At 66.6% G+C, this 57,671-nt stretch carries 52 protein-coding genes and 1 other annotated feature (2 of these 53 cut by a window edge); of the genes, 23 read left to right on the plus strand and 29 right to left on the minus strand.

The features are described 5' to 3' along the window. A protein-coding gene (locus PKD89_RS08945) for an SH3 domain-containing protein (protein ID WP_287392914.1) crosses the window boundary here: on the plus strand, positions 1-271 show its 3' portion. It extends 1,274 nt beyond the left edge of the window; only the last 271 of its 1,545 coding nucleotides appear in the window; the start codon falls outside the window, past its left edge; it ends in the stop codon at positions 269-271. A 50-nt stretch (positions 272-321) separates the two neighbouring features. On the opposite strand, the gene PKD89_RS08950 is transcribed toward PKD89_RS08945, so the two are convergent. Beyond that, positions 322-2,943, minus strand: coding sequence for a cation-translocating P-type ATPase (locus tag PKD89_RS08950; protein ID WP_289010778.1), 2,622 nt, complete (start codon positions 2,941-2,943; stop codon positions 322-324). Between the two features lie 310 nt (positions 2,944-3,253). Here PKD89_RS08950 and PKD89_RS08955 point away from each other — a divergent pair, with 310 nt between their 5' ends. Then, the gene (locus PKD89_RS08955; RefSeq protein WP_289010779.1) at positions 3,254-4,408 is read left to right on the plus strand and encodes a site-2 protease family protein; all 1,155 of its coding nucleotides are present in this window, start codon (positions 3,254-3,256) and stop codon (positions 4,406-4,408) included. On the opposite strand, the gene PKD89_RS08960 is transcribed toward PKD89_RS08955, so the two are convergent. Then, a complete protein-coding gene (locus tag PKD89_RS08960; protein ID WP_289010780.1) occupies positions 4,405-5,214 on the minus strand; it encodes an SDR family oxidoreductase in 810 nt (269 codons plus the stop codon). The two genes, PKD89_RS08955 and PKD89_RS08960, sit on opposite strands and share 4 nt — an antisense overlap. 9 nt (positions 5,215-5,223) lie before the next feature. Then, positions 5,224-7,725, minus strand: coding sequence for an LLM class flavin-dependent oxidoreductase (locus tag PKD89_RS08965; RefSeq protein ID WP_289010781.1), 2,502 nt, complete (start codon positions 7,723-7,725; stop codon positions 5,224-5,226). Here PKD89_RS08965 and PKD89_RS08970 point away from each other — a divergent pair. Next, positions 7,714-7,980 carry a hypothetical protein gene (locus tag PKD89_RS08970; protein WP_289010782.1) on the plus strand — a complete coding sequence of 89 codons (267 nt, stop codon included), beginning with the start codon at positions 7,714-7,716 and terminating at the stop codon, positions 7,978-7,980. The genes PKD89_RS08965 and PKD89_RS08970 overlap by 12 nt on opposite strands. Before the next feature lie 81 nt (positions 7,981-8,061). Here PKD89_RS08970 and PKD89_RS08975 read toward each other — a convergent pair whose 3' ends face one another. The 3 genes from PKD89_RS08975 to PKD89_RS08985 all read right to left on the minus strand — a co-directional run bounded on the left by PKD89_RS08975 (position 8,062) and on the right by PKD89_RS08985 (position 11,178). Further along, positions 8,062-9,495: a wax ester/triacylglycerol synthase domain-containing protein gene (locus PKD89_RS08975; RefSeq protein ID WP_289010783.1), complete on the minus strand. Its 1,434-nt coding sequence runs from the start codon at positions 9,493-9,495 to the stop codon at positions 8,062-8,064. Between the two features lie 119 nt (positions 9,496-9,614). Then, complete coding sequence (locus tag PKD89_RS08980) at positions 9,615-10,250, minus strand: phosphatase PAP2 family protein (protein ID WP_289010784.1); 636 nt, start codon at positions 10,248-10,250, stop codon at positions 9,615-9,617. 106 nt (positions 10,251-10,356) lie between these two features. Further along, a complete protein-coding gene (locus PKD89_RS08985; RefSeq protein ID WP_289010785.1) occupies positions 10,357-11,178 on the minus strand; it encodes a RecB family exonuclease in 822 nt (273 codons plus the stop codon). Between the two features lie 76 nt (positions 11,179-11,254). On the opposite strand from PKD89_RS08985, the gene PKD89_RS08990 reads away from it, so the two are divergent. Further along, positions 11,255-12,997 (plus strand): SulP family inorganic anion transporter, encoded by a 1,743-nt coding sequence (locus tag PKD89_RS08990; RefSeq protein WP_289010786.1) that lies wholly within the window; start codon positions 11,255-11,257, stop codon positions 12,995-12,997. 197 nt (positions 12,998-13,194) lie between these two features. Here the strand turns inward: PKD89_RS08990 and PKD89_RS08995 are convergent, their stop codons facing one another. Further along, positions 13,195-15,297 (minus strand): KAP family P-loop NTPase fold protein, encoded by a 2,103-nt coding sequence (locus PKD89_RS08995; RefSeq protein ID WP_289010787.1) that lies wholly within the window; start codon positions 15,295-15,297, stop codon positions 13,195-13,197. A 232-nt stretch (positions 15,298-15,529) separates the two neighbouring features. Between PKD89_RS08995 and PKD89_RS09000 the strand changes: the two genes are divergently transcribed. The 3 genes from PKD89_RS09000 to PKD89_RS09010 all read left to right on the plus strand — a co-directional run bounded on the left by PKD89_RS09000 (position 15,530) and on the right by PKD89_RS09010 (position 17,401). Beyond that, complete coding sequence (locus tag PKD89_RS09000) at positions 15,530-15,853, plus strand: hypothetical protein (protein ID WP_289010788.1); 324 nt, start codon at positions 15,530-15,532, stop codon at positions 15,851-15,853. 278 nt (positions 15,854-16,131) lie between these two features. Further along, positions 16,132-16,770, plus strand: a complete 639-nt coding sequence (locus PKD89_RS09005; protein ID WP_289010789.1) for an ATP-grasp domain-containing protein — start codon at positions 16,132-16,134, stop codon at positions 16,768-16,770. Position 16,771: 1 nt separating this feature from the next. Further along, complete coding sequence (locus PKD89_RS09010; RefSeq protein WP_289010790.1) at positions 16,772-17,401, plus strand: hypothetical protein; 630 nt, start codon at positions 16,772-16,774, stop codon at positions 17,399-17,401. A gap of 4 nt (positions 17,402-17,405) precedes the next feature. Here PKD89_RS09010 and PKD89_RS09015 read toward each other — a convergent pair whose 3' ends face one another. Both PKD89_RS09015 and PKD89_RS09020 read right to left on the minus strand, forming a co-directional pair. Further along, positions 17,406-18,611 carry a site-specific integrase gene (locus PKD89_RS09015; RefSeq protein ID WP_289010791.1) on the minus strand — a complete coding sequence of 402 codons (1,206 nt, stop codon included), beginning with the start codon at positions 18,609-18,611 and terminating at the stop codon, positions 17,406-17,408. A gap of 13 nt (positions 18,612-18,624) precedes the next feature. Further along, positions 18,625-18,837 carry a helix-turn-helix domain-containing protein gene (locus PKD89_RS09020; RefSeq protein ID WP_289010792.1) on the minus strand — a complete coding sequence of 71 codons (213 nt, stop codon included), beginning with the start codon at positions 18,835-18,837 and terminating at the stop codon, positions 18,625-18,627. A gap of 134 nt (positions 18,838-18,971) precedes the next feature. Between PKD89_RS09020 and PKD89_RS09025 the strand changes: the two genes are divergently transcribed. From PKD89_RS09025 to PKD89_RS09040, 4 genes are all read left to right on the plus strand, one after another. Next, positions 18,972-19,160: a hypothetical protein gene (locus tag PKD89_RS09025; RefSeq protein ID WP_289010793.1), complete on the plus strand. Its 189-nt coding sequence runs from the start codon at positions 18,972-18,974 to the stop codon at positions 19,158-19,160. 79 nt (positions 19,161-19,239) lie between these two features. Continuing rightward, entirely contained in the window at positions 19,240-19,662 is a 423-nt protein-coding gene (locus tag PKD89_RS09030; protein WP_289010794.1) for a very short patch repair endonuclease, read from the plus strand. A 220-nt stretch (positions 19,663-19,882) separates the two neighbouring features. Beyond that, complete coding sequence (locus PKD89_RS09035) at positions 19,883-21,013, plus strand: DNA cytosine methyltransferase (RefSeq protein ID WP_289010812.1); 1,131 nt, start codon at positions 19,883-19,885, stop codon at positions 21,011-21,013. Between the two features lie 26 nt (positions 21,014-21,039). Further along, positions 21,040-21,762: an NgoMIV family type II restriction endonuclease gene (locus PKD89_RS09040; protein WP_289010795.1), complete on the plus strand. Its 723-nt coding sequence runs from the start codon at positions 21,040-21,042 to the stop codon at positions 21,760-21,762. A gap of 295 nt (positions 21,763-22,057) precedes the next feature. Here the strand turns inward: PKD89_RS09040 and PKD89_RS09045 are convergent, their stop codons facing one another. The 6 genes from PKD89_RS09045 to PKD89_RS09070 all read right to left on the minus strand — a co-directional run bounded on the left by PKD89_RS09045 (position 22,058) and on the right by PKD89_RS09070 (position 27,727). Beyond that, positions 22,058-23,458: a hypothetical protein gene (locus tag PKD89_RS09045; protein WP_289010796.1), complete on the minus strand. Its 1,401-nt coding sequence runs from the start codon at positions 23,456-23,458 to the stop codon at positions 22,058-22,060. A 191-nt stretch (positions 23,459-23,649) separates the two neighbouring features. Continuing rightward, on the minus strand, positions 23,650-23,883 hold the full coding sequence (locus tag PKD89_RS09050; RefSeq protein WP_289010797.1) for a hypothetical protein: 234 nt from the start codon (positions 23,881-23,883) through the stop codon (positions 23,650-23,652). Between the two features lie 47 nt (positions 23,884-23,930). Beyond that, a protein-coding gene (locus PKD89_RS09055; protein WP_289010798.1) for an IS3 family transposase occupies positions 23,931-25,177 on the minus strand; the annotation gives its coding sequence in 2 pieces (ribosomal slippage) (positions 23,931-24,874 and positions 24,874-25,177; 1,248 coding nt in all). Next, positions 24,762-24,875 (minus strand) — a sequence feature (AL1L pseudoknot). It overlaps the preceding gene by 114 nt. Positions 25,178-25,199: 22 nt before the next feature. Further along, complete coding sequence (locus PKD89_RS09060; protein ID WP_289010799.1) at positions 25,200-25,877, minus strand: ATP-binding protein; 678 nt, start codon at positions 25,875-25,877, stop codon at positions 25,200-25,202. A gap of 331 nt (positions 25,878-26,208) precedes the next feature. Next, on the minus strand, positions 26,209-27,165 hold the full coding sequence (locus PKD89_RS09065) for a hypothetical protein (protein WP_289010800.1): 957 nt from the start codon (positions 27,163-27,165) through the stop codon (positions 26,209-26,211). Further along, complete coding sequence (locus tag PKD89_RS09070; protein ID WP_289010801.1) at positions 27,152-27,727, minus strand: DUF6036 family nucleotidyltransferase; 576 nt, start codon at positions 27,725-27,727, stop codon at positions 27,152-27,154. Before PKD89_RS09070 ends, PKD89_RS09065 begins: the two co-directional genes overlap by 14 nt. Before the next feature lie 289 nt (positions 27,728-28,016). Between PKD89_RS09070 and PKD89_RS09075 the strand changes: the two genes are divergently transcribed. The 3 genes from PKD89_RS09075 to PKD89_RS19945 all read left to right on the plus strand — a co-directional run bounded on the left by PKD89_RS09075 (position 28,017) and on the right by PKD89_RS19945 (position 29,133). Continuing rightward, entirely contained in the window at positions 28,017-28,247 is a 231-nt protein-coding gene (locus tag PKD89_RS09075) for a DUF433 domain-containing protein (protein ID WP_287376140.1), read from the plus strand. Then, positions 28,244-28,570: a DUF5615 family PIN-like protein gene (locus PKD89_RS09080; protein WP_287376142.1), complete on the plus strand. Its 327-nt coding sequence runs from the start codon at positions 28,244-28,246 to the stop codon at positions 28,568-28,570. Before PKD89_RS09075 ends, PKD89_RS09080 begins: the two co-directional genes overlap by 4 nt. 209 nt (positions 28,571-28,779) lie before the next feature. Then, positions 28,780-29,133 carry a sodium-independent anion transporter gene (locus PKD89_RS19945; protein WP_425591240.1) on the plus strand — a complete coding sequence of 118 codons (354 nt, stop codon included), beginning with the start codon at positions 28,780-28,782 and terminating at the stop codon, positions 29,131-29,133. Between the two features lie 73 nt (positions 29,134-29,206). Here PKD89_RS19945 and PKD89_RS09085 read toward each other — a convergent pair whose 3' ends face one another. After that, positions 29,207-29,920, minus strand: a complete 714-nt coding sequence (locus tag PKD89_RS09085) for a helix-turn-helix transcriptional regulator (RefSeq protein WP_289010802.1) — start codon at positions 29,918-29,920, stop codon at positions 29,207-29,209. Positions 29,921-30,005: 85 nt separating this feature from the next. On the opposite strand from PKD89_RS09085, the gene PKD89_RS09090 reads away from it, so the two are divergent. Beyond that, a complete protein-coding gene (locus PKD89_RS09090; RefSeq protein ID WP_020378895.1) occupies positions 30,006-30,383 on the plus strand; it encodes a VOC family protein in 378 nt (125 codons plus the stop codon). A 75-nt stretch (positions 30,384-30,458) separates the two neighbouring features. Here PKD89_RS09090 and PKD89_RS09095 read toward each other — a convergent pair whose 3' ends face one another. Both PKD89_RS09095 and PKD89_RS09100 read right to left on the minus strand, forming a co-directional pair. Then, positions 30,459-30,692, minus strand: coding sequence for a hypothetical protein (locus PKD89_RS09095; RefSeq protein ID WP_289010803.1), 234 nt, complete (start codon positions 30,690-30,692; stop codon positions 30,459-30,461). Then, the gene (locus PKD89_RS09100) at positions 30,689-31,366 is read right to left on the minus strand and encodes an RNA polymerase sigma factor (RefSeq protein WP_289010804.1); all 678 of its coding nucleotides are present in this window, start codon (positions 31,364-31,366) and stop codon (positions 30,689-30,691) included. The genes PKD89_RS09095 and PKD89_RS09100 overlap by 4 nt, the downstream gene beginning before the upstream one ends. Before the next feature lie 271 nt (positions 31,367-31,637). Between PKD89_RS09100 and PKD89_RS09105 the strand changes: the two genes are divergently transcribed. Further along, the gene (locus tag PKD89_RS09105; RefSeq protein ID WP_289010805.1) at positions 31,638-32,387 is read left to right on the plus strand and encodes a hypothetical protein; all 750 of its coding nucleotides are present in this window, start codon (positions 31,638-31,640) and stop codon (positions 32,385-32,387) included. Between the two features lie 117 nt (positions 32,388-32,504). Here the strand turns inward: PKD89_RS09105 and PKD89_RS09110 are convergent, their stop codons facing one another. From PKD89_RS09110 to PKD89_RS09125, 4 genes are all read right to left on the minus strand, one after another. Continuing rightward, entirely contained in the window at positions 32,505-33,449 is a 945-nt protein-coding gene (locus tag PKD89_RS09110; protein WP_324332395.1) for an alpha/beta hydrolase, read from the minus strand. Beyond that, on the minus strand, positions 33,446-34,633 hold the full coding sequence (locus tag PKD89_RS09115) for an acyl-CoA dehydrogenase family protein (RefSeq protein WP_289010807.1): 1,188 nt from the start codon (positions 34,631-34,633) through the stop codon (positions 33,446-33,448). The genes PKD89_RS09110 and PKD89_RS09115 overlap by 4 nt, the downstream gene beginning before the upstream one ends. Positions 34,634-34,859: 226 nt before the next feature. Next, positions 34,860-35,681, minus strand: a complete 822-nt coding sequence (locus PKD89_RS09120) for a hypothetical protein (RefSeq protein ID WP_289010808.1) — start codon at positions 35,679-35,681, stop codon at positions 34,860-34,862. A gap of 255 nt (positions 35,682-35,936) precedes the next feature. Continuing rightward, entirely contained in the window at positions 35,937-38,843 is a 2,907-nt protein-coding gene (locus tag PKD89_RS09125; RefSeq protein WP_289010813.1) for a helix-turn-helix transcriptional regulator, read from the minus strand. A gap of 89 nt (positions 38,844-38,932) precedes the next feature. On the opposite strand from PKD89_RS09125, the gene betB reads away from it, so the two are divergent. Further along, a complete protein-coding gene (gene betB / locus PKD89_RS09130) occupies positions 38,933-40,441 on the plus strand; it encodes a betaine-aldehyde dehydrogenase (protein WP_289010809.1) in 1,509 nt (502 codons plus the stop codon). 86 nt (positions 40,442-40,527) lie between these two features. After that, positions 40,528-42,180, plus strand: coding sequence for a choline dehydrogenase (betA, locus tag PKD89_RS09135; RefSeq protein WP_289010810.1), 1,653 nt, complete (start codon positions 40,528-40,530; stop codon positions 42,178-42,180). A 106-nt stretch (positions 42,181-42,286) separates the two neighbouring features. Here betA and PKD89_RS09140 read toward each other — a convergent pair whose 3' ends face one another. The 5 genes from PKD89_RS09140 to PKD89_RS09160 form a co-directional block, all read right to left on the minus strand. After that, positions 42,287-44,635: a hypothetical protein gene (locus PKD89_RS09140; RefSeq protein WP_324332397.1), complete on the minus strand. Its 2,349-nt coding sequence runs from the start codon at positions 44,633-44,635 to the stop codon at positions 42,287-42,289. Between the two features lie 172 nt (positions 44,636-44,807). Further along, positions 44,808-45,713 carry an SDR family oxidoreductase gene (locus tag PKD89_RS09145; protein WP_289010360.1) on the minus strand — a complete coding sequence of 302 codons (906 nt, stop codon included), beginning with the start codon at positions 45,711-45,713 and terminating at the stop codon, positions 44,808-44,810. A gap of 154 nt (positions 45,714-45,867) precedes the next feature. Further along, positions 45,868-47,442 carry a hypothetical protein gene (locus tag PKD89_RS09150; protein ID WP_289010361.1) on the minus strand — a complete coding sequence of 525 codons (1,575 nt, stop codon included), beginning with the start codon at positions 47,440-47,442 and terminating at the stop codon, positions 45,868-45,870. Beyond that, a complete protein-coding gene (locus PKD89_RS09155; RefSeq protein ID WP_289010362.1) occupies positions 47,439-49,052 on the minus strand; it encodes a xylulokinase in 1,614 nt (537 codons plus the stop codon). Before PKD89_RS09155 ends, PKD89_RS09150 begins: the two co-directional genes overlap by 4 nt. A 43-nt stretch (positions 49,053-49,095) precedes the next feature. Next, a complete protein-coding gene (locus PKD89_RS09160) occupies positions 49,096-50,739 on the minus strand; it encodes an acyl-CoA synthetase (RefSeq protein WP_324332398.1) in 1,644 nt (547 codons plus the stop codon). Between the two features lie 125 nt (positions 50,740-50,864). Between PKD89_RS09160 and PKD89_RS09165 the strand changes: the two genes are divergently transcribed. The 3 genes from PKD89_RS09165 to PKD89_RS09175 all read left to right on the plus strand — a co-directional run bounded on the left by PKD89_RS09165 (position 50,865) and on the right by PKD89_RS09175 (position 53,239). Further along, on the plus strand, positions 50,865-52,019 hold the full coding sequence (locus PKD89_RS09165) for an acyl-CoA dehydrogenase family protein (RefSeq protein WP_289010157.1): 1,155 nt from the start codon (positions 50,865-50,867) through the stop codon (positions 52,017-52,019). Next, entirely contained in the window at positions 52,016-52,831 is an 816-nt protein-coding gene (locus tag PKD89_RS09170; RefSeq protein WP_289010158.1) for a class I SAM-dependent methyltransferase, read from the plus strand. Before PKD89_RS09165 ends, PKD89_RS09170 begins: the two co-directional genes overlap by 4 nt. Positions 52,832-52,981: 150 nt before the next feature. Beyond that, a complete protein-coding gene (locus PKD89_RS09175) occupies positions 52,982-53,239 on the plus strand; it encodes a hypothetical protein (protein WP_287375370.1) in 258 nt (85 codons plus the stop codon). A gap of 18 nt (positions 53,240-53,257) precedes the next feature. Here the strand turns inward: PKD89_RS09175 and PKD89_RS09180 are convergent, their stop codons facing one another. Beyond that, positions 53,258-55,048 (minus strand): hypothetical protein, encoded by a 1,791-nt coding sequence (locus PKD89_RS09180; protein ID WP_324332400.1) that lies wholly within the window; start codon positions 55,046-55,048, stop codon positions 53,258-53,260. A 179-nt stretch (positions 55,049-55,227) separates the two neighbouring features. On the opposite strand from PKD89_RS09180, the gene PKD89_RS09185 reads away from it, so the two are divergent. Both PKD89_RS09185 and PKD89_RS09190 read left to right on the plus strand, forming a co-directional pair. Continuing rightward, complete coding sequence (locus PKD89_RS09185; protein ID WP_289010160.1) at positions 55,228-56,160, plus strand: hypothetical protein; 933 nt, start codon at positions 55,228-55,230, stop codon at positions 56,158-56,160. Continuing rightward, positions 56,157-57,311 carry a polysaccharide pyruvyl transferase family protein gene (locus tag PKD89_RS09190; RefSeq protein ID WP_289010161.1) on the plus strand — a complete coding sequence of 385 codons (1,155 nt, stop codon included), beginning with the start codon at positions 56,157-56,159 and terminating at the stop codon, positions 57,309-57,311. The genes PKD89_RS09185 and PKD89_RS09190 overlap by 4 nt, the downstream gene beginning before the upstream one ends. Here PKD89_RS09190 and PKD89_RS09195 read toward each other — a convergent pair. Next, positions 57,308-57,671 carry the final stretch of a UDP-N-acetylglucosamine 2-epimerase gene (locus PKD89_RS09195; RefSeq protein WP_289010162.1) on the minus strand. Its footprint extends 710 nt past the window's final position, so the window shows 364 of its 1,074 coding nt (coding positions 711-1,074); its start codon lies beyond the right edge, outside the window; the stop codon is at positions 57,308-57,310. The genes PKD89_RS09190 and PKD89_RS09195 overlap by 4 nt on opposite strands.

Here is a 57,671-nt window from a genome sequence, read left to right on the forward strand (position 1 = left end):
ACCTGTCACGACCGAGAAGAAGTCGACGGGCACCGACGAGCGCGCCAACGGCGACTGCTCGGGGCCCCGTTCGACACGGGTGATCTCGGGGGCGCCCTCCGGCTACAGCTACAAGCTGCGCTCGGGTCCCTCGAGCGGTGCGTCAGTGGTGGCGATGGGAGCCAACGGCCGACAGGTGTCGGTGGTCCAGGGTTCGGCGAGCAACGGGTTCGTCAAGATCGCTCTTCCCGACGGCCGCTGTGTCTGGGGGGCGAGCGCCAACCTCGGCTGAACGCAGCGATGCGGACCGACCGCCACGTGCGGTCGGTCGAGCGCCGATCGTCAGCTCTGCTTCTCGTGCTCGGGTGGTAGCTCGCTTCCTTCTCGCACTGGCCCACGGACGGCGCGACGCTTCCACATGGCGTCGGCGACGAGAACCGCCGGTGCGGACAGCAGGATGACGGGCCAGGTGGCGGCGGGTGGGAGGCGTTGCCCAACGAAGTTGGCGAGTGCGGGCACAGCGATGAACAGCCCCGCTAAGCAGACCTCGACGACGACGGCGGCGAGGAGGAACCGATTGGTGAACCATCCGAGCCTCCATGCCGGGCGCGTGAGGCTGCGACAGGCAAAGGCATTGGCGCTCTGGGCGACGACGACGGTGAGAAACGCCGCTCCGGATGCCGCTGCCAGTTGAATCCCGGTCGGGAAGGGGTCGCCCGGGCGCCAGCCGGCGGCCATGAGCCCGACGATGAATGCGCCCATCTCGAAGACGGCCTCCGTGGGCCCGGCCACTGTGAAGGCTCGGATTGCCGTCGTTCGGTTGAGTAATCGCCCCGAACTTGGTGGCTGGGCCATGACGCCCTCGGTCGCCGGCTCGGCGCCGAGGGCGGCGGCCGACAGGGTGTCGGTGCCAATGTCGAGTGCCAGCACCTGCAGGACCCCGAGCGCCAACGGAAACCGGCCGCCGGAGAGCGCCCAGATGGCGAAGGGCGTCAGCTCGGCGACGTTGTCGGTGAGGTGGTAGGTAAGAAACCGACGAGCGTTCTCGAAGGTCGCCCGGCCCTGTCTGACTGCGGCGACGATGGTGGCGAAGTTGTCGTCGAGCAGCACAAGATCGGCGGCCTCCCGCGCCACGTCGCTGCCGGTGAGGCCCATGGCCACGCCGATGTCCGCCTCGCGCAGGGCGGGCCCGTCGTTGACACCGTCGCCGGTCATGGCCACGACGTGCCCCCGGGCACGAAGTGCCTTGGCGATGCGCAGCTTCTGCTCAGGGCTGACGCGTGCGATGACCACGCCGTCCCGATCGATGAGTGCGCCGAGCAGCTGATCATCGTCGGGAAGGTCGGTCCCCGACAGCACGGGTGCGTCGCTGGTTCGCAGGTCAACCTGCTCAGCGATCGCCCGAGCGGTACGCGGGTCGTCACCGGTGATCATCGCAACACCGATTCCCGCCGCACGGCGCGCATCGATGGCCCCGCGAGCCTCCGGGCGGGGTGGGTCCTGGAATCCCAGCAGCGCGAGCAACTTGAGACCGTGCTCGGCTTCATCGGCAGTGGTCGGCACCCGCTCCGGCCGTGGACCCGCTGCTGCGACGGTCAGCACCCGCAGGCCACGCTCGGCCATCGCCGCCAAGGCCGCCGGGGCCGATGGATCGAGGGCGTCGCAGCGTTCGAAGACGGAGTCGGGGGCCCCCTTGACCAAGACCTCGGTGTCCGTGACGACCGAGGCCCGCCGACGGTGCGGATCGAAGGGAAACTTGTTCGTGATCGCTGCCTCGGGCATGCCCGCATCGAGGCCAAGGCGGCGGGTGAGCGCATCGATGGCGGCCTCCATCGGATCGCCGTGAGCGACCCAGACCCCGCTGTTCTCGACTGCCCGACCGGTGGAACAGGCGAGCGCTGTGATCGCCGCGTCGGCGGCCACGCGGCGGGCGGCGGGACCGTCGGCCTCAACCGTGGCAGCGGGTTCGTAGCCGCTGCCGTCGATGCGGACGAGGCCTTCGCTGGTCCAGACCTGAGCAACGCTCATCCGGTTCTGGGTGATCGTGCCGGTCTTGTCGGTGCAGATGAAGGTGGTCGACCCCAGCGTCTCGACCGACTCCAACCGTCGGACCAGCGCATGTTGATCGGCCATTTGCTGGGCGCCGATGGCCAGCGACAGCGTGACGGTCGGCAGCAGCCCTTCGGGCACCAGCGCCACGGTGATCCCGATCGCAAAGATGAACCCATCGGAGGCGGGGGTATCCAGGAGCGCTGTCAGCCCGAAAAACGTCGCCCCGACGCCAACGGCAATCGCAGCAACGGTTCGAACGAGCCGGTGCAGTTCCCGCGTGAGCGGCGTATCAGGGCGATCGGTGCTCTCGGTCAGTACAGCGATCTGGGCCAAACGGGTGCGGGAACCCGTGGCGCTGACCACTGCGAGGCCTTGACCCTCGACCAGGAACGAACCGGCGTACAGCGTGTCGCCCACAGCCACCGAGTCCGGAACGCTCTCGCCCGTCAGCGTCGACACGTCCACCGAAAGCCCGTGGCTCTCGACACACTCAAGATCCGCACTGACCCGGTTACCCTCGGCGAGCACCACCAGGTCGTCCGGCACCACCTCGGTGGCGAGGATCGTAGTAGGGACGCCGTTACGGATCACCGTGACGCTCTGAGGCAGCAGGTCCCGGAGACGCTCGGCGGCTCGATCGGCCCGATGCTCCTGGACGAATGCGAAGACGCCGTTGATCACGATGACCACGAAGATCGCCCCGCCCAACTCCGGCAGTCCGCCCAGGATCGCCAACACGCCCGCAGCCCACAGCATGAGGGCGAAGAAGTGAACGAACTGGGCAACGAGCTTGCGCCACGCCGGAACCCGCTCGGGAGGAGGCATCTCGTTGGGCCCGACCCGAACCCGCTGCGCGGCGACCTCCGCCTCGGTCAGGCCGTCACGTCTGGTTGGCTCGCGTCGCCCGGTCACGTGCGGTCCTCCACCGTCCGCCGAATCAGCGTAGCCTCCGTCTGGTTGGGGACCCTTGGCCTCACGCCGACGCAGAGGCATCGCTAGGTTGACGCCCATGGCGGATGAGAACCTCGGTCGGTTTGCGGGGCTGAGCTCGCGGATGGTCCGGTTGGGGCTGTGAGTTCGGGAACGGGCCAGCGGACCCCCGCCGGGTACCGGGTGGAGGCGGTGTCCTGGGACGGAAACGACGGTGGCCCCGATCACCTGGAGGCGTTGCTGAACGGCTGGGTCGCCGAAGGGATCGACGCTCAACTTGAAAGGACCAGGTATGCATCAAAGCTTCTCGTTCGGTCGCATCCTCGGCGTGAAGGTGGGGGCGAACTGGAGTGTCATCGTGATCCTCTGGCTGATCGCGTGGAGCCTCGCCGATGAGCGCTTCCCGGTGGTCGCACCCGGCTACAGCACCACCTCGTACTGGATCTCCGGCGTGCTGGCGGCGGTCACCTTCTTCATGTGCCTGCTCGCCCACGAGCTGGCCCACTCGGTGGTCGCCCGCCGATACGACGTGCACCTCGAGGGCATCGTTTTGTGGCTCTTCGGTGGGGTATCGAAGTTCACCGGAGACCCGCCGTCGGCCCAAGCCGAACTGAAGATTGCGGCGGCGGGTCCGGCGACCAGCATGGGGATCGCCGTCGGGTTCTTCGCGCTGACCCGCCTGGTCGACGGCGTGGGCGGCTCGGCCTTGGCGGGTGCAGCGCTCGGCTGGTTGGGTTGGTTCAACGGCAGCCTGGCGGTGTTCAACCTGGTGCCGGCCTTCCCGTTGGATGGAGGGCGGGTGCTGCGCGCGTGGCTGTGGGGTCGCCATGGGGACAAGCGCCGTGCCACGGCCAGTGCCGCGAACGCCGGGAGGCTCTTTGCCTACGTGCTGATCGGGCTGGGGCTCCTGCAGTTCCTCATCGGCGGGTTCGTCGGTGGGCTTTGGTTTGTGTTCCTTGGGTGGTTCCTGTTGTCGGCCGCTCAGGCGGAGGCCTCGCAGTCCATGCTTGACGATCAACTGCATGGAGTGACCGTGCGGTCCGCCATGACACCGAACCCGGTCGTGGTTCCCGCAACCGTCACCGTTGGCCAGTTGATCGACGGGTGGATGTTCGATCATCGATGCTCCACCTTTCCGCTGGTCGATCGGGAGGGCGCCGTCACCGGCCTCGTCACCATTGCCCGCGTCAAGTCGGTTCCGGCGGATCGCCGGGCCACGACACCGGCGATGGAGATCGCAGCGCCGCCGGTGGAACTCGTGACCTGTCAGGTCGACGAGCCCCTGTGGCCGGTCATCACCCGGCTGAGTGGATCGGCCGACCAGCGGGCGCTGGTGTACGACGGTGACACTTTGGCGGGCATCGTGTCGCCCAGCGATGTCACCCGGGTGCTCGAGCTGACCCAGCTGGGCAACCCGGCGACGATCCAGGCACCCCCCGGGCCCTAGCCTTCCAGTGAGGCCTGAAGCTTGCGCATGCCGGCCATCCACCGCTCCCGGTCGGTGCCCTTGTGGGCGGCGTAGCGGCCCACCTCCTCGTGGGGCAGGATCAGGAATCGTTCGTCGGTCAGCCCGGCGATCACCGCCTCGGCGACCTCATCCGGTTCGATGATGTTCATCGAGCGCACCACCTCGGCGGCCAGCGGCGTGTCCTCGCCGTCCTCCCCCGGGGGAAACAGGAGCGGTGTGCGAACCCCTTGGGGGCACAGGCACGACACCTTGATGCCCCGGTCGCCGTAGGTGATCGAGATCCACTCGGCAAACGCCACCGCAGCGGCCTTGGTGACCGTGTAGGGGGCGTCGCCCAGGTTGGTCAGCAGGCCGGCGGCCGAGGCGGTGGTCAACAGGTAGCCGCCGCCCCGCTCCAGCCAGAGCGGCACCAGGGCCCGGGCGGCCCGCACGTGGGCCATGGTGTTGATGTCCCAGATCGAGCCCCAGACGCCGTCGTCCGCCTGCTCGGAGGCGCCGGTGGCGATGCCCGCGTTGGCGACGAACAGATCGATCGGGCCGACGTTGTTCTCGACATCGGCGACGAGCGCCTCGTTGGCCCCGTCCCGGCCGACGTCGAGTTGCCGGGGCACGCACTGGCCCGACACCCCCGGGGCCACCGCCTGGGCGACGGCCCGCGCACCGTCGAGGTTGCGGTCGGCCAGCACCAGGTTGGCCGGGCCCTCCTCGGCGAAGCGGCGGGCCAGGGCGGCACCGATGCCGCTCGCTCCGCCGGTGATCACGATCGTTTGCTCGGCGAGTTCCATCTCCGAACCCTACGCGGCTGCGGCCGCCAAAAACGCCCAAAACTCCTCGATCGTCCTCCGGGTGGTGCGGGGGCTGCCCACCGCCACCCGCGCGGCCACGCGGCCGGCGACGACGGTGCGGGTGCACAGGTAACGGGGATCATCAGCGATCGCTTCGAGCAGCCGCCCGGTGGCCTCGTCACCGTCTACATGGGCGACACACACCAGCGCCAGCGATCTCGGTGCGACCAGCTCCAGGGTGGGGTGGGCGACGATGGCCTCCTCCAGCCAGGCGGCATCGGCGATGCCGGTGCGGATGTGGTCTCGCAGCCCCTCCAGGCCGTAGTGGCGCATCACGAAGAACAGCTTGAGGGCCCGGAAGCGCCGGCCGAGCGGCACCTGCCAATCTCGAAAGTCGACCACCTCGCCCGCCTCGGACTGGGCGGTTCGCAGGTACTCGGGGACGATGCTGAGCGCCTCGGTCAGGGCCGCCCGGTTGCGCACCCACAGGGTGGAGCAGTCGAAGTTGGTGAGCAGCCACTTGTGCGGGTTGAACAGGTAGCTGTCGACGCGCTCCACCCCGTCGCTCACCCAGCGAAGCTCGGGTGCCACCCCGGCCGATCCGGCCCAGGCGGCGTCGAGGTGCAACCAGATGCCGAGCGGTTCGGTGACGTCGGCAATCGCTTCGACCGGGTCGAATGCCCCGGTCGAGGTGGTGCCCGAGGTGGCGCACACCAACAGCGGCACCAGGCCGGCGCGCCGGTCCTCCTCGATCAGGGTGGCCAGCGCCTCGGGGTCCATCGCCAGCACGCCGTCGGTGGGCACCGCCCGCACCCGCGCCTTGGGAATGCCGGCGACGCGAGCGTCCTTCTCCAGCGAGGAGTGGGTCTCGGACGTGCCGTAGACGACAAGCGAGTCGATGCGCTGCGTGCCAGCGTCCAAGCGGTGGCGGGCGGCCAGGATCGCGCACAGCGTGCCCGACGAGGCCGAATCCTGAATCACCCCGCCACCCGGCCCGGGGGTGCCGTCGCTGCGACGGTGCCGGAAGTCCTCCGGCAGCCCGCACGCTTCGACCAGCCAGTCCAACACGTGTTGTTCCAGCTCGGTGACCGCTGGGGAAGTGGCCCACAACATGCCCTGCACGCCCAACCCGGCCGAGACCAGCTCGGCCAGCACCGCCGGCGGCGAAGCGTTGGCAGGGAAGTACCCGAAGAAGCCGGGCGCTTGCCAGTGGGTGAGCGCCGGAACGATCACCCGGTCCAGGTCGGCGACGGCGCCGGCCAGGTCGCCCCCGTGCTCGGGCGGGTGGGCGTCGAGCTGGCTCCGCACCCACCCGGGCTCCACCGAGGGGCCGACCGGGAGGTCGTCGGTGCGGCGCCAATAGTCGGCCACCCAATCGATCAGTCGATGACCGTGGGTGCGGAACGCCGATTCGGCCAGCTCCAGGCGCTCCCGCCGGGCGTCGCCGCTCCGCCCCGTGTCGCGACGCGCCACCGCCTCCATCGTCAGCCGGATCGTTCCCAGGCGATCCTCGCCCCAGGGCAGCGGCATGATCACCGCCTCGTCCACGCCGGCATGCTCGTAGGCATCGACAGCCGCCGCGACCGTGTCGGCGTCGCCGCAGATGTTGATGGCGTCGATCATGTCGTCGCTGATCGCCGCCTCGGCGGCGCTGCGATCGCCGGCCTCGAACGCGGCGCCGAGCGCGGCGACCTCGGCGGCGAAGCCGGCACGCTCGAACGCCTTGGCGTAGGCGGGCACGACCGCGTAGCCAAACAGGTCGCGACGGGCCTTGGCTCGGGCGGCCCCCGGATCGCACACGCCGACGTGCACGTAGGCCGACACGCGCACCGAACCGGGCGGCCGCCCGGCGGCCAACTCGCCCTGGCGCACCTGCTCGACGCACCAGGGCACCGCCGAGGCCGGCAGGTAGTTCAACAGCACCCCGTCACCGAGTTCGCCGGCCAGGCGCAGCATCCTCTCGTTCAGTGCAGCCAGCACCAGGCGGGGCCGCCGCTCGCCCAGGCGCACGCCCAGCCGGGTGGGGCCCACCGCGTAGTGGTCTCCGTCGTGGGTCACCTTCTCGCCTTCGAGCAGCGGCCGGGCGAGCTCGAGCCATTCCCTGGTCTGGGCCAGCGGCCGGTCGCCGTAGCGGGCGCCGTGCCAGCGGCCGACGACCGCCGTGGAGGAGATGCCCACCCCCAGGTTGATCTCGCGCTCGGGTGACAGCGCCTGCAGCGTGGCCGCACCCTGGACGGCCAGCAGCGGGGTGCGCAGCTGCAGCGCCAGCACACCGGTGCCCAGCGCCAGCGTCGGGGCTGCGCAACCGGCGGCGGAGAGGGTGGAGAAGGCCTCCAGGCCCGTGGTCTCGGCGGTCCAGAAGCTGGCGAAGCCCAGCTCTTCGGCCCAGCGCGCCGCCGTGAGACCGGCGTCGATGCCCAGCGGCTGGAACGAAGCGAAGGTGATTCCCGGCGGCCGGCGTCGCCGAGCATCGGGTGCGGCGGTCGGCTCGGTGACGGTGTGAGCGGTCATCGCCGCACGGTACCCAAGCGCCGCGTGGAGGGGCTGCTTGTCGCTCTGGAATTCCCGCGTAGACTGACCAACGTGACCGAGACGACCATTGACTCCACCACCGAAAGCACCCTGTCCGAGTTGAAGGCCCTCGTCGATCGCGGGCTGGGCGGGATCAACGAGCGGCGCCTGATGCCGGCCGGCGAGGTCGCCGACCTGCTGCTTGACGTTCGCATGCTGTTGCAGGATCTCGAGAGCGAGGCCCTGGTCAACTGAGTGAAAAGCGGCGGGGCGGGCCGTCGCTTTCTTCCGGCAATCCGGAGTTCGGAGCGCTCCGCGTGATTCGCGCCGATCGCGTTAGGCCGTCAAAACCTCGAAGGCGTCGGTGATCGCCTCGGCGAGTTGCTCGGGTCGCTTGAGCGCCGCGGTATCGGCGTGGATCCCAACGTTCATCACGCCGCGATAGCTCATGGTGGTGACGTTCACCGCCGCGCCGGTCAGCGGACCCAGCGGGTAGTTGGCCTCGACCAGCGCGCCGCCCATGAACGTGTCGAAGGGCGCGGCCCGCAGGTTGGAAAGGACCAGGTCGATGTTGGACGTCACCCATTTGCCCACGTGGGTCAGCAGGGGGGTGGGCACCAGCCGAGCGCCCGAGGCAAGCGAGCCCATCGCAGCCACTGAGCGCTCACCCTTGGCCTTGGTCATCACTTCAGAGATGGCCTGCAGACGTTGCGTCGGTGTGAGGTCGGGGCTGGCCGGGAGGATGGTGAGGGTCGGCGCAAACAGGTTGCCGCCCGAGGTGCCCCCACGCGTGCTGATCGGCACGGCCACTCGAAACTCGCTCGGCGTGGTACCGGCGTCGACGTGAAGGCGGACCGCTGCCTCGACGACGGCGGTGGAGAACAGGTCGTTCACCGTCACGCCGGCGGAGCGCGCCGCCTCGATCACCCGGTCGAGCGGGAAGTCGGTCGTCGCCATCGCCCGTCCGGTCGAGCGGTCGGTCCACAGCGGGCTCAGACGCCGCTCGACGCTTTTGGCCTGGCGGGCCAGCGAGGAGGCGATGTCGATCACGTCGGCGCCGGTCTCGGCCAGCCGGGTGGGGTGGCGGACGTGATCCAACACCTCGGCGATGCTGGTCCTGGTCCGGTCGAGTGTCTTGCGCGTGGCGTGGCCCATCGTTTCGAACAGTTCGCCGAGGGGCAGGCCTCCTTCGGCCAGTTCGGACAGCTCGACCGGCGGCGGGTTGGGGGCATCGCGTTCCAGGTCGATGAAGGCCATCGACATGCGCAGGCCCCCCTCGCCGTCGGTCACGGTGTGATCCATGCGCTGCACCATCGCCGCTCGGCCGTCCTCCAGCCCGGTGACCAGCACGAACTCCCAGAGCGGCCGGTCGCGCGGTAGCGGCTCGCCGTCCAGGTCCGAGGCGAACTGTTCCAGCCCGCCGGGGCGCCGGTACCGCTCGGGCAGCTCGGTCACCCGGAAATGACGATCGATGTGATAGTCGGGGTCGCGTCGCCAGGACGGCGCCGCCAGGCGCGCCGGGGCCTCCTCCACCCGCTGATGCAACCGGGGCACGATCTGGGCGGCCCGGTCGAGGCGGGCCCGAAGCCGATCGATGTCGGGGACCGAGTCGAGCATGGTCAGGTTGGCGAACTGGGCGGTCAGCAGCGGGTCGGACTCGAGCAGCCACATCAGGTATTCGAGGTCGTTCATGCGCTCGACCTCGGACGCCGGGTTCCCGTCGCCGGATGAGTCGGCGGCCTGCTGAGACGATCGATCGCTGTCGGCCATCTACACAGGGTAGGCAGCCCGACAGCCGGGGTGCCGAGGTGATGCCGTCGAGCGATTGCTGGGCGTCCGGTTTGGTTCGGCCGCAGGGGTGGGGAACGTTCGGGCGTCCCGCAGTGTTCTCAGGCGGTCCGGGGTGGTTGCCCTGCAGGGTCGAGCGGGACAATGCGCAGCGCCGCCTTGCCGAGTGCGTATCCGATCAACCCGCCGCCAATCGTGTCGACCATCCAATGGATGCCGACGTGCACCCGGCTGAGCGCCACCGCCCCGGCCAGGCCAAACCACACGGGTGTGGGCACGTCGCTGTCGTCGGACAACAGCACCGCAGCGCAGAACGCGGCGCTGGAGTGACCGCTGGGAAACGATGAGGTTCGCGGGGTGCGCAGCGTCCACTCCTGAAATCGGGGAACCGGGCGAGGCCGGAGCACCAGCGCTTTCAGCGGCCCGTTCACCAGGGCCGATTCTATGCCCATTGCGGCGGCAAAGCGCCCCACCCGTTTCCAACGATCGGGTCGGGGCAGCGATTGGGCAGCGCCGAGCACCGCCCACACCAGGCTGTGGTTGGCCGACTCGGTCAGGCCGAACACCGCCCGGTCGACCGGGTGATGGCCGCGGAGGCGGTCCCAGCCCGAGTCAATCATCCCATCGAGGTGGTCCATCCAGGCCGGAACCGGGATGATCCCCTTGGACTTGGGCTCGAGGGCAACTCCAACCGGTTGGCCGGGCTCGGGAATGGGATCAGCTGGGAGGGTGCTCACGTTGGCTCCGGAAGGTCGGGCGGCTCGGCACCCGATACCCGTTGGGTGCCTGCGAAGCTCATCAAGCTAGACGGCTGGCCGGGCCGTGGTTCCGGGAGGTGCCGCCTCAGGCGACTCGGGGCGGCTTCACGCCCAGCTCGACGACGGCCTGCGCTGGATCGCCGCCCTGGGTGGGGCAGTATTTGGCGAAGGCACACCAGTTGCACAGCGGGCCCGGCTTGGGCCGGAAGTCCTCGTGTTCGCAGGCCCGTTCAACCGCCGACCAGATCGCTCCGACGCGCCGCTCCAACCCCCGGGTGGACTGGTCGCTGGGCGTGGCGACGATCACCTGGGGGTTCTTGCCCAGAAACAGCAGTTGCACCCGGGCGGGGCGACGGCCCAGCACCCGTTCGCACAGCAGCGAGTAGAAGTGCACGCCGCCCAGTTTGGACTGCTCGTAGCGCTCCGACGGTGGGCGCCCGGTCTTGTAGTCGGTGACGACCAGCTCGCCGTCAGCGGTCAGCTCCAGGCGGTCGATAATGCCCCGCAGCCGGGTACCGGCCAGCTCGGTTTCCATGCGCAGCTCGAGGCCGACCGCGTTCACCTGGCTGGGATCCTCCAGCAGAAACAGTCGCTGCGTCATCTCGGCCGCCTCGGCCTGGAACTCGGCCCGGCCGGCGTCGTCGAGGCCCAACGCCTGCACGTCGGGATCGTCCCAGGCCTGGAGCGCCGCCTGGTCGAGGCAGGCGGCTGCCGCGTCGGGGGTGCGTTCCCCCGGGGGGAGCACGAACAGCAGCTCGAGGGCGCGGTGCACCAGGGTGCCGCGCTCGGCCGGGATCGACGGCGGCTCGGGCAGCCGCTCAACGGCGGAAAACCGAAACGACAAGGCACAGTCGGTGAAGGTGGCGACCTTGGACGGGCTGAGGGTGGTGGGCAGATCGAAGGCCATGGCGTCCATGGTACGAGAGGGTGGTGACAGCGAAGAGCGTCCGAGCCGCCTCGGACGCCGATAGGTTCGTTGTGGGATGACCGAAGCCACGCGAGAACCTGGCGGGCCACGCCTCGCTGCCACAGCTCCTGTTGTCGCGGCCTTACGGCGACGGTTCAATCGCTCGACGCTGCGCGGAGACCTCATTGCGGCGCTCGTCGTGACCGCTCTGATGGTGCCGCAGTCCCTCGGTTACGCCGCGCTTGCCGGCGCGCCGGTCCAGGCCGGTCTTTACGCACTGCCGTTGGCGTTGGGCGTGTACGCCTTCGTCGGATCCTCCCCGCAGCTAATCGTGGGGCCGGTCTCCACCGTCTCGGTGCTGACCGGGTCGATCGTCGCATCGCACGGGGCAAAATCCCCCGAGGAGGCGCTGGCGCTGGTCGCGGCGTTGGCGGTCGTTTCGGGGCTCATCCTGATCGTCGCGGGGCTGCTCCGGCTCGGTTGGGTGGCCGATTTTCTCTCCAAGCCGATCGTGACGGGTTTCGTGTTCGGCTTGTCGATCCTGGTCGTGCTGGGCGAGATCCCCACGTTGCTGGGGTTGCCACGCGGCTCTGGCAACGTCATTGACAGGGTCAGTGGCATCGCCGGGCACCTGGACGAAATCCAACTCCGAAATGCGGCGGTCGGCGCGGTGGCTCTCGCTGTGCTGTTCCTGGGACCTCGCATCAACAAGGTGGTGCCTTGGGGGCTGATGGTGGTCATCGGTGGGCTGGTGATCGCCCGGTTCGTCGACTTCCCGGCCGCGGGTATCGCGGAAATCGGCAAGGTGCCAGGCGGCCTGCCCGGCCTTGCCGTGCCCGACTTGTCCGCTGCCGAGATGGGTGGTCTGCTCACCAGCGCCGCTGCCCTGGCGATGGTGGGCCTGGCCGAAACCTTGAGCGCTTCCAGACTGTTCGCTGCCCAGAACGGCTATCACATCGATGCCAACCGCGAGTTCATTGGCACCGGGGCGGCCAACGTCGCCGCAGGATTATCCGGCGGGATCGGTGTGGGCGGGAGCCTGTCGAAGACCGCTGCGGCCGATAACAGCGGAGGCCGCAGCCCGCTGACCAGCCTGGCGACCATGGGCTTCGTCATCGTCGTGGTGTTGTTCTTCGCCCCATCATTGGGCGCTTTGCCCCGGGTGGTCCTAGCGGCCGTGGTCGTTCATGCGGTGTGGCCGCTCATGGACCTCAACTCGATCCGCCGCTACAAACGCATCCGCCGAAACGACTTTGTGGGATCCATGGCGGCGCTCGTCGGCGTGCTGGCCCTGGGCACCCTGTACGGGCTTCTGGCGGCAATCGCTCAATCGATCCTGGGCCTGATCTATCGCTCGAGCCGGATCGAAGTCGATGTGCTGGGCAAGGTGCGCGAGGAGAAGGCGGCGTGGGGGTCGGTCGACCGCAATCCCAAGAACCGCACCGTGAGCGGCATCCTTGTGCTCCGGCTTACCAAGCCGGTGTTCTGGGTGAACGCGGCCGCCGCTGTTGACCTGATCACCACGGAGATCGAGTCCGAGCCCGGCACCGATGCCGTCATCATCAACTTGGAGGCCACCAACCAGCTCGACACCACCAGTGCCGACGCACTGGCGGAGTTGATCAGACACCTGCATCGACACGGGATCGACGTCCATCTCGTCAGGGTCATCCACGGGACCCGCAATGTGCTCGAGGCTTCGGGCGTCCACGAGATCCTCGGACCGGGTCACATGTGGCGCACGATCTCCCAAGGCGTCAGAGCAGCGAAACGCGCCCGTAAGGCGAGGAAGGAAGCCGAGGCGCCCGCCAATCCGTGAGCATCTGACTACGGATCAGGAGGTTGGGGGTTCGAGTCCCTCCCAGCACACTGAGCGTTGGCGAGCTCGGGCCTCCTCTGACCTACCGATGTAAAACGAGTGTCAAACCGCAGAAGCCGCAATCGATGGGCCCACGACAGGCGGCGTCCAAGCCAGCAAAACCCGAGTGCCACTGCTGCACGCTGCTCTTCGCGGGATCACGCTCCAGGCAGATCGTCTTCCGACGGAGTCGTCGAGCGCTGCGCGACGTAGCGGGCGAGTGCATCGTGTGCGCGCCGCAGCCGCTCTTCCCAGGTGGGCGCCGCGTGCTCAGTCCAGATGATCGAAGCGTCGCGGGCTGGCGAGAACATCTCCAGGAGGAACTCGATCCCAGCGAAGCGATCTAGAAGCTGGAGCTCCATATCTCCAGCCGAGCGAGTAGTTCCAGAGATGTTGATGTTCAGGAACAATCCCACAAACTCGCTCGCTGTCCACGGGTCGCCCTCCTTCAGCTGTTCGCGAACCCATCTCCGAACCACGGAGTCGCTGGTGAATTCAGACCAGTCGAGCATCAGCCCGAGCGATCCGTCCGCCTCACTTGGAGGACGAGTCGCCTGTTTGCAGAGTTCTTGCTTGGTCCGCTCAGCGAGCAACGCTGCGAAGGCAGCCTGCTCGGGCGAGAGCTGGTTACCGCACCCAGCCAAGTTCTTCTGAACCCGCTGAAAGGAATGCGTGATCTCCCGAAGATCAACGACTTGCAGCATCTCGTTTAGGAGAACGATCGGGTCGGACAGGTCGGCCGCCTCCATCAAGCTGCTGACCCAAATCGACGCCCCGGCTTGATTTCTGCGGAAGACCCCATGGTCAGGAACCTGCGCCATTACTGTGACAGCGAATGGTAATACTGAGCGCGCATCCGAGCGACTGGTGGGCGAGTAGCGGCAGAGCTTGTCGACGATGACATCGCCTGCAACCTCCAATTTGCCCAGAAGGCTGGCGGCGGACTGACCGGGCGATCCGCGGCTGACCTGGTCAAGCGCTGCTCGAACCTCGGCGTCCGTGACGTCGTCTGGAGGGATCGATAGATACAGGTAACGGCCGAAATACTCGGGGGAGCTGATGCTCTTAGCGGCGGCTTTCTGCAGCGCACCACCGAAGCGGCTGAGCCGAGGGAACATACGAGCAAGTATTCCCAGAACATTGTTCGCGCTTCCAGCGGTGAGGCCAACCTCTTTGGAGGTTAAGCGCTCCTGCCACTGATCGATGCGCTCGTCCACCGTCGACTTGTCTCCGGTCAGAAAGTCCGTTCCGGTGAGCTCCGCTGCGCTGGCTCGGAGGAGCCGGTACACCTCCGGGTAAAAGGTTCGAACGAACGTAACGAGAACAAAGTCGACAAAGTCGACTTCTTCTCCAACGAGCGGGTAGAGGGCCTCAACTTGAGCAAAGAACCGCTTGACATGTCGGGGCTCCGTAAGAAGCTCACGGAGGTGCTCCTGGTAGGCCATCCCAAGGCGATCGGTGTCTGGCCAGCCCAACGTCAGGCAGTTCCCGTCAAGTACGTGTTCCAGCAGCTCGTCGACCAAACCATCCAGGAGGACCTGCGGAACCGGGGGCAAGTCGAGGCGAAGCTGGACGATCTTGTCGAGGTACGCCAGAGCCCGAGCTGGACTGTCCCGGGCTACGTCGGTCGATCCAAGAACATCGAGAAGCGTCGTCTCGTCGTACGCGAGCACATAGAAGACGCGGGGCAGCCGACCGACCAGCCGAACAAGTTTTAGGAGCGTCGCCAGCTCGTCCCCTTGCAGACGGTCGACGTCGTCAATCAGGACCAGGATCCGCTGCCCGGTCTCCTCAAGAGACTTCTCAAGGCTCCGACGCTCGGCTTCAAGCGACGTGTCCCCCGCAAGGTGCTCAGCGGCCGCGTCGAATGCCTTGGACGGATCCAGACCGAGGATGCTCGCGATCGAGGTATACGGGGCTATCCGGCTGGCGTAGTTCGACAGCTTCGCGCGCGTTGAACTCTGGGCTGGCAAGGCGGCCTCGACGGTGGCCAAGAACTCTCGGGTGAGTCCGTCCACGTCCGACACCATCCAGGGGTTGAAATCCACTACGGACCAAGTCTCGTCGTCCCCCAATCCAGACCGCACGAGATTCAAGACCGACGTCTTGCCTGACCCCCAGGGGCCGATCAACCCAAGGACAGCCGATGGAGTCTGCGACGCGACACTGTTGACGAGTTCGACAAAGCGATCAGCAAAGCCAGTACGTCCGAGCCGATCTGGCTCATGGCCAGCTAGGGCATCATCACCAAGAAGTCCCACGCCGAAGCCCCCCTGACGCCGTAGATGCTTGCGCTTGAGCCGAGAACATATGTCAACCTCTCAATCATTTTGACTATCTGGCCGGATGCTCCAATCTTCGCGGACATTGCCATTGCGTCCCAACGTCTGACGGGCCAGCGCGTCGGATCACACTCGACGAACAAGATGCGCCAGCAACGACGTGGCCAATCGCCTAGTCTTGCGCTCGCCCAAGCGAGAACGAAGGAACCCGATGGCCAGCCTGTATGAAACCCTCGGAACTCGTGTAGAGGCCAAGACGGGCCCTGGAACAGCGATTACCAAGACCATCGAAACAGTAGACAATGATCACGTGGCAGCGGTTCTTGAACTAACGGACGCGAAACCCTGCGACGTTCCCGGCACCACGATCACGCGAAAGGTCGAAACCGCGGACAACGATGTCGCAGCGCTCATGCTCGACATGCTGGAAGCTGATCCGAAGCCCAGCCCAGGCACAGTGCTAACGGCAACCTTGGAAGAGATCGACCCTGATCGAGTTGGGGAGTTCCAGTCGATCAGCGGCTCGGATATATGACGGGTTCGTCACTAATCGTCGGCTCCGAGGCCGACCTGCACGTCCAAGCAGTCATTGAGGTCTGCCAAGAATCTGGGACCCGTCCCGTTCTCATCGACGCTGAAAGTTTGGGAACTTCAAGCTGGGAGCTTCGAGGGCCGAGCCTCAAACTGCGGATGAATGAACGTCAGATCGGCGGAGCCGGCTGGTTGCGGCGCCTTGCCCCGCCTGAATCCCATAGCGGACTTACGATCGGTTCCCAAAAAGCTGCCGAGGCCGCATCTCGGCTCGCGCTTTTGGTGGCACTCTCCAGCGCTCCCATCGACTGGCTCACGGACTACTGGACCCTCATGCGAGCTGAAAACAAGCTCATCCAGTATCGAGCGGCAGCCTGCGTAGACGTGCCGGTCCCTCAGTTCGAGGTCGTATCGAGTCCCGAATCGATCTCGGCGAGCCTCGGCGATCAATTCGTTGTCAAGCCGCTTGGCACGGGCGAATATCGGACTGAGTCCGATACATTCGCCGTCCACAGCAACGTCATCGATCGGTCCGATCAGCGTTTGTATGGGCTAGTGGAGGCGCCGTTTCTGATCCAGAGATTAGTCGAGGCGACGAGGCACCTTCGAGTCGTAACAGTCGGTGACCAAGCTTGGTCGGCCGCACTGGATGCAGAGGGTGTTCCTGTCGACTGGAGGCTTGATCTAAGGGCCCACGAGTCTTGGCTCCCGGTACAGGAGCCAGCCGTGGAACGAAAGGCACTCAATCTAAGCAGGGCGTTAGGACTCGGATTTACGAGCCAGGACTGGATCGTCGACCTCGAAGGGGAAGCGTGGTTTATTGACGGAAACCCCGCAGGGCAGTGGCTCTTCCTTCCCCCGGAGGTATGCGACCCCGTCACCGCCGCGCTTGCCCTCTGGTTGACGACGGGGAGCGAATGAGGTGAGCGAGGTGAGTGCGGTCAGCTCGCCTGAGCGATTTATTGAGGCAAAGGTGTACCTCAGTCACGTTACCGCGCTCTTCAGGCCTGGGTCGACAGTGCGGGAACACATTGCGATGTCTAAGGAGATGGCAAGGGCCGGTGATCTCGAGGATTGGGATGACGAGGAACTCAAGCTCCTTATCGACGAGTGCCATTTCACGCTTGCCGATCAATCAGCTCGATTCGACCAGGTTCGAACGACCTCCCAGATCCTTATGCCGCTCGCGTTTGCCCTCGTCGCTTTGTATGGCACCCAGCTGACACGTCTGGTCGACTTCAGCCCGTTGAGCACCCGACTGGGGCTCATCGTGCTCTGGGTCACCGGTTGCGCTAGTTCGTTGCTCGCCGGGCTCGGCAGTGCCGCCATCCTGTCTGTCCGGGCAAGGTTCGGACGAGTTCTTCCAACACTTGTTTCGCAGTCTGAACGCCCGATTCTTCGGGCTGTTGCCAAGGGTTATGTCGGCCAGGCGGCGACCGGCGAAAACACCGTGGCAACGAGACTGACACTCGTTCGTGATGCTGTGTTCCTGCTGACGTTGGGCGGTTCCCTCCAGCTCGTGCTCTGGGTCTCGGTGAGTGTTGGGACCTGATGGCTCAGCTGGTACCAGCTTGAACAGGGTCGTGGCCTTCTGCCGAAACCATCACCCGAACCAGTTCTGCGGCTTCTGCTTGCATGCCTGGCATGACGTGGGCGTATTGGCTCAGGGTGAAGCCTGGGCTTTCGTGGCCGAGTCGTTCGCTGATGACCTTGACCGGCACGGCGGCCCGGAGGGCGATCGTGGCGTGCGTATGTCTCAGGTCGTGCAAACGAATTCGCGGTCCGCCCGACTCCTTCACGGCCTGCTGGAACAGCTTCGAGAGTCGATCAGGGTGGATGGGGCTTCCGTCATCTGCGGCCACGACAAAATCACGGTTGAGATATCGCCCTCCGGCTTCCTGTCGGTCGCCTTCCTGCCGAGCTTGATGAGCGAGCAGCTTCTGCACCGTTCCGGAGTCGAGGTCGACGACTCGGGCCTGGTGGGACTTCGGGGTTTCTTCCCGGATCGCGTTGCCCACCAGCACGAGTGTGTGGCGCACGGCCAGACGAGACGCCGCGAGGTCGACGTCCCGCCAGCGAAGTCCCAGCACCTCGCCTCGGCGCATGCCGGTCATCGCCAGCAGATGCCAGGCGATCTCCAACTCGCTGCCGCTCACATGGTCGAGGAACGCTCCCAGCTCTGCCGGGTCCCAGTAGCTCATCGTGGGAGCGGCAGACCGATGTGCCTTGGGTGGCTTCGCCCGGCTGGCCGGGTTAACGGCGAGCAGCCCTGCGTCGACGGCGTCGGCCAGCACCTTCCGGACGACCGCGTGGACATAGCGGACGCTTCTTACACTCAGCGCACCGCCGTCCCCGTTGAGGCGACCGTGGTCGAGGAGGTCGGCGTAGTGCCGATCCAACGCAGCAGCGGTGATATCCGACAACTTGATCGCACCGAACACCGGCAGGACGTGAAGGTCGAGGGTGCGGCGGTAGCTGTCCCACGTGGTTGCCTTCAGCCGTGACTTAACCACGATCAGCCAGGGATCGCACACCCATTCGGCCAACGTGATGGCGGTGGGCTCGACGTAGGTGCCCCGGTTTATGTCGTTGACGATCTTGGCCTGGGCGGCCTCGGCCTCCTTGCGGGTACGGAACCCGCCGTGCCACTTTTGGCGGCGTTTGCCGTCGGCTTTCCTTCCGGCGTCGACGACGACATACCAAGTGGTGGTGGTCCGGCCGTCGGCGGTGGAGTGGACTCGCTTGTGGATGTGTCCTTTCACGTCGTTCCGCCGTTCACTTGGTCTCGCCGGCACCAAGCCAGGCGAGGAGTGCAGGGACGGGAACGATCAGGCGGCGTCCGAGGCGCCGTGTCGGGATTTCTCCTCGACGGGCCGCCTCATAGGCGGCGGTGCGGCCGAGGCTCAGCAGCGATGCTGCCTCCTCGACCGTGACGGTCAGCCGGTCTTCCAGGTCCTGGAAACCGAGGGGATGGATAATCTGTGCCATGTCGAGACCTCCATGTAGGTCTTGGCCGGGTCCCGGGCTGTTGACGCAGCGCCGGGACCACCTGTTGTTTAGATCCTTAGACTAATCTCCCTGCGGGAGGTTGTCAAGGGTTATAGGCTTCGAGCATGTCCAGGATGATCGACGCCGACGATGTGATCGATGCGAACGCGATCGCTTCGATACTCGGGCTGTCTCACAGCAACACCGTGTCGCTCTACCAGCGCCGCTATCCAGACATGCCCCGACCTGTCATCGACATGGGTCAAGGACGCTGCAAGCTCTGGCTGAGAGCGGAGATCGAGGCATGGTCGAAGCACAGGTAGAAGTCCGGGTAAGCGTGCGGTTGGATTCGTGGGGCTACGCGTCGTCTCAACCTCTGGGTCGCTTGAGGGATCCAGCGCCGTGAGTTCCGGCTCGTGGGCCTCGTCCGAAGGCGTGCAGCGGTCGATGCGGTCGAACCGGGGTCGAGACACCTCGCCGGAGATGGCGGTTCGCCGGGCGGTGTGGGCACGGGGCATGCGGTACCGGGTGGACACCCGGCCGCTGCCGGAACTGAACCGACGTGCTGACCTGGTCTTTCGTCAGGAGCGCGTCGCGGTGTTCGTCGACGGTTGTTACTGGCACAGCTGTCCCATCCATGCGACCCGCCCGAGTACCAACAGCGTCTTCTGGGCCCTCAAGCTCGAGAACACGATCGCACGAGACCTCGACACCAACCAACAATTGCGGGCCCACGGCTGGGATGTCCTTCGTTTCTGGGAACACGAAGACGTCGAAGCGGTCGCAGATGCGGTCGAACAGGCCGTGCGCGGCCGCATCCCATAGACCGGCTGAGGGGCGAGAGCGGGCCAATCCGCCTGGCTCCAGCGAAAAGGTCGGTCTGGCAGGCCTCCGGGATCTACTCTGGTGGACCGAACCTCAAGCCAAGGCCGATACCCATTTTCGTTGTCACACCCCACCCGTACTGTCGAACGCGTGTTCCTTACACGTTCGCTCAGATGCGGGGAGAGCCATGCAACGTTCCGGGAGGTACTGGCAGATGACGATGCTCAGCGGGAGAGAGTTGGCGGGCCGGCGCGTGGACGGCTCAGAGGACCCCGATCAACCCGACATCAGAACACTTGACCTCTTCGCAGGTGCGGGAGGGCTTTCTCTGGGGTTCCACCTCTCCGACCTCGGTTACACGCCTGTGTTCGCCGTCGAACACGAGCGGGCCGCGGCCAAGACCTTCGAGCGGAACTTCGGGTGTGAGGTTTACGCCGGCGACATCGAGGACGGTCCTGCGTATCCGGACGAGGTCGACCTGATCATCGGTGGTCCACCATGCCAGGGCTTCAGCCCGCTCGGTCGCGATCGGGACGACGAATCCCGCGCCGAACTCAACGGACTCTGGAAGCACTACCTCGACGCTGTCAGAACCCTCCGGCCCAAGGCGTTCGTTATCGAGAACGTGCCCGAGTTTCAGAAGTCGGCGCAGTTCGTCGAACTCCTCGATCTGCTCGAGAACGACACCGAACTGAAGCGCTATACGCCAGCTATGGGCGTCCTCAACAGCGCCGACTACGGGGTCCCGCAACGCAGACGCAGGGGCATCCTCGTTGCAGTCCGGGACTTCGAGGGCGAGCTCCCTTGGCCGCCCGAGCCGACCCACGGGCCAAACTCCGAGAGCGGTCGCCCCTACGTCACCGTCAAGGACGCCTTCGGTGAGCTCTCGAGCCGGACCAGGGGTATCGACCCGTACATCGATGGCGATGATCAGCACTTGCACTTCGGTCGTCGGCCCCGACCCACATCCCTGGAGCGGTACAAGGCCATCCCGCCCGGTGGGAACCGCTTTGACCTGATGGCGAATCGGCCCGACATCACACCGAACTGCTGGATGAACAAGCCCACGGGGACGACCGATGTGATGGGGCGCATGCACTGGGACCAACCGTCGCCAACCATCCGCACCGAGTTCTTCAAACCCGAAAAAGGCCGCTACCTCCACCCCACTGCGAACCGTGTCATCTCCCACCGAGAGGCGGCCCGCCTCCAAAGCTTTCCCGACTCCTACCTGTTCGAGGGAACAAAGATCGAGATTGCACGTCAGATCGGCAACGCCGTGCCACCGCTCCTTGGGAAGGCGCTGGCCGACTACGTATACGAGCACGCGTTCGCCAGTCACGATCACTGACGAGGCAAACCTCTAGAGTTCCGTTCGTGGTTGCACCTTTCGTCTTGGATCTCCTTGGGTACGTAGGAGCGAAACCAAACACCGCCGACGGTGCCAGCCCCCAGTCGGTTGCCATAGCGGGCCGAATCCTGGAACTGCTCGATGTTGACCACCAGGCGAGTGGCGGCCAACCGGCCGGGGCGGCTCTCGAACGAGGCGTCGCAGAACTTCTCGCCGACGCGCTCCCCGCGGCCGACAACTCCCGACCATGGAACGTCAGCCGGGGTGGACGTATCAGTGCCTACCGCCAGTACGCGCATCTGGCCCGACTGGACGCACTCGTGAAGAACGAACCCACCCTCCGCGTGGAACTCGGCCTCGATTACATGATCTCGCCTGACGTCACGGTCAGCTTCGAACACGGAGAAGGCGACCTACCGCCCGTTCTCCATGCAGCGGTCTCCTGCAAGTTTTCTATTCGCTCGGACCGAGTGCAGAATATTCGTCATGAGGGCGTCAGTATGATCCGGCACCGGCGTGGCAGACAGCCCCACATTGTCACCGTGACGAGCGAGCCCCTACCAAGCCGGCTTGCCGCCATCTGTCGCGGAACCGGCGAGGTCGACGCCGTCTACCACGTCTGCCTACCCGCACTTGCCCATGCCGTGCTCGAGGTGGGAAATTCCGAACAGAACAATCTTCTTGAAGAGGTGATAGGACAAAATCGATTGTTTGGTTTAGACGAGTTGGTGGAACATCTCACCGTATGATGTCTCTCGTCTTGGGGGAATCACTGACTCCCGTCCCTAATTCATGGCTTCTGGCTCTCACTGCCTAGCTGCGGCTGAGCTGTGGTTTCCCCCGAGAGTGGTTCTTGTCGACGGAATTCGAGCAAGCAGATCGCACAGCCGCCGAAACTACCCGCTAGAAACCTCCGCGGAGACATTTCCCTGGGTCAACCCCAAAAGAGTAGGGCGTCACAGCGCGAACCTTTAGCGAAACCTAACGAACTCGGACCCACGCGAAAAAGGCTTGTTGTCGGCAGCGAGGATCCAAATTCGCCCCTCATTCTGAGATGTCGTATTGAACGTCGCTTGCTCCGATCCCTGCCTCCCGCCGTAAACTCTCACCTCGATAGGCTGAGCCGGCGTTGAATACGTCCCGCACGTTTTTAGCTTCCTGTGCCTTATGGTGAAAACTCGCGTCTTCATAGTCGTGCTCCAACAGCGACCGGTAATGTCCGTAATGCCTCATGCATCGTTCGTAAATTTCAGACCAGCTTGTCGCTGTCAACCAGTTTTCCCGTTCGATGAGTTTCCTCTGGACAGCTTCAGTCTGGCTTGCATCACAAACAAGAAGCGTAGGAACTATTTCGCTGAATGCCTCGCTTAGGCGGTCGTGATAGAGATCGATATTGTAGATCTCGTCCAGGGTCAGCGCTTTGCCACCCCGCTTGATTTCTACCAAAATTTGTCCTCCATCACTTCCCAGGGCCAGGAAATCAAACCGCTTCCGCCAGTCAGCACCGCCATCAATCTGACCATTCAGTTCTTCCACTACCTTCCGAAGTGTCTGTTCCTCTTTATAGACCTGCCATTCAGGGTCAAGAATCCAAGGAAACCTAGCGACCAGGTCGTGCATATTGTCTTCGCCTATAGTTGGGGCTGTCTCGGGCGTTCGGGAGACGATCATGCTGTGAAACTTCTCGATCACTTGTATTCGACCCTTAACTATGACAAGCAGGCTGCGAGCTTCGAGGCCGTCCCAGCTCGCTAGGCTCGACAAAAGGGCCTCTAGCTCCGTAGGGGATGAATCTGCGTCGATATTTTCGATCTCATCGATTACATCGTAAAACTGCTGGTATTGGAACGCGGCTATCAGGCCAAGGGCGAGTTCTTCCTCACGCTCATTGTCGGCGTTGGTGAGGCCTACGATGCCGATGAGTTTTTCCGCTCGTTTTCGTGATGCGGCGTCAAGTTTCTTCAACTCGTCCGCAACGCGCGTGTTTCCTTTGAGCCGCTCGCCCGCTTCGGCTTTCCGAAAATCTCGATACTGAATCAATGCCTTTCGCGTTAGGGATTCACCCCACAATCTTAGCGACTGCGTCGCTGGAGCGGACCAGTCGATCTCCTGACGGTCGGTAGAGATGACATCAGATTCCGAATCTGTGCCCTCGTCGAGGAAGTCGGCCTCAATGGTTCCGGATATATACTTCAGTCCATGTTGCCCACTAGCCGTGCCTTCGACGTTAAAGAAGAAGGGTGGTGCCTGGGCCGTCTTCCCATGGACGAGGACAACGAAACCCTGCATTTCACGGGGCAGCACGGTTTTGGAGAACTCGTACTGATACAAAATCGCAGCATCGGCGTCCACAACGGCAATTTCGAAGCTTCCATCTTCCGGAAATCGCAAGTCCGAATCGACCGTCGGCCGAAGGACCATCTCATCGTTCACGGTGATCTTCATGTGGCCCCGGACGGTGTCGCTAAACCGGCGACCGAGCGACTGGCGCAAGGTGGACCGCCCTGGGTTTGGTGGAGACTCAAAGGTTTGGTTTTCAAAGCAGCCAGGACTGCTGCTCGGGGACCATCATTGCCGATCGGCGTCCGCGTGCAAACCGGGGCTCACCGGCCATCTGCGTTGAGCGTTGCCGGCGTTCAGGTGGGCAGCGGCGGTTCTCGCCACACCACACCGGTGTCGGGGTCGACGCGCACCCATCGGAAGCGTTTGTGGGCTGCTGAGGTGCTCACGCCGAGCACGTTGGCGATGTCGGCCCACGTTGCCCCGTCGGTGACCGCTGCGACGACCGCACGGTCACGCGCAGCCTCTGCTTCGCGTAAGCCGGCGACGGCGTTGCCAAGCTGATCCAACGGTGTGACCTGCGAAACCACCCCATCAACCAAAGTGGATGAGGTGGGTTCGGGTCAACTTTCGGTGGTCAGCCGACCGACTGCACGACGGCCAGCCCGCTTGCCGTTTGGGTCTCGGCCCACGCTGCTTCGAACTCGACCGGCGGGACATAGCCCAGCGCCGAGTGAAGCCGCTGGTTGTTAAACCACGACACCCATTCCATCGTCGCCAACTCGACCGCCTCGACGGTCTTCCATGGCCCTCTTCGCCAGATCAGCTCGGCCTTGTAAAGACCATTCACTGTTTCAGCGAGGGCGTTGTCGTAGGAATCCGCGACCGTGCCGATCGACGGTGCCGCCCCCAGCTCGACGAGGCGTTCGGTGTAACGGATCGACGTGTATTGCGACCCGGCATCGGAGTGGCAGACCAGCCCGACGAAACGACGGCCACCCCGCAGTGTCCTTGCCATCTCCAAGGTTTCCAGCACCATTGGTGTGGCCATGTTCGCGGCGACCCGCCAGCCCACAATGAACCGGGAGAACACGTCGGTGATGAAGCTGACGTACGCCGTTCCCGCCCACGTCTGCACGTGGGTCAGGTCGGTCACCCACAAACGATCGGGGGCGATCGCGGTGAAGTCACGGTCGACCAGGTCGGGGGCGCGTGGCGCACCCTCGACCGGGCGGGTTGTGCGCACGTGACGTCGCCTTCTGACACCCTGAATGTTCAGGTCGCCCATCAGCCGGGCCACCTGGTCGCGGCCGATGTCATGGCCGGCACGATGGGCTGCCATCCACAGCTTGCGGGCGCCGTAGACGCTCAGGTTGTCCACGAACAACCGCAACAGAACAACTTTCATCAACGCGTCCGAGAGCGCCCGTGCTGATGGCGGCCGGGTCTTGAAGGCGTAGTAGGTCGACGGGGCGAACTGCAGAACATCGCAGATCGGCTCGACCCCGTGGTCGGCCCTGTTGGCGTCGATGAACTCGACGATCAACGCTGTGGGCGGTCGAGCTCCGCCGCGAAGAAAGCCGACGCGGACCTCAGAATCGAGTTGGCCCGGCGCAGTTCACGGTTCTCCTGTTCAAGGGCCTTGAGTCGCTCCGATTCGTCGGTGGTCAACCCTCCGACATGGCCGTCGTCGATGTCGGCCTGGCGGACCCACGCCCGGACCGACTCGACCCCGTAGCCCAACTGGTCAGCGATCCGCTTCGCGCACCCGCGGTCCTCACCCAGCTCCTCGCGCAGCGTTCGGACCAGGCGGACCGCCCGCTCCTTTTCCTCAGGGCTATACCGGCGTGCTGTCGCCTTCTTCGATGGCTCTCTCGTGGGCATGGGCTCATCCTCGTTTCCAAGGTCAGGAGCCTCCAAGAAACCCAGGGCGATTCAAGGCGTCTGCGTCGATTTCCGTTTGGTGTTTGAGGCTCTTTAAAATCAACCTCGTACCCGTCGGGCACGGAACGTCTGAAGGCGTCGGCGTGACCCTGCCAGGTATTTCAATGTGCTTGAGGTCGCCTGCACTTAGAGTGAGGCTGCCTACGTCGAGAGTGATAGTCGTTAGTTCGGTCTCCGACCAGGTTTCTAGTACGACCACCTTCGCGATTCCGAAGCCCGCCAACTTTCCTATCCCTTTTCGCCCCATGACCTTCCGTTTGGCGGATGTGAGTACTGCTGGGTTCGTCAATGGCTGAAGGGTCTCGACGTCTTGGGTAACCGGGGAGGGGGTCAGATGACCGGAAGCAGGATCTTCATCGGTTGGTCCAGTTGTTTCGATTTCTCGTCGATTGCGCCCAATCACAAGGTAAAGATCTGCCACCTCATCTGGAGTCATTCCTGACCCGTTGTCGGTGATAGTGATCTGGGACGTTGTTGCCACGGGGCCTTCCGGAACCTCGATCCAGACACGTGTAGCATCAGCATCCCAAGCATTTGCCACGAGCTCAGCTAGTGCAGCCGGACGCTGCTTGTACATCTGTACGCCCAGGTGTTCGAGTGTTCGGCCTAGGACGGCCATCGTGTATTTGCGTTCGGTCACTTTGAGTAGTCCCTTTTTGCCGGTTGGGGGTTCTGAGCTTCTGGACTGCTAGGTCGTTGCTGCGTTCCCGCCACATCGGAGCTGTCGGAGCTGTCGGAGCTGTCGGAGCTGTCGGAGCTGTCGGAGCTGAAAGACTAGGCCGCTGGTTTCCTTCTTCGCGTCGGTACGTGTGGATGCTCGCGAGTGTGGCCTTCGGCTGATGTCAAACGCATGCCAAACGAACCGGACTGGATTCGACGGCTAGCAGCGGACTGCATGGAACGGTGGAGGGCTCAGACCCGACATTTCTAGCGGCTGGATTTGTCTGGCCCAACCTGCATCTGACTACGGATCAGGAGGTTGTGGGTTCGAGTCCTGCCGAGGACACTGAATCCTGGCCGGTCGACCAACGTCGCAATGTCGCGGTTCCGACGGCTTGGGCAGCAGGCCAGAGGGCGCTGCCAGTCACGGTCGACGGCGGCCGTCCGACCTCGAGTTGGTCGAGGTCAGGTCCTATCTCGTCGAGGGCTTTACGAGTCTTCACGGCCAGGGTGCGATCGGTCGAACCTGCGGCTTGGCTTTCCAGTTCCGAGAGCACCCGAGCCACGTGGAATATCGCCGTCCAATTCGGGAGGACGTCGGGAATACCGCCCAAGAGCGCCTCGACCTCACTCCGCTTGACCAGCGAGTAGTCGTGTCGGTTCCCGACCACGCTCACCCGCAATAAGCCCGCCTGAGCGAGCGCTTCGCATTCCGCTGCGACGTTACGTTTCGTGTAGTTCGCGAAGCTCGCAATCATTGCTGCGCTGGCCGGCGCGGGCCCTCGCGTGAGGAAGTAGCGCAAAATCTCAGCCCTTGCCCCAAGACCGAATGTGGCGCGAAGGCGGAGCCACACCATCGAGCTTCGGTCGAGCTGGGGCTCGGTCGACCGCCCCGTCGGCGAGTAGCGGCGGGGCTTGGTTGAGTCTGGCCAAACGATCCCGGCGTGGTCGCCGACCGTTGCGGCGAAGACACCGAACTCGTCTCGGACCTGTTGCGGTTCGTCCCGCACCAGGTTTCTGAGCCGAGTCTTGGAGAGGTGACGCCAGTTGCGTATGCACCAGTCGGTTGCTTCATCGACGAGGCGTGAATCCTGGGTGGTCATGCCGGCGGTGAAGACGACGAGCGGCTCGGGGTCGATCGCCCACTCTCGATGGGACGCCGCCCACCCAGACACGCCAAGTTCAACCCACGCACCCCAGGCGAGCGCCGCTGCCAGCGAGGCGAAGTCGGCCGGTGGGTCGAGACGTTCTGAACTAGAGATCGACATTGCTGACCTCCACTCCCAGATGCGCCAGAGCACCCCGCAACTCCCCGAGGAACCCCACTGACGGATCGTGGGTCCGAGTCCAGCGCGCAGCCTCGATCAACTCGTCGGAGGTCGGATTTAGTGCCAAAAGATCGGTCATGTGTTTGCTGCGCTGACCTTGGTCCACCAGCGCGTACAACTTGAAGCAGATCAGATCCTCCCGAGCTGGCAGGTGTACTTGCAGCGCGCCGAATTCGCGAATGGTGACGCGCTCCTCGAGGCCTCTTGGCAATCCGAAGTCCAGTAGACCGGCTGGACCCGTATTCAGCCACTGGCTTCCTAGGCCGAGGGCTGCACCGACCTCAGTCGCTGCTTCGGAAAGAAACTCTGGAAGCCGGGTCGCTTGGCGGTAGCCAGCCGGCGCAACCAGGCCGACCACGTCAACGTCGGCGGTGGGCCGCTCAATGAAGCCGAGCAACAGCAAGCTGCTGCCCCCAACAACCAGCACACCTACAGCCTGATCGCGCTCAGCCAATAGTTCACCAAGTGTTGCAAGTGCTTCCTCGAGCCGATCCCGTTCCATAACCAAGACGGTAACATGCTCGAAACGTGAATGTAAGTCTCCTGCGCGCCCGGGGCTGCTGGCTGGTTTTCGAAATCTCAGCCGAGTGCGCTTCGTTCCTGCGAGCATCTTGGCTCCTGCTTGGCGCGTCTGACTATGGATCAGGAGGTTGGGGGTTTGCGGTCTGCCGTTGGATGCCGGATGGTGAGGCCGGACTGTGATGTACTCGGCGATACGGTGCTGCTCTCCGTTGCGCAGTACGTACCCGGACTCTCAGCTGCCGCCCGGAGTCTCGTCGTAGACTCGGATCATGGCCTTCGAGCGCATCGTCGTGGACCCAGCCCGTATGGGTGGATTGCCGACCATCCGCGATACGCGGGTCACGGCGAGCATGGTGCTTGGTCAGCTCGCTGCAGGCAGGACGATCGACGACGTCTTGGCCGACTACCCCTACTTGGAGCGCGATGACGTGCTCGCTGCGCTCAAGTACGCAGCCGCTGCGGTGAGCGAGCGCGAGGTGCGGGTCGCTCGGCCGGCATGAGGCTGCTGCTCGACGCCAACCTGTCACCGAGGATCGCCGATTCTCTGAGCGCTGCCGGCTTCGATGCAGTCCACGTGGCTGACCTGGGTCGTGTGACAGCGACCGACGATGAGATCTTCGACCGGGCTGCAGAGCAAGGTCTGGTCGTGGTGACCGCCGACAGCGACTTCGGCGCGTTGCTCGCGATGCGGCGGACGACGAGTCCCTCGGTCGTTCACCTCCGTCACGTCGCGGAACTGGTAGTCGAGGAGCACGTTCAGTTGTTGGTCGCCAACCTCGACCAGATCGCCCCGACCTCGATCGGGGCGCCATCGTCTCGTTGAGCCCGACTCGGCTCGCCGTTCGCGACCTTCCCTTACGATGACGATTGCCTCGGTCCTGGCAATCCCCCTGGCAGCCCACTGGGCGATTCGCGAGCAGATCGACAGCGCCAGTCGGACCTCGAACCGGTCCTGACCTAGCCGAACGAGACTCGACCAGCGAGACCGACCTGCGGGATTCGCCGACGGATCGGCACCGTCGCGAGCACTGACTGAAACCCACCAACCAGCTCGACACCACCAGTGCCGACGCACTGGCGGAGTTGATCAGGCACCTGAATCGACACGGGATCGACGTCCATCTCGTCAGGGTCATCCACGGGCCCCGGAATGTGCTTGAGGCTTCGGGCGTTCACGAGATCCTCGGACCGGATCACATGTGGCGCACGATCTCCCAAGACGTCAGAGCAGCTAAGCGGGCGCGCAAGGCCCGAGGGAGAGTGACGCCTCATTGGCGCCGTGGTGGCAGGGCTTCATTCCGGACGAGCGTCGAATCGAAGTCGGAGGCGGACCTGACTACGGATCAGGAGGTTGGGGATCGGTCACCCCCGCTCCCGGCCGACTGAGACCCACCCCCTCCCAGGCAACCTGGCTGGAGTCGTGAAGCAGTTGGCGACCCCCGTCACCGCTCGGCGATGTCTAGGTCTGCATGAATTGTCGGGGTGCTGAGCCAAGCTCGGATCGAAACGCTGCGACGAAGGAACTGGGGGAGGAATAGCCGACGGTGACGGCGACTCGCGTCACGCTGTCGCCTTGGGAGAGCAGAGCCACGGCAGCGAGTACGCGGGCCCGTCGACGCCACTGGCCAAGGCTCATGCGTGTCTCTGACTTGAAGCGCCTCTCGATCGTTCTCCGACTGGCACCGACAGCTCGAAGCAAATCGTCCAGACCCACCGCCGGGTCTGCCATGATCGATGATGCGACGGCACGGGCTACCGCGTCGACTGGGAGCGGTAGGTGAAGCGGCGCGTTAACGGTGCTCGCCAGCCGATCGGCCAGCAGAGTGATCGTTGCGCGGTCCGCTGGGACTTCAAGGTTCATGGGAGCCATCGAAATGGCATGACCAAGGAGTTCGCGCGTCAGCGTGGTCAGGTTGACGACCCGCACATCCTCGCCAAGAGCATCGAGTCGTTCGTCGACGTAGAGGCACCTGATTGCAGTTCGCCGTGCTGTCTCGATCCGCACATGGGTCCCATCGGGGACACACAGGGCCGTGTGGGTCGGGATGGTCCAGGCTTGGGCCTCGGTGATGGCGGTGAAGAGCCCGAGGTGGGCAAAGACGAGATAGTCCCAACCGGGTTGCGTCGGAAGCGCGACGCGTCCGGGTGGATGGGTGATCGAGTAGCTGCGCACCCGAGGTGGTATGTGGCGAGAATCCGACATCATTGGTCGAAGTGTAGGAAGTCGGCAAGCGGGTCGTTGCGCGACGATTGCGCGCATGAACCCGAAACTGACCCACTTCGCGATCAACGCCGATGATGTCGATGCCACCCAGGCGTTCTACAGAGCGGTCTTCGGCTGGCAGTTCCAGGACTATGGGCCCCCAGGATTCGTGCAGATCCTGGACGCTTCCGGCTCGGCCCCAATTGGGGCGATTCAGCAGCGCCGTCAGCTTCTCGACGATGAACCGACCCGCGGGTTTGAGTGCACCTTCGGCGTCGACGACGTGGAGGCGGTCCGCGAACGGGTGCTGGCGGCCGGAGGCAGAATCTTGATGGAGAAGTTCACGATCTCGAAGGTGGGAACCCTCATCGCGTTCGAGGACCCGGGCGGCAACCCCGCCCTTGCCATGGAGTATGACGACGATGCCGAGTAGTTCTCCGTCCGGCCCTGACCTGAACTAGGTCTGCCGATCGAAAAATCTGGCAAACTGCCGCCGACGAGCCGAACGTCAGTTGTCCTGGGCGAGCAGAAGGCGCATTGATTCCACCTCTTCTCGACAGACCTGGCAGCCGGTCAGGTGCGCCGTCATGGCCGGCATCCAGTCGAAGTCGGTTGTCGGGGAGCAGTCGAGGTACTCATCGAGGTGCTCAAAACAGTCGTCGCATGACATCCACGGCCGGGCGTCCACCACGAAGCGCTGGGCCTGTTCGTCACTGAGGTGGGGGAGAGGTCTGTAGGTCATGAGTTCACCTGCGCTGCGATCGGCCCGCCGAAGTAGCCCGCTGCGGTGAGGTGGGCCCGAAGACGGGCCCGGGCTTCGAAGACGGTTTTGTAGAGAGCATTTCGGTTGGTGCCCATCCGTTCGGCAAGGACGTCGATAGGGACCCCCTCGACCAGCAGGGCGACGGCCACTTTGCGTTGGTGCGGGGTGAGAACCGTCTCGATGGCGGTCTCCACGGCTCGGGCGAACTCGAGGTGCTCGACGTGTTGTTCGGGGGAGGTGAATGCACCGGCAAACTCGGGCAGGTTGTCGAGGTTGACCTCGCGATGGCGCCACATGTTGCGACGCACTTCGTTGGAGGCATACAGGATGCCGAACTTGTAGGCCCACGTCGTGAACCGGCTCCGCCCCTCGAAAGAAGCGAGCTTGCCGAGGGCCGCGACGGTCGCCTCGTCCGCCGCCTGCTTGACGATCTCGTCCACCCGGACGCCTCCGATGACCGGGAGGTCCGGCGACATGTAGGCCACCTGGTGATGGGCCGCCTTGGTCATCAACTCGTGGAGCCTCCGTACTGCCTCGTCGTAGGCGGGTCCGGTGGCGAGCAACAACTCGGGCCACACCTGATTGGAACCGTCGGGCACTGGCACGGTTGGTGCAGGCGAGTCGAGGAGTTGGCTGGCAATGCGTTCAGGCACAGGCACTCGGTCCTTGCTCCAAGTTGGGTCCGTCCCACCAGTATCACTGAACGGCCATCGACTCGCAATGGCGAATGGGTGGCTGCGGGGGTGTGGTGCGGCCCCGCAAAAAAGTCGGCGCAGCGCGGTAAGAACCTGTCGGGGCGGCACACCTACTTGTTGTGACCAACCGAACCCACCCGATGTTCGAACCGCACATTGGCAGTGGGCAGCGACTGGTCTGCGACCGGAACTCGTTCCGGCGCCCAACGAGAAAAAAGGACCTCCACTCATGAACATCCATCGCTCCAACCGCCAGCACGACTCACATCGCCAAACGCCACGTCGGCTCGTCGCCCTCGGCGCCGCCGCCGTCTTCTCGGCGAGCCTGCTCGTCGGTTGCCAAACCGGCCAGGGCAGCGCCCCGACGCCGACCGATCCAACTTCGACCACCGTGACCACAACCGACCCCGCACCCCTGCCGCCCGGAACCCGGAACGCTTCGGAGAACGCCCTGTACCAGGGCATGCAGACCCTGTGGATGCAGCACATGGAGTGGACGTACGCCGCCGTGGCCGCCTTTGCCGTCGACTCACCCGGGTTCCCGGCCACCGCCGACCGGCTCCTGCAAAACCAGGTGGACATCGCCGACGCCGTGAGGCCCTTCTACGGTGATGCCGCTGCCGACCAGCTCACAACCCTGCTCCAGGAGCACATCACGGGAGCCGTGGCCGTGTTGAGCGCCGCCAAGGCCGGTGACTCGGACGCCCTGAACCAGGCCGTGACGGCTGAGTACGCCAACGCCACAGCGATCGGCGACTTCCTGGCCGACGCCAACCCGGCCAACTGGGACAAGGCGGACATGGAGGCGATGATGACCATGCACATCGATCAGACACTGGTCTATGCCACCAACATGCTCCAGGGGGACTACGCCCAGGCCATCGCCAACTACGGCGTTGCCGAGGCACACATGCTGGAGATGGCCGACATGCTCAGCGCCGGGGTGATCGCCCAGTTCCCGGACCAGTTCACGGCGTAACAACCACAGCTTTCCCCGACGAAGCGGGTCGACCTGCGAGCAATCCGCTCGCAGGTCGACCCGCGTCGCGGGCCGACCGCACCCGCCGGTTGGTCGCCGATCTCTGCGGCGTGGCCATCAACTCGGCAACGTGGCGGCGGCGATGACGGCGGCGATGGCGTCGGGTACCTGCATGGGGCCGAAGTGACCCAGGTCGGGGTGCGGTTCGAGCACGGCGCCGGGGATGTGGTCGGCGATGTGGCCGGCGAAGCCGGACGGGGTGAAGGCCTCGACCCGCCCCAGCGCCACGGTGACCGGGCGGTCGATTGAGGGCACCTCGTTCCAGAACGAGTGCCTTGATCCTTCGACGTAGGTGCGGGACTCCACCTCGGGTGCACAGCGCAGCGAGATCGCCCCATCGGGCGCCTCCGAGCCGGCATCGGCCGGGCCGAACCCCCAGGTGAGGTACGCCTCCATCGCGGCGGCGGAGAACACGTTGAGCGGCGCCTTGGTGGAGAAGTTGGTGCGGGCGGTCACCCGGTCGTCGAAGGTCGATCGGCGGCGCAGAGCGCCGACCGCCAGCGGGTTGTCCTCGGGGTCGGGGAGGTCGGTCCCTTCTGGCAGGCCAAACTCCTCGATCGGCGGGAAGATGATCGGCTCGTACGCCCAAATCGACGTGAAGAGCTCCGGCCGTCGGGCGGTTGCGGCCAACACGGCGGCCCCGCCCATCGAGTGGCCGGCTGCGCCGAGCGGTACGCCGGTGGCCTCGACGATGTACTCGGCGGCGGCGATGGCGTCCTCGGCAACCCGGGTCCACACCATGTCGTCCGGCTTGGCGGGGGAGTGGCCGTGGCCACGGAAGTCGACCGCCCAGCACGAGGCCCGGTCGGTCAGGTGGGCGGCCACCGGCTGCCAGATCCCGCCGGCGAAACCGGTTGCGTGGGCCAACAGCAGTGGCGGTCCGTCGCCGCCGAGGTGCCACAGCGCCAGCTCGAGGCCGTCGGCCGAGGTGATGCTCGCGGTTGGGTGACCAGGCGTCGGGTGGCCGGGCTGGGGAGGTCCGGCGGTGGTGGGTGCGGTCACGAGAAGGCCGCCTGGCCGGTGATCGCCTGACCGAGGATCAGCGTGTGGATCTCGTTGGTGCCCTCGTAGGTGTACACCGACTCGAGGTTGTTCATGTGGCGCATCACCGGGTACTCCAACGTGATGCCGTTGGCGCCGAGAACGCTTCGGGCGGTGCCGGCCACTTCCCGTGCCATGGCCACGTTGTCCATCTTGCCGAAGCTGACGTGCGGTGTCGCCAACGTGCCGGCGTCCTTCAGGCGGCCAAGGTGAATGGCCACCAGCGTGCCGCGCTGCACCGCCACCATCATCTCGACCAGCTTGCGCTGCGTCAGCTGAAACGACGAGATCGGCTTGTCGAATTGCACCCGCTCGTTCGCGTAGTCGAGCGCCGCCTCGTAGCAGGCCCGGGCGGCGCCGCAGGCGCCGAAGAGGATGCCGAAGCGGGCCTCGTTGAGACACGACAGCGGCCCCTTCATGCCCCGGACGCCGGGGAGCACGGCGTCGGCCGGGAGGCGCACGTTGTCCATGACCAACTCGGACGTGATCGACGCCCGCAGCGACAGCTTTTTGTGGATCTCCGGGGCGGAGAAGCCCGGCGTATCGGTGGGGACGACAAAGCCCCGCACGCCGTCGTCGGTGCCCGCCCACACGACGGCGACGTCGGCCACCGAGCCGTTGGTGATCCACATCTTTGCGCCGTTCAGGATCCAGCCGCCGCCGGGCTCCTGGCGGGCGAACGTGCGCATCGAGCTGGGGTCCGAACCGGAGTCTGGCTCGGTCAGCCCGAAGCAGCCGATCGCCTCGCCGGCGGCCATCGCCGGCAGCCACCGCTGCTTCTGTTCCTCCGAACCGAAGGCCCAGATCGGGAACATCGCCAGGCTGCCCTGCACCGACACGAAGCTGCGGGCGCCCGAGTCGCCCGCCTCCAGCTCCAGGCAGGCCAGGCCGTAGGCGGTGGCGCTGGTGCCGGCGCAGCCGTAGCCCTCGAGGTGCATGCCGAGCAGGCCCAGCTTGCCGAACTCGGTGGCCATCTCCTTGGGGAAGGTGCCTCGTTCGTACCAGTCGGCGACGTCGGGCAGGATCTGGTCGCCGACGAAGCGTCGCACGGTGTCGCGCAACAACACCTCGTCGTCGTTGAGAAGCCCATCCAGCGCCAACACGTCGCGTGGGTTGACCTCATGGGAAAGTGGCTGATGGGTCATGCCCCGCAGCGTAACGGTGGCCCGGCGGACGGGTTGGGCCCGTCGATCTGCGCCCGGTGGGTCACCGGACGCGACGACGGGACCGGCCCTTTTGGAAACCGGTCCCGTCGTCGCATCATGGATCCCGCCACGATCTCGCTCTTGAACAGTGTAAGGGACAGCCGACCGAGGTTCACGTCGGATCAACAACTTCGTGTGGCTGAGGCGCGTCGACCACCTTCGAGAGTCACTTCACGGTGAACTCGGTCTTCATGCCCTGGGTGAAGTGCGGCGGCCCGTCGCCGTCCGGCTCGTCGCTGTTGGCCATCGTGCTGCCGGTCGGGATGAAGCACAGCGCCGCGTAGTCGCCGGGTTCGAAGTCGGCGATCATGATGGCCTGATCACCCTCGTGGGGGGCCATCGCCCCACCCAACATGTTGATCTTGGCCATCGCCTCCTCCTCGGGCATTTCGAGCAGCTCGCCGAAGCTCTCGGTGACCCCGTCCTTCTTGGAGGCGACGACGATCTCGTGTGCCTCCATGCCGTCGTTGGTGAACATGATCGCCGTCCGTCCGGGGGGCAGCTCGTCGGACAGGCCCTCGAAGGAGTAGTCCTTGCCCGACACCTCCAACTTCTGGTCGAACTCGCAGTTGTCGAACATGTAGCGGTCAACCTTGGTTTGGGCTTCGCCGAACTTGGGCTCCTCGAAGGCCGACGGGTCGCCGGTCTGGGCGACCTGGCGCACGGTACCGATCATCGTGTCGAGATCGCCCTCGATGTCGGCGGGCTTGTCGGCGGCGTCGAGGTCGTCGGCCATCGGCGCGATCGTGTCTGTGAACCAGGCCGTTGGATCGCCGTCGGGCGCCTCAGCCATGGCCAGTGTGATGTCGGTGTAGGCGTCGCAAGCGCCGGTGACGCCCGCATCCTCGGCTGTGGCGCCGGAGGCGGTGGAGGTGTCGTTCTTGTTCGCCTCCTCGCTGTCGTCGGTGCAGCCGCTCACCATCAGGGCGCCGCTGAGCGCCACGACCGAGAGCAACCGCAGGTTGCGTGGTGTGTTGTGCTGGTTCATGTCTGATCCTCTGCTGGTGACGTTGGGTTGGAAACTGCGTTGTCCACCAACGACTCCAGCAGCCGCAGCAGATCCAGACGCCCGCTGAACGGGGTCGGGGTCGGGAGGGCCGAAGCGTCAGGACCTGGCTCGGGCAGGATTGCTCCCGACCACCGGTCGTGCGACGTGTCGAAGTCGATGACCAAGCGCATCGAGGCACCGTACGAAGCGGCCGGCCCCGTTCGCATCGGGGCAAACCCTGATTTCGACCCTGAATCAGTGGACGGCGGAGCGCTCGGTCCAGCGCAGCGCCAGCGCCGTTCGGTTGCGCACGTCGAGCTTGGTGAAGCACCGGGCCACGTGGGTCTCGACCGTCTTGACGCTGACGTGGAGCCGGCCCGCAACCTCCCGATTGGTCAACCCTTCGGCCACCAACTCGGCGACCTGACGCTCGGCCGGGGACAGCGGCGCCGGTCCGGTCTCGGCGCGCGACCGGGGAGCGAGGCCGCAGGCGTCCAACTCGGAGCGGGCATGGCGGAGGTAGGGCTCGGCCCCGAGCGAGTCGAATCGTCCGAGCGCAGCCCCGAGCAGGTCGGCGGCCCGTCGTCGTTGACCTTGGCGGCGGGCCAACGACCCAGCGGCCAGCTGAAGCCGGGCCCGGAGAAACGTTCCGCCGTCGTCGGTGTGACCCGCATCATGCTGCGGGCTGTTGCGACCCGGACCGTCCGGCGGCGTCACACTCTGCGGCGCGGGGTTGAGCCCGGTGGCAAACGCCGCCTCGGCCGCCTTGTCGTCGCCGAGCGCTGCTGCGAGCAGGCCGCGAGCTCGCGCGGCGCCGATCCGGGCGTGTTCGCCGCCGTGCACGATCCGTCTGTCGAGTTCGGCCATCGCCGCAGCGGCCTCCTCGAGGTGCCCCAGACCGACGAGGGCCTCGACCAGATCGGCGCGCCACGGCTGGACGCCCTCCCCGAGGCGCGACCCGTCCAACATGTTGGTCAGCGGTTCCAACCGGTCGACGACGCGATGGTGATCGCCGGCGGCCGACCCGATGCGGGCATCGCCCACCAACAACCACAGCAGCCCGCTGACGTTGCCGCTGCGGGCCTGCGCCGCATGTCCATCGACCAGGTGACGCTTCGCCTCGGTGTCCGCACCACGTCCGGCATGGACGAATGCCGCGATCCCGTGGGCCATCGGCAACGCCAGGTCGTGGTCCCCGGCCTCCATCAGCGCCACCAGTTGCTCGGCCTCGCCGAGCGCAGCGTCCCACGCCCCCTGCCGATAGCGGCAGTCCGCCCGCGAATAGGCGGCGCTCACCCTGGTGAGGAGGGGGCCACGCGCCTCACCCGTTTCGAGGATGGAGCCGAACGTGGCTTCCGCCTCATCGAAGCGTCCCGACCACAACAACAACAGTCCCCTGGCCAGCAGCGCATTGTCGCAGCCGGAGCCACCGCCCGGCCGGGCCAGCCTTCGATCGATCTCGGCCAATCCCTTGGGCAGATCCCCCTCGAAGGCCCACCCGGTGGCCAACATGACGAAGACGTTGCCCAACTCGAAACCCCCCGACCTCCCACCCGCCTGCGGCCCACCCGACATCGTCGCGTTGGCATGGGCCCGCTCCAAGGCAGCTTCCGCCCATCCGATGGCGTCCGCTCCGCTGCCCGCGTTCGACGACAGGGTGGCCAGCAGGCCGGCGACCTGTACGGCGACGTAGGGGTCGGTTGCCTGCTCCCACGCTGCCACCAGCGATGCGTGCGCCTCGCGGGGCTCGCCGGCATAGAGAAGGTCGTGACCACGCACCAGCAGCTCGAGCGCCCCGCCGTCGCTGTGGACGGCGGAGAGCAGACGGCGGGCAGTCCCGAGTTCTCCGGTGGTGAACAGCCGGTTGGCGGCCAGCAGCAAGGCCTCGGCTCGGGCCGGGCCCTCCGGGAGGATCCGCGCCGCCTCGGACAACAGCTCGACAGCGATCAAATCCCAGCCGGTGCCGAGCAGTTCACGAGCCAACGCCACCGCTTCAGCGCCGAGTTCGCTGTCGCGGAGGATCGTTCCCCGGATCCGGTGCAGCATGGCCCGTGCGGGGTCGTCGGTGATCCTGGCGGCCAGGTTGTGCAGCTCGCAACGAACCCCGGGTGCCAGGTCGGCGACGACCGCAGCGCGAAGGAGCGGATGGGCCACCTCGACCACCTGACGCCGAGCCCGATCCTTGATGGTGAGGTGACCCCCCGTGACGGCCTCGTCGAGCTCCACCAGGTCGGCCAGGCCGAGCAGGTCGAGGAGCGGCCCGACGTCGACCGGGACGCCGATCACCGCGACGGCGGCCACGAGGCGCTCGGTCTCGGGACGGCACCCCGAGAGGCGAGACAACGCGAGGGTTGCATACGACCTGGGTGCGGGAAGCGGATCGATCCCGGTGGAGATCGTGGCAGTGTCGAGCTCGTCGGCCAGGGTCAGCGCCTCGAGTGGGTTGCCCCGGGTGTGGTCGAAGAGACGTTGGGCGGCTCGCTCGCCGATGGAGATGCCGCGAGCAGTGCGAAGCAGCGCATCGAGCTGTGGGGCCGCCAGACCTCGGAGGGGCAGGCACCTGCCCCGCTCGTCCTGGCACAGCCTGGTGAGCGGGGCGAGCGCCGAGACATCAGGCCGCCCGGCGATCACGACCACCAGCCGCTGGTTTCGGAAGCGACGCAACGCGTACGTCAGCGCCTGGATCGAGGCCTGGTCGGCCCACTGGGCATCGTCGATGAGGGCGACGGTCGGTCGAATCGCTGACGCCTCGGTGGAGACCCGCACCAGGTCGGCGCCGATGTCGAGCGGGTCGGGCCGAGGTCCACTGCGCCCGAACGCGGTCAGCACCGGCAGGTCCGTGGCCACGCCGTCGGCGTGGAGTTGTTCGATCACACCGAAATCCAGGTGTTGTTCGGCCTCGTCGCCGCTGGCGCGCAGCAAGGTGACCTGGTCTTCGACCGACCGGGCAAACTCGCGCAGCAGTGCCGACTTGCCGATCCCGGCGTGGCCCTCGACGACCACGAGCTGCGCTTGGCCGTTCGTCGCCGCGTGGAGCGCTCGCTGCAGTGCGGCCAGCTCGACCTCGCGGCCGACCAGCTGGTGCGCGGCGCGCTGCTCACCCGAACCCGACACTGAGCTGGCCCCCCGGTCATCAATGGCGAGGACCCAGACTACGCACATGCTCACGGCGAGTGACGCCCGTCGATGGCGGCCGCCCCAGGGGATTGGACCTCCGGGGTCCCGTACCCTGTGGCGGTAGGGTCGGCCCGATGAGCGATGCCCCCGGTCAGCCCCCGACAACTTTCACATCCGACGCGTCGACGCATCCGGCGGCCCAGCTCTACATCGATGGGCGTCGGACCCCGGCCACCTCGGACGAGCGGTTTCCCACCATCAACCCCGCCACCGGTGAGGTGCTGGCGCAGGTGCACCAGGCCAGCGACGCTGACGTCGATGCGGCGGTCGCCTCCGCCGAGGCGGCGTTTCCGGCTTGGGCGGCCCTGACCGGCGCCGAGCGCGGTCGCATCCTCAACCGTGCGGCCGCCCTGTTGCGCGAGCGCAACGACGAGCTGGCCCGCATCGAGGTGGCCGACACCGGCAAGCCGATCGCCGAGGCGTCGACCGTGGATGTGATCTCGGGGGCCGAGGCGGTCGAGTACTTCGCCGGGGCGGCGGCCACGCTGACCGGCGAACACGTGACGCTGGGCGACAGCTTCGTCTACGTGCGCCGAGAGCCGCTGGGCGTGTGTGCCGGGATCGGCGCCTGGAACTACCCGATCCAGATCGCCTGTTGGAAATCGGCCCCGGCGCTGGCCGCCGGCAACACGATGGTGTTCAAGCCCGCCGAGCTGACGCCGCTGACCGCGCTGGAGCTGGCCGAGATCTATACCGAGGCGGGCGTGCCGCCGGGCGTGTTCAACGTGGTGCAGGGCGACGCCCGCACCGGGGTAGCGCTGGTGGCGCATCCGGATGTGGCCAAGGTGAGCATCACCGGCGAGGTGGGCACCGGCAAGGCGGTGATGGCCGCCGCGGCCGACACGCTCAAGGCGGTCACCCTGGAGCTCGGCGGCAAATCCCCGTTGATCGTCTTCGACGACGCCGACGTCGACAACGCCGTGTCCGGGGCGTTGATGGGCAACTTTTACACCCAGGGCGAGGTGTGCTCCAACGGCACCCGGGTGTTTGTCCAGGCCGGGATTCACGACGAGTTCGTCGCCAAGCTGGTCGAGCGCACCGCCAGGATGGTCGTCGGCGATCCGATGGACCCGGCGACCGACGTTGGCGCGCTGATCGGCGCCGATCACCTGACCAAAGTGACCGGCTACCTCGACGCCGGGCGCGACGCCGGAGCCACCGTCGCCGTCGGCGGCCACCGGGTGACCGACGGGGCGCTGGGTGAGGGCTACTTCGTCGAGCCGACCGTGTTCACCGGATGCTCCGACGACATGTCGATCATCACCGAGGAGATCTTCGGCCCGGTGATGGGGGTGCTCAGCTTCGACACCGAGGACGAGGTGCTGGCCCGGGCCAACGCCACGCCCTACGGGCTGGCCGCCGGCGTGTTTACGCGGGACCTGTCCCGGGGTCATCGCATGGCGGCTGCGCTGCAGGCCGGGACCGTGTGGATCAACAACTACAACCTGACCCCGATCGAGATGCCCTTCGGCGGCGTGAAGCAATCGGGCGTCGGCCGGGAGAACTCGATGGCCGCCTTCGAGCACTACACCCAGCGCAAAGCGGTGTACGTCGAGACCGGCGACGTCGAGGCGCCGTACTAGTGCAGCGGCCGGCCTGGCGCTGGTCGGGCCGAACGGTGTGAACGGCCGAATTTTCCACCGAAGAGGCAGAAGTGAAGGGCATGAACATGGCTGACGTCGAAACGACCAACTGGGACTACGTGATCGTCGGAGGCGGCTCGGCCGGCTCGGCGCTGGCCAACCGGCTGTCGGCCGATCCGGCTACCAAGGTGCTGGTGCTGGAGGCCGGTCGGCCCGACTCCAAATGGGACGTGTTCATCCACATGCCCGCCGCCTTCTCGTTTCCGATCGGCAGCCGCTTCTACGACTGGCGCTACGAGACCGAGCCCGAGCCCCACATGGGCGGGCGCCGGGTGTACCACGCCCGCGGCAAGGTGCTGGGGGGATCGTCGTCGATCAACGGCATGATCTTTCAGCGGGGCAACCCGATGGACTACGAGCGATGGGCGGCCGACCCCGGCATGGAATCGTGGGACTACGCCCACTGCCTGCCGTACTTCAAGCGCATGGAGACGACGCTGGCGGGCGGCGACGAGTACCGGGGCGACGACGGGCCGCTGATCCTCGAGCGGGGCGATGCCGACAACCCGCTGTGCCAGGCGTTCCTCGAGGCGACCGCCCAGGCGGGCTACCCGCGCACCAGCGACGTCAATGGCTACCAGCAGGAGGGCTTCTCGGAGTTCGACCGCAACGTGCACCGCGGCCGGCGTCTGTCGGCGGCCCGCGCCTACCTGCACCCGGTGCTCGATCGCCCCAACCTCACCGTGCTCACCCGGGCGTTGAGCACCGGCATCGAGTGGAACGGCACCCGGGCCACCGGCGTCAGCTTCACTCACGGCCGTCGGGCGCATCGGGCGAAGGCCAACGAGGTGATCCTGTGCGGCGGCGCCTTCAACTCGCCCCAGCTTCTGCAGCTGTCCGGCGTGGGCGAGGCCGATCACCTGAACCGCCTGGGCATCGACGTGGTGGCCGACGTGCCCGGCGTCGGTGCCAACCTCCAGGACCACCTCGAGGTGTACATCCAGCACAGCTCCACCCAGCCGGTGTCGATGCAGCCGCACCTGGCCACGTGGCGCCGCCCCTGGATTGGCCTCCAATGGCTGTTCCGCAAGGGCCCGGCCACGTCCAACCAGTTTGAGGCCGGAGGGTTCGTCCGCAGCAACGACGACGTCGCCTACCCCAACCTGATGTACCACTTCCTGCCGCTGGCGGTCCGCTACGACGGCACCACCCCGACCAGCGGCCACGGCTATCAGGTACACGTCGGGCCGATGTACTCAAACGCCCGTGGCACGGTAAGGATCACCTCGACCGACCCGCGCACGCACCCGGCGATCCGGTTCAACTACCTGTCGACCGAGCAGGACCGTCGGGAGTGGGTCGAGGCGATCCGGGTGACCCGCAACATCCTCGGGCAGGACGCGTTCGCGCCCTTCGACGGCGGCGAGCTGTCGCCCGGGCCCGACGTGGTGACCGACGAGCAGATCCTCGACTGGGTGGCCAAGGACGCCGAGACGGCGCTGCACCCGTCGTGCACCGCCCGCATCGGCACCGACGACGCCTCCGTGCTCGACCCGGACACGCTGCGCGTGCGCGGCACCGAGGGCCTCCGGGTGGTCGACGCGTCGTCGATGCCGTACGTGACCAACGGCAACATCTATGCGCCGGTGATGATGCTCGCCGAAAAGGCCGCGGATGTGATCCTGGGCAATCAGGCCCTGGCCCCGATGATCGACGTCGACTGGTATCGGGCCGGCTGACCAGGGCGCCGCAGCGCTTTCGGGCCCCTGGTCAGCACCGCACCTGATGGCGATCCCCGAGCGGACGACGGCTGAACGTCACACCCTCAACCGAACGGTGGAGGGATCACGGGCAGGAGTTGATGTCGATGCAGGTGGCGTCGGGCGGAGCGGTCAGCGACCAGGTGGTGGTGAAATCGGTTCCACCGTTGAGTACCAACTCCAGACTCGAACCGTCCGCACTGCCGGCGACGCGGTTATCGAGCAGGCCGGTCAGCGTCACGTTTTGGTTTGCGTTGACCGAGACCTCGCGTGGGCCGATGATCGGCGGGAGTGGGAGCTCCTGGGGAACCGGCGGTGGGAGGAAGACCGGGGCGGTGACGAAGTCCGGGCGCACGGTGCCGGCGAAGTTGTTCGTTCCCGCCTCTCGGTTGACGTCCACGCAGAGCGTGTTGTCGGCGAAGATGGCCGGCACGAGCGTGGGACCCACAATCGGCAGGGCCAGGACCGGCGGCACATAATTCATCGAGGTGCCACAGCCGCTGACTCTGTCGATCCGGCCGCCCGGCGTGGTATCGAACGTGTAACCACCCTCGAGCACCGGCCGCGCGGTCGCCTGGAACGCTCCGTTGGACAGCGCGACGTCGAAGGTGGGCGCACCGGTGGCGGCGACCCGGGTCGTGGCGGTGGCCGACTTGTCCGGCCTGCCCGGATTGACATCGTTGCTATTGGTAAGCGCTGCGGTCGCCGTCACGGTCGGGCTCGTCGGGGCAGCCACGTCCACCTGGACGGCGAAGCCGGGTGCCGGGCTGGTCAGCGAGGTGACGTTGACACCGTTTGATCGGGTACAGGTCACCTCTTGTCCGGCCGCGCTGCAGGAGAAACGGTTGTTGCCGAGCTGTGTGCTTGGATTGGTAAACCCGCGGTAGGTGATGCCCTCTGGCAGCGAGACCGTGACGGTCGGCGACGCCGACGTCGCCGTTCCGACGTTGTCGATCGCAAAGTTGTACTGGTTCGCCGAGATTCCGGTTCCTTCCCGGAAGAACAGGTTGGGCGTGAGTTCGGCACCGTTCATGGTGAGCCCGACCTCAGGTCCCGGTGGACTGGCGTTGAAGGTGGTGCTGGCAGATCGGGTCACCGAGTTGGCGGAGCCGAGAACTGCCGAGACCGTGAGGGGGACCCCAGGCGTCGTCGCCCGAACCCGCAGATCGATGCTCTGGGTCGGAACGGGGAGCACGACTCCGGCAAGACCGGCGAGGAGGTTCGGCCGAAGTGGTTCAGCGATACTGCTATTGAGCGTGCAGCGCACCCGGCGCTGTACCGCCGGAACCGACGTGCAGGTCGAACCGTTGCCGGCACGCACGTACTCGAGTCCCGCTGGGAGATCCACGGTTGCAGCAACAGGACCGACGGTGGATCCACCTCGAGGGGTGATCTCGAGTGGCAGGGTGACCTCGGCACCGGTGACCACCCGTGACGGCGGGTTCAGCGTCGGAGCGAGGTCGGAGGGGTTGTTGGCGAAGTAACTGAGCGGTGGCTGTCCTGCTGCCGGGGCGTCGGGTGCGTAGTCGGCGGCAGAGAAGTTGAGCGTGTAGGTGAGACCGTTGGCGAGCGCACCCGTCACGCCCGAGACGTCCAGTGATGGGATCCTCAGGCCGAGCAGCTCGCTTCCCAGGCTGCGCCAGGGGGCGAGACCGTAGCTGAACACGGGTCCGCGCCAGTCCACCGTCAGCGGAACTCCGCCCTGAAGTGCGGGGTCGGTCACGGTGATCGTGCCGGTGAAGAGGGTGAGGTTGGTCCGCTGCAGGTCGGCGAGCACGTGGGTGCTCCCGACCGATGCATCGATCTGGAGTCTGTCCGCACCGCCGAGACTGCCGGCCGGATCCGCTGTGATGGACACGTCGCCCGAGCTGACGGTGCCGCCGTTGCGCAGTGACAGCGCACCGGCAACCTGCACGAAGAGCTGGTCACCCTCGATAGGTGGAGTGACGATGACCTTGCCGACCGCCTCGTCGTTGGCCGGGTTCACGTCCCCTTCGGAACTGATCGCGGCGTACACCTGGGCGACGAGGGTAGGGCCCCCCACCTCTGCCGTGACGCTGATCTTTGGGAGCGCCTGACCCGGCTGCACGTCGGCATCGGCAATGCGACACGTGGCCTGGGCATCATCGTTGGTGCAGACCCACCCGGTCCCGGCCGCTGCGGACACCGTCTGGCCGGGCGGGACCACGACGGTGGCGGCGACCGGACCCGTGGTCGCTGCGGTGCCGACACTCGACACCGTCGCGTCGTAGGTGACGGTGGAACCGATCGTCGCTCCCACATTGTCCGAGACCGCGACGCTCAGGTCGACCCCGTCGGTCGGCGGCACCATCGGGGCACAGGCAGCAGCGGCGACCACCGCAAACGCTGCCAGCGTCCACGTCGCCGTCTTCGAGCGTCGGCGCCAACGCCTGCGTTGCATCGTGTTCGACATGGCCCGTCCCCCCGGTCGTCGGCTGTGTGCCGACGGATCCGGGGCAACCTAATGTGGCCCGGGGCCGAAGAACAAGGCTCAGTGTGACGGCGGCCGCAACTCAGCCGTTGGTCGTCGGTTCAGCCTTCATCGCACCGCATCGTGGGCTCGGGTAGCGCAGCGCATCGCCGTGTCAGTCCTCGGACGGGCTGAACAAGGCCAGCAACTTGCCCAGCTCGCCGGAGGGGTCGGCGAAAATGTCGTAGTTGGAGTCGTCGCGGATGGCGTCGAAGTTGTCGCGCACGTCCTCGACGGTGTGGCCGGGGGAGAACCAACCCTCGGTCAGCCCGATGAAGTAGCGGGCGACGTACCCGCCGGCAACCGAGAACACCTCGCCGGACACCGGCACGTCCTCGTGGGCCAGGTAGGCGACCGTCGGCGAGATCGCCTCGGGGGCCATCAGGTCGCCGGCGGCGCCGAACAGTTCTTCGGTCATGCGGGTCTTGGCGACGGGGGCGATGGCGTTCACCTTGATGTTGCGCTTGGCGCCCTCGTTGGCCAGCACCCTGGTGAAGCCGACCAGGCCCATCTTGGCGGCGCCGTAGTTGCTCTGACCGAAGTTTCCGAGCAGGCCCGAGTTGGAGGACGTGTTGACGATGCGGCCGTAGTTCTTCTCCCGCATGATCTTGTAGGCGGGCAGCGTCGTGTAGAAGGCGCCGCGCAGGTGCACGTCGATCACGGCGTCGATCAGCTCGGGGGTCATGTTGTGGAACGTCTTGTCACGCAGGATGCCGGCGTTGTTGATGACGATGTCGACGGTGCCGAAGGCATCGACCGCAGCGGCGACGATGGCCTCGCCGCCCTCGGGGGTGGCGACCGAGTCGGTGTTGGCGATCGCCTCGCCGCCCAGCGCTTCGATCTCGGCGACCACCTGGTCGGCGGGCCCGTCGGCGTGGCCGTGGCCATCGAGGGATCCGCCCAGGTCGTTGACGACGATGCGGGCGCCGCGTCGGGCCAGCTCGAGGGCGTGCTGCCGGCCCAGGCCGCCGCCGGCGCCGGTGATGATTGCCACCTTGTTGTCGAAACCGAGATCAGCCATGTGTTGCTCCCTGTGTGCTTGTTGAGGGTGGGTGTTCGAGGACGTGATTGACGGGTGCGCCCGTGGGGTTGAGCCAGTGAAATGCGGGTGCCCCGGGCACCACTGTACCGAGCAGGCACGACGCGCTTCGAAGTCACCCGGGGGGCGTCGGCCTTCAGCCGTCGGGAAGCGTGGCGGGGTCGAGCACGTCGACCAGCAGGTAGTCCTCCGCCGGCTTGGTGATGATGAACACCGAGGAGAACTCGGCGCCATCGGCGGTACCGTCGGCCACCACCGCCAAGCTGGGAAGCGCCTGAGGGCTGTCGCTGGTGCGCACGATGGCGACCTCGGCGGCGTCGAACGTCACCCGTTGGCCCGGGCCGGGGGCGACCCCGGTTTCCTCCGCCGCCTCCAGGCGAGGCCCGGTCAGGGCGGAGGAGAGGACCGAGCTGTCGCCCGCCTCGATCGACTCGGCCTCGATCGTCAGGTCGGCCGCCAGGTCGGCGACCGCCGCTTCGGCCTCGGCCTGGTCGAACCCGGGGATCAGCCCGGCGACGGCGGGGTCCAACGACACCTCGGGCAGGTCGGCGACCAGCGCAGCAACGTCGGGGCGCTCGACGTCGACCCTCATCGTCGTCGAGCGTTGGCCGCTGCCGGCGCCAATCAACAGCGCTGAGCCGGCCACCAGCGCCACGGCGGCCAAGCCGACGAACGCCGGTCGGGGGCGGGCCGGGCTCAGCCGCCGGCCGATGCGACTCGCCGCACTCCGAAGGCTGTCGTCGTCGTCGCCGGGCTTGGGCGCCAACCGCTCGATCAGCGGGCGGAAGGCACAGACCAGCGTGAGGGCGCCGAGCAGTGCCACCTTGGTGGCGAACTCGGTGCCCTGGGCCGCCATCAACGCGGCTGCGGTGAGGGCAACCGCCACCCCGTACACCGCCCCGCCCACCCGACCCTTGGCGGCTGTGGGTGGGTCGGTGATCATGAAGAACAGGAAGATCAACAGCTCGGGCGAGGCGACGACCACCCACCACCAGCTCAACCCGGTCACCGGGCCGACGTGCCAGCGAGCGGTCATCGAGTGACCGGTGATCGCCACCACGGCCGTCGCAGCCCCATAGGTCAGCAGGAAGGGCCACACGATGCGGTGCAGGCTCAGGCGCCTGGTCATCGTCAGACCGCCCACCACGATCACCGCGTAGGTGAGTGCCAGGCCCACCGACCACGGACCCCACCACAGATCCTGCGGGTCGGCCAGCGCAGAGCCGAAGATGAGGAACGCCACGACCAGCGCGGCGTTGGACGGGTTGAGCAGCGGCCGCCCGCCCACCCGGGTGACGTACTTGGACAACACCGCCACCGCTGCGGTGGCGGCAAAGATCGGCCAGCCCCTGGTGCTCCACCAGTCGCCGTGCTCGGTGCCCGGCACCCGCATGATCAGCGCCACGCCGTTGCCGGTCAGCAGGGCGGAGGCAGGCCAGCCGATGACCCCGTGTTCCCAGGCGGTCAGCACCAGGTCGAGCCCGCCGGCAACGCCCAGCGTGATGAGGATCTGGGCGATCGACAGGTTGAAGCCGAGCGCGGTCTGGCCGAGGACCTGGACGCTGATGATGACCGCTGCGACCATCAGGCGCGGGTCGCCCCGCCGGGGGAGCAACACCGGATAGGTGCGCCCGAGCAGCGCGATCGTTGGGCCCGGGTGGGCGCCCACCCCCGCCGACACATCCACCCCCACTCCCGACTCGACGGTCACCGCAGCTTGGCCAGCCGCGAGTACATCTTCGCCTCGATCTTGTGCAGCCGGACGAACTCGGCGTACATGCCGTCGTAGACCCGTCGGGTCGCCGGGTCGGGCCGGAAGACCCGCTCGACGGGGACCGACGACGCGATGTCGTCCTCGCCGATCAGCCCGAGCGACAGACCGGCGAAGAGGGCTGCGCCCCGCACGGTGGCCATCAGCGGCTGGTCGATGCGGTGGATCGGCCGGTTCATCACGTCGGCATGGATCTGACACCAAAGGTCGGACACGGCACCGCCGCCCACGCCCCGCAGCTCGCCGAAGGATTCCCCGAGGAACGCCTCGGATGCCTCGAGCAGCCAGCGTGCATTGTGGGCGACGCCTTCGAGCACCGAGCGCACCAGGTCGCAGCGAGTGGTGGCCAGTGACAGCCCGTGAAAGCCGCCGCGCAGGTTGGCGTTGGCCACCGGCGAGCGTTCGCCGTTGAGCCACGGGGCAAACAGCACGCCACCGCTTCCGGGCTGGGCCGTCGCCGCCGCCTCGACCAACTCGGTGAACGATTCGACGGTCGGGCTGGTCAGGCCGTCGTCGGCGTCGATGAGCACGCCCTTGATCCACTCCAAGCACACCCCGGCGGTGTCGTGGTTGTTGGCCAGCACGTAGCGACCGGGCAGCGCGGCGGGCACGGTGGCCATCATCTTGAACAGCGACGTCTTCTTCGTGGGGGCATGACAGCCGATCCAGGCCGACGTCGAGATCGATACGTGGCCCTCGTAGTTGCCCACCGCTCCGGAGCCGAGCGTGACCGCGTGCAGGTCGGGGATCGCCGTCAACACCGGCAGGTCCTTGGGCAGCCCCATCGCCTCGGTCACCTCGGGCAGCACGGAGCCGACGATCGAGCCCATCGGTACCATCGGCGGCAGCTTGGACAGGGGGGTGCCGGCCAGCTTGACCAGCCGGTTGTCGTATCCCCGCTCGTCACCGCGGTTGTCGGTCAGCCACGACAGGGCCATCGACGGTCGGGAGGCGGCCACCCGCCCGGTGAAGCGGGCGTTGAGGTAGTCCAACGGCTCGACGAACGCAGAGGTGCGCTCGTACAGGTCCTTCTGGTGGGCCTCGATGTAGAGCCGGTGGCCCAGCGGGTCGTTGCCCTCGGTGCTCGGCGCGCCGCCCGACCGACGGATCCAGGAGGTCACCTTGGTGGCACCGAAGCCCTCGACCGGGACGCGCCCGCCCACCTGCTTGGCCGCCAGGTCCGCGCCGCGGGTGTCCATCCACAGCATGCAGTCGCCGACGGCATTGCCCGAGGCGTCGACCGGCACGGTGGAACCCCACTGACCGGTGACCGCCACCGCCACCGTGGCCGCCGCAGCTTCGGGGTGGGCACGGGTCAGCTCGGCGGCGCCGTCGGTGACCGCCGTCCACCAGGCGTCGGGGTTCTGGGTGGCAGTGCCATCGGCTGCCACCTTGGGCTCGACCCGGCGGTAGACCGACCCGACGATCCGGCCGCCGAGGGATACCAGCGCGATCTTGGGTCCGCCGGTGCCCAGGTCGACCGCCAGCACCACCGGATCGATTGCCGGTGCGGACGTCTCCGACCTGCGCTCGTGGGTTGCTTCGGTCACGTTGGTACTCCGTTCCACCGGTCGCCCGGGTGGTGGGGGTCGATCATGTGGTCGAGGAGCTCGCCTGGTCGGCGGCGTAGGCCTTCCATCGCTTGTAGTCCACCTTGGCGTTGGGGGCGCGGCCGATCGTGTCGACCGACAACACCGCCCGGGGGGCCTTGTAGCCGGCCAGGTGCTCCTTGGTGTGGGCCACCAGGTCGTCGGCTGAGATCTCGGCGCCCTCGACCGGCTGCACCACCGCGGCGATCGTCTCGCCGAAGCGGTCGTCGGGGACGCCGACGACGACGGCGTCGTACACGCTCGGGTGGGTCTTCAACGCCTCCTCGACCTCCTCGGGGAACACCTTCTCGCCGGCGGTGTTGATGCATACCGAGCCACGCCCCAACAGGGGGATCGTGCCGTCGGCCTCGACGGTGGCCCAGTCGCCGGGACAGCTGTAGCGCCGACCGTCGATCATGATGAACGTGGCAGCGGACTTGGCCTCGTCCTTGTAGTAGCCGAGCGGCACGTGACCGCCGACCGCCACCCGTCCGATGTCGCCCGAGCCCGGCTCGACGTCGCGTCCGTCCTCGGTGACCACCCGGGCGTTGGGGCCCAACGCAAACGAGGCGGTGCCGGCGGCCGACTCGCCGGCGGACACCGACTGGCCCAGCCCGATCGCCTCCGACGAGCTGAAGCTGTCGACCAACAACATGCCGGGGTGGTGGGCGAGCAGGCCCAACTTGGCCGACTCGGACCACATGACGCCCGACGAGGTGATCAGCACGACCGAGCTGATGTCCCAACGGTCGGGCTCGGCATCGAGCGCGGCCACCATCGGCTTGGCGAACGCGTCGCCGACGATGGTCAGCGCGCCCACCTTCTCGGCCTCGATGACGTCGAGCAGTTCCTCGACGTCGAAGTGGCGGCTGGGCAGCGATACGACCGACCCGCCGCTGGGCCGGGACATGTTGGCGGTGAACCAGCCGGTGCCGTGCATCAGCGGGCAGGCGAGCAGCCCGGGGGCGGCGTTGGCCCCGATCCCCTCGAGGGCGGCGTCGTAGCCGGCGGTCTCGCACTCCTCGCCGAGGATGGGGTTGCCGGTGGAACACAGGGCCCGGATCAGGTCGTCCTGGCGCCACATCGTGCCCTTGGGCATGCCGGTGGTGCCGCCGGTGTAGATCATCAAGATGTCGTCGCCGCTGCGTCCCCACTCGGCCACGGTGTGACCGCTCGCGTTGGATGTGGCGGTGGGAGTGGCGGCCGCCTCCTCGTAGGGCACCGCCCAATCCGGACACGGGCCTGAACCGTCGTCGACCCACAGCCAGGTGGTCACGGTGGGCACCCGGCCGCGCACCGCATCGACCCGGTCGGCGAAGGTGCCGTGAAACACGACCGCCACCGCGTCGGCGTTGTCCCACAGGTAGGCGAGTTCGTCGGTGATGTAGCGATAGTTGGTGTTCACCGGGACGAGACCGGCCTTGTAGCAAGCGAACGACGTCTCGAGGTACTCGGGGCAGTTGTGGAGGTACATCGCCACCTTGTCCTGGTGGCGAAACCCCCGGTCGAGGAAGTACCGAGCCAGCCCATTCGCCCGGCGATCGAACTCGGCCCAGGTGATGCGCCGCTCGCCCTGGACCTGAGCGTCGGCATCGGGCCGCTGTGCCGCAATGCGTTCCCACAGCTCGGCGAAGTTCCATCCTGGCATCGTTGTCCCCCAACAGCTCTCGACGTCTGAGCGCGCCAGCATAGGTCCGAGCTTCGACCGCGTCAGCGGCCGAAACTGCAGCCTCTCCGACGAGGTCGGGCGGCGGGCGACGCTACGGTTCGCCCATGGACTTTGCGCTCCCCGGGGTGGACGACGCTCGACGCCGGGCGGTACGAGGTTTTCTGGCCGATCATCCCAAGCCGACGGGCGCCGAGTTGGGTCGAGCCGGGCTGATGGTGCCCCACTGGCCCGAGCCGTGGGGGCTGGGCGCCGATCCAATCCACCAGCTGATCATCGACGAGGAGTTCCGGGCCGCCGGCGTGAAGCGGCCTTCCAACCCGATCGGGCTGGGCTGGGCCGGACCGACGCTGATCGAGGCGGGCACCGACGAACAACAGCAGCGCTGGTTGCCCGGCCTGGTGTCGGGCGAAGACCTGTGGTGCCAGCTGTTCTCCGAACCGGGCGCCGGATCGGACCTGGCGTCGCTCTCGACCGCCGCCGTGCGTGACGGCGACGAGTGGGTGATCAACGGCCAGAAGGTGTGGACCAGCCTCGCCCACCACGCCCGTTGGGGCATCCTCATCGCCCGCACCGGCTCGCCACCTGGAACAGAAAAACACGGTGAAGGTGGCGCATCAAAACAGGCCGGCATCACCTACTTCGTGTGTCCGATGGATGCCGACGGCATCGAGATCCGGCCGATCGTCGAAATGACCGGTGCCCACACGTTCAACGAGGTGTTCCTCAACGACGTTCGTCTTCCGGACGACTCTCGGGTGGGCGATGTCGGCCAGGGGTGGTCGCTGGCCAAAATCACGCTGGCCAACGAGCGGGTATCGCTGTCAGCGGGCGGCGTGCTGTGGGGCCAAGGGCCCCAGACCGAAGCGCTGTACGACGAGGTGCGGGCCGCCGGCGGCGTCGCCGATCCGGTGATGCGCCAGCGCCTGGCCCAGACCTGGATCGAAGGCGAGGTGCTGCGGCTGATCCGCATGCGCACGATCTCGGCGGTGGTCGCCGGCAAGAGCCCCGGGCCGGAGGCGTCGGTGCGCAAGGTGCTCGCCGACGAACACGGCCAGGCGGTGATGGAGCTGGCCAAGGACCTGGCCGGCCCGGCGGGCATGCTGACCGACGGGGGACCGTTGGGCCGCCCGGTGGCGCTGTGGCACTACGGCTACCTGTTCGCCCGGGCGCTGACCGTCGGCGGCGGCACCGGCGAGGTTCAGCGCAACATTCTGGGCGAGCGGGTGCTGGGCCTGCCCCACGAACCGAGCACGTCATGAGCGCCGACCGATCGGGGCAACGACTCCGCCGGCCCGGCTCGACCGCAGCGACGTCGATGGAGCTGCGCCCGGCGCCGCGCGACGGCACCGCCGAGCCTGCAGTGATGGCCATCCACCGCAGTGGGATGGTCGCCGACGCCGAAGGAACCGAGTACCCGATCAGGCCGATGTCCATCCTCGAGGGCGAGGGGCGGGCCATCCACGATTTCATGGTCGGGCGGGGCTATTCCCAGAGCCTGGAGACCGGCATGGCCTACGGCGTATCCACCCTGTGGCTGGCCGATGCGGTGGCCAGGGTCGACGGCGGTCACCACATTGCCATCGATCCGCGACAGGTGAGCGGCTACCACTCGATCGGCACGCTCAACGTCGAACGGGCCGGGCTCGACGACGTTGTCGAGACCTACGTCGAGGTATCGGAGTACCGGCTGCCCAAGCTGGCCGGTGCCAAGGCCAAGCTCGACTTCGCCTTCATCGACGGACGACACCTCTTCGACTCGGCGCTGATCGACTTCTTCTACGTCGACCGCATGCTGCGGGTGGGGGGTGCGGTTGCGCTGCACGACCTGTGGATGCCGAGCCTTCGCAAGCTGGCAGGGTTCATCCGCCAGAACCGCAACTACCGGCTGGTGCATGTCGACTCGTCGAGCGAGCTGGGACTTCCGCGCCGGATGTACAAGGTGGCCAAGCGAGTGCGCAACGGCTCGCTGGGGCGCGACCGGTCGGGGTTCCGCCTTCGGGCCGAAAACCTCTGCGTGCTCGAGAAGGTCGGTCAGGACGATCGGCACCACGAGCACTTCCAGCCGTTCTAGCCCGAGGGGATCCCAGCGCCCAACGGCCAGCTCCAAACCCGCTGCCCGTTCGTGATGTGCAACCGTCATCTCGAAGGGCCACCATCCTCACGGCTACAGTTGGCGTGGCCCCAAGGCCACCGACACCCACCGAGTTCGAGCGGAGCACCCGTGGCACCCAGAATCATCACCCCGGCAGATGAGGCTCGCGACATCGTCAAGAACGACGTCGTCGAGTTGATCGAGGATCTGCCCGGTATCCCTGCGGGCACGCTGGGCAAGGTGATGATGGTCACCGGGTTTACCTGGGTGCGCTTCAACGTGCTGTTCACCAACGGCGTCAACATCGGCCAGATCGATCGCGCCAAGCTCCGGCTGTTGACCAAGGACGAGGCCAAAGCGGCCCGCAAGGCCGTCAGAGCGGCCTGATCGTCCCCTGCCCAGGGGTCATTTCTCGTTCGGGCGGACGTACACCTCGAACGGCGGGTGGGCCACTCCGAGCCCGATCGGCTGCCACAGTGCGCAGCGTGTCCACTGAGCCGCCACCCGGGCCCCAGCGGTGCGTTCGTATCCAACGAGCAGCGGTGAGCTGACGATGATCACGTCCACGTCGGAGTCGGTCAGCGCAGCGAAGGGCTCCTTGCGTCGGTCGCGGGGTAGCGACGTCTTCCAGTAGGCGTCGGCGTCGACCGGTTCCTCGATGCCCGGCGCCATGGCGTACAGGGCCGGCATGAACGGTACGACCGCCACCGTGTCGCCGGTGTGGATGCACGACGTCGCTGCGTCTCCGGTGTTCGCAGCGGCCACCTCGTCGTTGATGAACGAGGCCAGCACCCCGGTCTGGCGCCTCGTCCAGGCGTTGTTCAGCCGGGGCTCGGCGGTGTGGTCGACGGCAATCGCCTGCACGGCGAGCATCACGACAACCCCCACGGTGAGCGTGACCTTGGGAATTCGCGTGGCGTAACGGTCCCACACCCGATCGCTGGTCATGGCGATCGCTCCAAACATGAACGGCACGACCGGCAGCAGATACCTGGTGTTGGTCGATGACAGGGCGTTGCCACGCAGTGCCCCTTGAAGGAACAACACCAGGGCTCCGAGCACGATGGCTCCGAGCGCACTTCTCGCCAGACGCGCCGGCTCGCGGCCCGCCCGACGAAACAACCCAAAGGCCACCAGCACGGTTCCCCACAGGGCGGCGGCCTCGAGCGCGGTCATCGCCACCAGCCCATAGCTGGGGTCCATGAAGCTGATCGGCCGTTCGTCGGCGAGCGGGTTCTGCAGCGTGTTGGCGACGTTCTTGAGATAGTCGGCCTGAAAGACTCGGCTGGTGTAAAAGCCGGCAAGCTCCTTGGTGCCGGGGACGACGCGCCCAACCCACAGCTGAAATGCGACGAGGCCCGTCACCAGCCCCGCTCCCACCGCTCCGATCGGAGCGAGGCGTTTCAGCGTGTTTCGCCCGTAGGCCACCAGCGCGTCGTTGTCGGGCCGACCGGCCACATCCCGTAAGCGAAGATCGCCGGGTTCGAGCCGTTGCGACAGATAGAGCACGCAGGCCAGGTGCCCGGGCAGAAACGTCGGCTTGGTGACGGCGACGGCGAAGGACACAAACATCAACAGCCAGGCGGACGATCGCCCGTCGAGTACTCGCCGGGAGGTGAGCAGCAGCGCCACGCCCGCCGGTATGGCCAGCGCGTCGTTGGTGACGAACGAGTGGGCGCTCACAAAACCGGAGGTGCCGACGATCACGAGCGTTGCGGCGGCTGCGATCGACGGAGCAACCCGCAGCCGTGCGCCGAGCCAGAGCAGCGACGCGGCGGACAGCACCGTGAACATCAACCCGGCGACGCGGTAGGTGTCCACCAGCGGGTCGAGGTCGGTCAGCTTGTCCACCACTTTGGTGGCCAGCGCCAGCGGCAGGTAGTAGACGGGTGTGTGCTGGGCCTGCTGAGCAGCAAACTGGCCGTCGGACTCGACCAGCTTCTGGGGAGAAAGACACTCGTAACGCGATCCGGAGGGGTAGCCGGGGTTCAAGGCGCTGCCGAAGACCCGATACCGATCGCAGCGGACGGCTGACGACAGCTCGGGGCTCACCTTGTCGTCATGGGACGCCAAGTGGCCCTGCCGCAACTTCTCGGCGTGGGTGATGTGGGCCTCTTCGTCCAAGCCCATGCCCGGCACTTGCAGCGCGATGAAGACGATGAACGCCAGGACCGCAAGCATCGTGGCGATCCACACGGCCCACGACCGCCAGTGGCGCAACCTGCCTGATGTCAACCGGTCACGCACGCGCAATCTCCACTCTTGCCGGGTTGAGGGCCCCGGATGCCCGCTTGAGCGATCGCCACGGTAGTCGCGCCATGTTGGTGCAGGCGCGAGGTTGAAGGTACCGCAGCGAGGAGGGTTAGCGTGAGGCCGTGACTCGCCTGTCTTCAAGCTCGGCGTGGCGGTCCAGGTTGGAGTGGACCGCCGGGCGGGCGGTCGCAACGCTGGGTGCGTGGTCCAAGCGCCTGTCGGCCATTCCCGGGGTGCGCCCCGCTGCGGCCGCCGCAGGCACCCTGCTGGTGGTTCTGGTTTCGTGGCGGGCATGGCAGGGGGCCCAGTTCGACGATGTGTCGGTGCCGGCCCTCATCGCCGTGGCGGTGTTGAGCGTTCCGTTGGTACTGGCCGCCGACGGCGCTGAGTTCGCCATCCAAGGGGCCATGGTGGGGGTGGACCTGTCGCCGGTCGAGTCGGTGCGCCAGGTCAGCCGGGCCAACGTGGCCAACCTGTTGCCACTGCCCGGAGGGCCGGTGTTGCGTCACCGCGTGCTGGCCTCTCGGGGTGCTCCTCAGCGTCCCGCCGCCCGAGCTCAGCTGATCACGGGGATCTGGTGGCTCGCCAATGGCTTGACCGTGTCGGGGTTGGCATTGATGGCGGTCGCAGACCGGTGGTGGATCGGAGGCTTGGGGGTGCTCGGCGGCGCGACGTTCGCGGTGATCGGCTGGACGGTTCGCCCGCGGTCGGCACTCACCGTCCAGATGGGTTCGCTCATGGCGGTCGAGCTGGTGAAGGTGGTGGTGGGAGCGACTCGGTTCTGGCTGATTGCGTTGCTGCTCGGCGCGGAGTTGGGGTGGCTCGGGGCCATGTCGACGGCGTTCACCGTCCCGGCGGCCGCGGCGCTGGGAGTCTTCCCATCGGGCATCGGCGCCCGCGAGGCGCTGGTCGGCGGGGTCGCCGAACTCATCGGTGCCAGCGCGGCCCTGCTGTTTCTCGCTGCCACCATCGAGCGGGTGGTGGCCACGGTGGCAATGCTACCGGTGCTGGTCTGGGCGCTGTGGGGCAGAAGCCGGGAAACGACCTCCCAGTGACGCTGGACGGAGATCCCCGACCGTGTGAACCCTCGACGGATCGATCGCTGTCGCGCCGAAGCGGTGACGGGAAGGTCGCCGTCGCCGGCTGGATCGGATCGACCAACCTGGGAGACGAGCTGATCGCCCGGGCCGTCTGTGACCAACTGGCCGACCTCGGAGCCGAACCGCTGGCGGTCACCATCGACCTGGAGCGCACGGCCGACCTCCTTGGGGTCGCCGCCGTACAACACCACCGGGTTCGAGACACCCCCAACCTGATCCGGATGCTGCGCACGGTCGACGGAGTGGCCTTCGGCGGCGGAGGTCTGATCCAGGACGAGACGGGACCGCTCAACCTGCCATTCCATCTGGGTCGTCTGGCACTCGGCCGGTTCCTCCACCTGCCGTGGGCCGGCGTCGGCTTGGGTGTTGGCACCGTCAGCCGCCGCACCGGCCGCCAGCTGGTTCGACGGATCATGGTCGGAGCTCGGGCGATCACCGTTCGTGACCCCGCCTCCCAGGAACGGCTTCGGAGGCTGGGGGTCGGCTCGGACGTGGCCGCCGATCCGGTCATTGCCTGGGACCGGATCGAGGATCCCCGCATCACCGATGAGGTCCTGGCGGTCTCGGTGCGGCGGCCCAACCTGCCCGGACAACGAACCCTGTCGACCGCCCCGCCGCTCGACGACGCTTGGTTGGGTCACATGTCGAGCGCCATCGAAGCCGTGGCCACCGATTTGGGGCTCGGGGTGAGGTTCGTTGCGTTCGAGGCGGACCAGGACGGCGAGCTTCACCGACAGCTGGCGGAACGGATCGCGGTCGACAGCGAACTTGTGGAGCCGACCGTCGACACCGTCCTGGGCGCCGTCGGCCGAGCCCGTGCCGTGTTCACCATGCGTTATCACGGCGCCGTCGCGGCGTTGCTCCACGGCCGTCCGGCCATCCTGGTCGACTACTCGCCCAAGATGGGCGACCTTTCAGACGACCTGGCCGGGGCCATGCCGGCGCTCCCGGTTGGAGTGCCACACGCTGAGGGAGCGGTCCGGGCCATGCACCGTGCGGTCTCCCGGGCCGGGGAACTCCCGGATCATCTGGAACGACTTGTGGCCCGCGAGGCCGCCAACTCCGTCGCCCTCGGCCGCCTCCTGGCGCCCGCCGGACACGATTAATCGACCTTTTCGTTCAACTCCACGAGCCGGTCGACCACGATGCTGCTGGGCGTGACCTCGGGCCGGGCAGCGGGGCGTCGGTACCGGTCGGGGTCGGCGGTGACCTCATCGACCAGCCGAGCGTCGTAGTTGGTGAGCACGACGTTGTGCCCCAGGCCCTCATCGCGTTCGGTCGTCGCCCGCCACAGCAGCGTTGGAACCCCGAGGACGGCGCACTCCTCCTGGCTCGATCCGCCGTCGGTCAGCACCCACGGCGCCGCAGCGGTCGCCTCGATGAACTCGTCGTGCGGGATGAGGGGGCCGACCTGGGCATCGCTGCGCAAAACGCGCTCCCACAGGCCGGCGCCGCGCAACGCGTTC

This window comes from Candidatus Neomicrothrix sp. (genome assembly GCF_035329545.1).
GTDB lineage: Bacteria > Actinomycetota > Acidimicrobiia > Acidimicrobiales > Microtrichaceae > Microthrix > Microthrix subdominans.

Excerpts from the sequence above, each read along its gene's own strand:
- betB (WP_289010809.1), top strand. The coding sequence starts at position 38,933 with ATGAGCGATGCCCCCGGTCAGCCCCCGACAACTTTCACATCCGACGCG.
- PKD89_RS08960 (WP_289010780.1), bottom strand. The coding sequence starts at position 5,214 with ATGGAACTCGCCGAGCAAACGATCGTGATCACCGGCGGAGCGAGCGGC.
- PKD89_RS09080 (WP_287376142.1), top strand. The coding sequence starts at position 28,244 with ATGAGGCTGCTGCTCGACGCCAACCTGTCACCGAGGATCGCCGATTCT.
- PKD89_RS09115 (WP_289010807.1), bottom strand. The coding sequence starts at position 34,633 with ATGACCCATCAGCCACTTTCCCATGAGGTCAACCCACGCGACGTGTTG.
- PKD89_RS09075 (WP_287376140.1), top strand. The coding sequence starts at position 28,017 with ATGGCCTTCGAGCGCATCGTCGTGGACCCAGCCCGTATGGGTGGATTG.
- PKD89_RS08955 (WP_289010779.1), top strand. The coding sequence starts at position 3,254 with ATGCATCAAAGCTTCTCGTTCGGTCGCATCCTCGGCGTGAAGGTGGGG.
- PKD89_RS09025 (WP_289010793.1), top strand. The coding sequence starts at position 18,972 with ATGATCGACGCCGACGATGTGATCGATGCGAACGCGATCGCTTCGATA.
- PKD89_RS09000 (WP_289010788.1), top strand. The coding sequence starts at position 15,530 with ATGGCCAGCCTGTATGAAACCCTCGGAACTCGTGTAGAGGCCAAGACG.
- PKD89_RS09035 (WP_289010812.1), top strand. The coding sequence starts at position 19,883 with ATGCTCAGCGGGAGAGAGTTGGCGGGCCGGCGCGTGGACGGCTCAGAG.
- PKD89_RS09065 (WP_289010800.1), bottom strand. The coding sequence starts at position 27,165 with ATGTCGATCTCTAGTTCAGAACGTCTCGACCCACCGGCCGACTTCGCC.
- PKD89_RS09120 (WP_289010808.1), bottom strand. The coding sequence starts at position 35,681 with ATGAACCAGCACAACACACCACGCAACCTGCGGTTGCTCTCGGTCGTG.
- PKD89_RS09125 (WP_289010813.1), bottom strand. The coding sequence starts at position 38,843 with ATGTGCGTAGTCTGGGTCCTCGCCATTGATGACCGGGGGGCCAGCTCA.
- PKD89_RS08990 (WP_289010786.1), top strand. The coding sequence starts at position 11,255 with ATGACCGAAGCCACGCGAGAACCTGGCGGGCCACGCCTCGCTGCCACA.
- betA (WP_289010810.1), top strand. The coding sequence starts at position 40,528 with ATGGCTGACGTCGAAACGACCAACTGGGACTACGTGATCGTCGGAGGC.
- PKD89_RS09090 (WP_020378895.1), top strand. The coding sequence starts at position 30,006 with ATGAACCCGAAACTGACCCACTTCGCGATCAACGCCGATGATGTCGAT.
- PKD89_RS09105 (WP_289010805.1), top strand. The coding sequence starts at position 31,638 with ATGAACATCCATCGCTCCAACCGCCAGCACGACTCACATCGCCAAACG.
- PKD89_RS09160 (WP_324332398.1), bottom strand. The coding sequence starts at position 50,739 with ATGCCAGGATGGAACTTCGCCGAGCTGTGGGAACGCATTGCGGCACAG.
- PKD89_RS08975 (WP_289010783.1), bottom strand. The coding sequence starts at position 9,495 with ATGGCCGACAGCGATCGATCGTCTCAGCAGGCCGCCGACTCATCCGGC.
- PKD89_RS09145 (WP_289010360.1), bottom strand. The coding sequence starts at position 45,713 with ATGGCTGATCTCGGTTTCGACAACAAGGTGGCAATCATCACCGGCGCC.
- PKD89_RS08965 (WP_289010781.1), bottom strand. The coding sequence starts at position 7,725 with ATGACCGCTCACACCGTCACCGAGCCGACCGCCGCACCCGATGCTCGG.
- PKD89_RS09020 (WP_289010792.1), bottom strand. The coding sequence starts at position 18,837 with ATGGCACAGATTATCCATCCCCTCGGTTTCCAGGACCTGGAAGACCGG.
- PKD89_RS09165 (WP_289010157.1), top strand. The coding sequence starts at position 50,865 with ATGGACTTTGCGCTCCCCGGGGTGGACGACGCTCGACGCCGGGCGGTA.
- PKD89_RS09170 (WP_289010158.1), top strand. The coding sequence starts at position 52,016 with ATGAGCGCCGACCGATCGGGGCAACGACTCCGCCGGCCCGGCTCGACC.
- PKD89_RS09045 (WP_289010796.1), bottom strand. The coding sequence starts at position 23,458 with ATGAAGATCACCGTGAACGATGAGATGGTCCTTCGGCCGACGGTCGAT.
- PKD89_RS08985 (WP_289010785.1), bottom strand. The coding sequence starts at position 11,178 with ATGGCCTTCGATCTGCCCACCACCCTCAGCCCGTCCAAGGTCGCCACC.
- PKD89_RS09095 (WP_289010803.1), bottom strand. The coding sequence starts at position 30,692 with ATGACCTACAGACCTCTCCCCCACCTCAGTGACGAACAGGCCCAGCGC.
- PKD89_RS09140 (WP_324332397.1), bottom strand. The coding sequence starts at position 44,635 with ATGTCGAACACGATGCAACGCAGGCGTTGGCGCCGACGCTCGAAGACG.
- PKD89_RS09070 (WP_289010801.1), bottom strand. The coding sequence starts at position 27,727 with ATGGAACGGGATCGGCTCGAGGAAGCACTTGCAACACTTGGTGAACTA.